This window comes from Denitrificimonas caeni (assembly GCF_905120345.1).
In the GTDB taxonomy this organism is placed as follows: Bacteria; Pseudomonadota; Gammaproteobacteria; order Pseudomonadales; family Pseudomonadaceae; genus Denitrificimonas; species Denitrificimonas caeni_A.
The window spans coordinates 574,716-632,386 of record NZ_CAJHOA010000001.1 but is presented as its reverse complement, the minus strand read 5'-3'; the positions used below and the strand labels follow the sequence as shown (position 1 = coordinate 632,386).

The 57,671-nt window shown below is 47.5% G+C and carries 54 protein-coding genes (2 of these 54 cut by a window edge); 37 read left to right on the top strand and 17 right to left on the bottom strand.

Features of this window, described 5'->3' with window-relative positions:
• The 4 genes from JYJ62_RS02895 to JYJ62_RS02880 form a co-directional block, all read left to right on the top strand.
• Positions 1-921: the 3' portion of an SAM-dependent methyltransferase gene (locus tag JYJ62_RS02895; RefSeq protein ID WP_205340670.1), read on the top strand. The gene continues 291 nt to the left of window position 1, outside the view; only the last 921 of its 1,212 coding nucleotides appear in the window; the start codon falls outside the window, past its left edge; the stop codon is at positions 919-921.
• A complete protein-coding gene (locus JYJ62_RS02890) occupies positions 921-1,457 on the top strand; it encodes a DUF3833 domain-containing protein (protein ID WP_232365696.1) in 537 nt (178 codons plus the stop codon). Before JYJ62_RS02895 ends, JYJ62_RS02890 begins: the two co-directional genes overlap by 1 nt.
• 38 nt (positions 1,458-1,495) lie before the next feature.
• Positions 1,496-1,948 (top strand): chalcone isomerase family protein, encoded by a 453-nt coding sequence (locus tag JYJ62_RS02885; protein ID WP_205340669.1) that lies wholly within the window; start codon positions 1,496-1,498, stop codon positions 1,946-1,948.
• A 107-nt stretch (positions 1,949-2,055) separates the two neighbouring features.
• The gene (locus JYJ62_RS02880) at positions 2,056-2,925 is read left to right on the top strand and encodes a MerR family transcriptional regulator (RefSeq protein ID WP_205340668.1); all 870 of its coding nucleotides are present in this window, start codon (positions 2,056-2,058) and stop codon (positions 2,923-2,925) included.
• On the opposite strand, the gene JYJ62_RS02875 is transcribed toward JYJ62_RS02880, so the two are convergent.
• Entirely contained in the window at positions 2,920-3,375 is a 456-nt protein-coding gene (locus JYJ62_RS02875) for a PAS domain S-box protein (protein WP_205340667.1), read from the bottom strand. The two genes, JYJ62_RS02880 and JYJ62_RS02875, sit on opposite strands and share 6 nt — an antisense overlap.
• A gap of 409 nt (positions 3,376-3,784) precedes the next feature.
• Here JYJ62_RS02875 and JYJ62_RS02870 point away from each other — a divergent pair, with 409 nt between their 5' ends.
• On the top strand, positions 3,785-8,695 hold the full coding sequence (locus tag JYJ62_RS02870; RefSeq protein WP_205340666.1) for an alpha-2-macroglobulin family protein: 4,911 nt from the start codon (positions 3,785-3,787) through the stop codon (positions 8,693-8,695).
• 529 nt (positions 8,696-9,224) lie between these two features.
• On the opposite strand, the gene JYJ62_RS02865 is transcribed toward JYJ62_RS02870, so the two are convergent.
• The gene (locus JYJ62_RS02865) at positions 9,225-10,598 is read right to left on the bottom strand and encodes an MATE family efflux transporter (protein WP_205340665.1); all 1,374 of its coding nucleotides are present in this window, start codon (positions 10,596-10,598) and stop codon (positions 9,225-9,227) included.
• 204 nt (positions 10,599-10,802) lie between these two features.
• Here JYJ62_RS02865 and pdxB point away from each other — a divergent pair, with 204 nt between their 5' ends.
• Positions 10,803-11,933, top strand: coding sequence for a 4-phosphoerythronate dehydrogenase PdxB (gene pdxB / locus JYJ62_RS02860; protein ID WP_205340664.1), 1,131 nt, complete (start codon positions 10,803-10,805; stop codon positions 11,931-11,933).
• Positions 11,934-11,995: 62 nt separating this feature from the next.
• Here the strand turns inward: pdxB and pyk are convergent, their stop codons facing one another.
• From pyk to JYJ62_RS02820, 8 genes are all read right to left on the bottom strand, one after another.
• Entirely contained in the window at positions 11,996-13,444 is a 1,449-nt protein-coding gene (gene pyk / locus JYJ62_RS02855; protein ID WP_205340663.1) for a pyruvate kinase, read from the bottom strand.
• 86 nt (positions 13,445-13,530) lie between these two features.
• Positions 13,531-14,448: a universal stress protein gene (locus tag JYJ62_RS02850; protein WP_205340662.1), complete on the bottom strand. Its 918-nt coding sequence runs from the start codon at positions 14,446-14,448 to the stop codon at positions 13,531-13,533.
• A gap of 194 nt (positions 14,449-14,642) precedes the next feature.
• Positions 14,643-15,977, bottom strand: a complete 1,335-nt coding sequence (locus JYJ62_RS02845; RefSeq protein ID WP_332461631.1) for a DUF58 domain-containing protein — start codon at positions 15,975-15,977, stop codon at positions 14,643-14,645.
• On the bottom strand, positions 15,974-17,083 hold the full coding sequence (locus JYJ62_RS02840; RefSeq protein WP_205340661.1) for an AAA family ATPase: 1,110 nt from the start codon (positions 17,081-17,083) through the stop codon (positions 15,974-15,976). Before JYJ62_RS02840 ends, JYJ62_RS02845 begins: the two co-directional genes overlap by 4 nt.
• Positions 17,080-18,261: a DUF4350 domain-containing protein gene (locus tag JYJ62_RS02835; protein WP_205340660.1), complete on the bottom strand. Its 1,182-nt coding sequence runs from the start codon at positions 18,259-18,261 to the stop codon at positions 17,080-17,082. Before JYJ62_RS02835 ends, JYJ62_RS02840 begins: the two co-directional genes overlap by 4 nt.
• A complete protein-coding gene (locus JYJ62_RS02830; RefSeq protein WP_205340659.1) occupies positions 18,258-19,787 on the bottom strand; it encodes a DUF4129 domain-containing protein in 1,530 nt (509 codons plus the stop codon). Before JYJ62_RS02830 ends, JYJ62_RS02835 begins: the two co-directional genes overlap by 4 nt.
• On the bottom strand, positions 19,777-20,754 hold the full coding sequence (locus tag JYJ62_RS02825; protein ID WP_205340658.1) for a stage II sporulation protein M: 978 nt from the start codon (positions 20,752-20,754) through the stop codon (positions 19,777-19,779). The genes JYJ62_RS02830 and JYJ62_RS02825 overlap by 11 nt, the downstream gene beginning before the upstream one ends.
• Entirely contained in the window at positions 20,751-21,473 is a 723-nt protein-coding gene (locus JYJ62_RS02820; protein WP_205340657.1) for an RDD family protein, read from the bottom strand. The genes JYJ62_RS02825 and JYJ62_RS02820 overlap by 4 nt, the downstream gene beginning before the upstream one ends.
• A 265-nt stretch (positions 21,474-21,738) precedes the next feature.
• Here JYJ62_RS02820 and sbcB point away from each other — a divergent pair, with 265 nt between their 5' ends.
• Positions 21,739-23,163, top strand: coding sequence for an exodeoxyribonuclease I (gene sbcB / locus JYJ62_RS02815; RefSeq protein WP_205340656.1), 1,425 nt, complete (start codon positions 21,739-21,741; stop codon positions 23,161-23,163).
• Between the two features lie 106 nt (positions 23,164-23,269).
• On the opposite strand, the gene mvaT is transcribed toward sbcB, so the two are convergent.
• Complete coding sequence (mvaT, locus tag JYJ62_RS02810; protein ID WP_205340655.1) at positions 23,270-23,638, bottom strand: histone-like nucleoid-structuring protein MvaT; 369 nt, start codon at positions 23,636-23,638, stop codon at positions 23,270-23,272.
• A 517-nt stretch (positions 23,639-24,155) separates the two neighbouring features.
• Here mvaT and purU point away from each other — a divergent pair.
• The 3 genes from purU to JYJ62_RS02795 all read left to right on the top strand — a co-directional run bounded on the left by purU (position 24,156) and on the right by JYJ62_RS02795 (position 26,803).
• Positions 24,156-25,007 carry a formyltetrahydrofolate deformylase gene (gene purU / locus JYJ62_RS02805; RefSeq protein WP_205340654.1) on the top strand — a complete coding sequence of 284 codons (852 nt, stop codon included), beginning with the start codon at positions 24,156-24,158 and terminating at the stop codon, positions 25,005-25,007.
• A 51-nt stretch (positions 25,008-25,058) separates the two neighbouring features.
• Positions 25,059-25,241, top strand: coding sequence for a hypothetical protein (locus JYJ62_RS02800; protein WP_205340653.1), 183 nt, complete (start codon positions 25,059-25,061; stop codon positions 25,239-25,241).
• Positions 25,242-25,324: 83 nt separating this feature from the next.
• A complete protein-coding gene (locus JYJ62_RS02795) occupies positions 25,325-26,803 on the top strand; it encodes a helicase HerA-like domain-containing protein (protein ID WP_205340652.1) in 1,479 nt (492 codons plus the stop codon).
• Positions 26,804-26,852: 49 nt separating this feature from the next.
• Here JYJ62_RS02795 and JYJ62_RS02790 read toward each other — a convergent pair whose 3' ends face one another.
• Positions 26,853-28,286 carry a M48 family metallopeptidase gene (locus JYJ62_RS02790; protein WP_205340651.1) on the bottom strand — a complete coding sequence of 478 codons (1,434 nt, stop codon included), beginning with the start codon at positions 28,284-28,286 and terminating at the stop codon, positions 26,853-26,855.
• 140 nt (positions 28,287-28,426) lie between these two features.
• Here JYJ62_RS02790 and JYJ62_RS02785 point away from each other — a divergent pair, with 140 nt between their 5' ends.
• Positions 28,427-28,672, top strand: a complete 246-nt coding sequence (locus JYJ62_RS02785) for a sulfurtransferase TusA family protein (protein ID WP_205340650.1) — start codon at positions 28,427-28,429, stop codon at positions 28,670-28,672.
• 8 nt (positions 28,673-28,680) lie between these two features.
• On the opposite strand, the gene JYJ62_RS02780 is transcribed toward JYJ62_RS02785, so the two are convergent.
• Positions 28,681-29,148, bottom strand: a complete 468-nt coding sequence (locus JYJ62_RS02780; protein ID WP_205340649.1) for a peroxiredoxin — start codon at positions 29,146-29,148, stop codon at positions 28,681-28,683.
• A gap of 16 nt (positions 29,149-29,164) precedes the next feature.
• On the bottom strand, positions 29,165-29,722 hold the full coding sequence (locus JYJ62_RS02775) for a glycine cleavage system protein R (protein ID WP_205340648.1): 558 nt from the start codon (positions 29,720-29,722) through the stop codon (positions 29,165-29,167).
• 165 nt (positions 29,723-29,887) lie between these two features.
• Between JYJ62_RS02775 and dapA the strand changes: the two genes are divergently transcribed.
• The 11 genes from dapA (at position 29,888) to ispD (ending at position 44,028) form a co-directional block, all read left to right on the top strand.
• Complete coding sequence (dapA, locus tag JYJ62_RS02770) at positions 29,888-30,766, top strand: 4-hydroxy-tetrahydrodipicolinate synthase (protein WP_205340647.1); 879 nt, start codon at positions 29,888-29,890, stop codon at positions 30,764-30,766.
• A gap of 18 nt (positions 30,767-30,784) precedes the next feature.
• Entirely contained in the window at positions 30,785-31,885 is a 1,101-nt protein-coding gene (gene bamC / locus JYJ62_RS02765) for an outer membrane protein assembly factor BamC (RefSeq protein WP_205340646.1), read from the top strand.
• A 75-nt stretch (positions 31,886-31,960) separates the two neighbouring features.
• The gene (locus JYJ62_RS02760; RefSeq protein ID WP_205340645.1) at positions 31,961-32,830 is read left to right on the top strand and encodes a phosphoribosylaminoimidazolesuccinocarboxamide synthase; all 870 of its coding nucleotides are present in this window, start codon (positions 31,961-31,963) and stop codon (positions 32,828-32,830) included.
• A gap of 58 nt (positions 32,831-32,888) precedes the next feature.
• Positions 32,889-36,407: a DNA polymerase III subunit alpha gene (gene dnaE / locus JYJ62_RS02755; RefSeq protein ID WP_205340644.1), complete on the top strand. Its 3,519-nt coding sequence runs from the start codon at positions 32,889-32,891 to the stop codon at positions 36,405-36,407.
• A gap of 140 nt (positions 36,408-36,547) precedes the next feature.
• On the top strand, positions 36,548-37,498 hold the full coding sequence (accA, locus tag JYJ62_RS02750) for an acetyl-CoA carboxylase carboxyl transferase subunit alpha (RefSeq protein WP_205340643.1): 951 nt from the start codon (positions 36,548-36,550) through the stop codon (positions 37,496-37,498).
• Between the two features lie 83 nt (positions 37,499-37,581).
• On the top strand, positions 37,582-38,931 hold the full coding sequence (tilS, locus tag JYJ62_RS02745; RefSeq protein WP_205340642.1) for a tRNA lysidine(34) synthetase TilS: 1,350 nt from the start codon (positions 37,582-37,584) through the stop codon (positions 38,929-38,931).
• Between the two features lie 206 nt (positions 38,932-39,137).
• Positions 39,138-40,769 (top strand): CTP synthase, encoded by a 1,632-nt coding sequence (locus tag JYJ62_RS02740; RefSeq protein ID WP_205340641.1) that lies wholly within the window; start codon positions 39,138-39,140, stop codon positions 40,767-40,769.
• Positions 40,766-41,611, top strand: a complete 846-nt coding sequence (gene kdsA / locus JYJ62_RS02735; RefSeq protein ID WP_205340640.1) for a 3-deoxy-8-phosphooctulonate synthase — start codon at positions 40,766-40,768, stop codon at positions 41,609-41,611. Before JYJ62_RS02740 ends, kdsA begins: the two co-directional genes overlap by 4 nt.
• A 54-nt stretch (positions 41,612-41,665) precedes the next feature.
• Positions 41,666-42,955, top strand: a complete 1,290-nt coding sequence (eno, locus tag JYJ62_RS02730) for a phosphopyruvate hydratase (RefSeq protein ID WP_205340639.1) — start codon at positions 41,666-41,668, stop codon at positions 42,953-42,955.
• 90 nt (positions 42,956-43,045) lie between these two features.
• A complete protein-coding gene (gene ftsB, locus JYJ62_RS02725) occupies positions 43,046-43,327 on the top strand; it encodes a cell division protein FtsB (protein ID WP_205340838.1) in 282 nt (93 codons plus the stop codon).
• Entirely contained in the window at positions 43,324-44,028 is a 705-nt protein-coding gene (gene ispD, locus JYJ62_RS02720) for a 2-C-methyl-D-erythritol 4-phosphate cytidylyltransferase (RefSeq protein WP_205340638.1), read from the top strand. The genes ftsB and ispD overlap by 4 nt, the downstream gene beginning before the upstream one ends.
• 24 nt (positions 44,029-44,052) lie before the next feature.
• Here ispD and JYJ62_RS02715 read toward each other — a convergent pair whose 3' ends face one another.
• A complete protein-coding gene (locus JYJ62_RS02715; protein ID WP_205340637.1) occupies positions 44,053-44,229 on the bottom strand; it encodes a hypothetical protein in 177 nt (58 codons plus the stop codon).
• 154 nt (positions 44,230-44,383) lie between these two features.
• Between JYJ62_RS02715 and JYJ62_RS02710 the strand changes: the two genes are divergently transcribed.
• The 15 genes from JYJ62_RS02710 to JYJ62_RS02640 all read left to right on the top strand — a co-directional run bounded on the left by JYJ62_RS02710 (position 44,384) and on the right by JYJ62_RS02640 (position 56,762).
• A complete protein-coding gene (locus JYJ62_RS02710; protein WP_205340636.1) occupies positions 44,384-45,496 on the top strand; it encodes an S-(hydroxymethyl)glutathione dehydrogenase/class III alcohol dehydrogenase in 1,113 nt (370 codons plus the stop codon).
• Positions 45,497-45,563: 67 nt separating this feature from the next.
• Positions 45,564-46,418: an S-formylglutathione hydrolase gene (gene fghA / locus JYJ62_RS02705; protein ID WP_205340635.1), complete on the top strand. Its 855-nt coding sequence runs from the start codon at positions 45,564-45,566 to the stop codon at positions 46,416-46,418.
• A 77-nt stretch (positions 46,419-46,495) separates the two neighbouring features.
• The gene (ispF, locus tag JYJ62_RS02700) at positions 46,496-46,969 is read left to right on the top strand and encodes a 2-C-methyl-D-erythritol 2,4-cyclodiphosphate synthase (RefSeq protein ID WP_205340634.1); all 474 of its coding nucleotides are present in this window, start codon (positions 46,496-46,498) and stop codon (positions 46,967-46,969) included.
• Positions 46,966-48,024 carry a tRNA pseudouridine(13) synthase TruD gene (gene truD / locus JYJ62_RS02695; RefSeq protein ID WP_205340633.1) on the top strand — a complete coding sequence of 353 codons (1,059 nt, stop codon included), beginning with the start codon at positions 46,966-46,968 and terminating at the stop codon, positions 48,022-48,024. The genes ispF and truD overlap by 4 nt, the downstream gene beginning before the upstream one ends.
• Positions 48,012-48,761 carry a 5'/3'-nucleotidase SurE gene (gene surE, locus JYJ62_RS02690; protein ID WP_205340632.1) on the top strand — a complete coding sequence of 250 codons (750 nt, stop codon included), beginning with the start codon at positions 48,012-48,014 and terminating at the stop codon, positions 48,759-48,761. The genes truD and surE overlap by 13 nt, the downstream gene beginning before the upstream one ends.
• Positions 48,758-49,438, top strand: a complete 681-nt coding sequence (locus JYJ62_RS02685; protein WP_232365695.1) for a protein-L-isoaspartate(D-aspartate) O-methyltransferase — start codon at positions 48,758-48,760, stop codon at positions 49,436-49,438. The genes surE and JYJ62_RS02685 overlap by 4 nt, the downstream gene beginning before the upstream one ends.
• Complete coding sequence (locus JYJ62_RS02680; protein ID WP_205340631.1) at positions 49,435-50,346, top strand: DUF368 domain-containing protein; 912 nt, start codon at positions 49,435-49,437, stop codon at positions 50,344-50,346. Before JYJ62_RS02685 ends, JYJ62_RS02680 begins: the two co-directional genes overlap by 4 nt.
• Before the next feature lie 100 nt (positions 50,347-50,446).
• A complete protein-coding gene (locus JYJ62_RS02675) occupies positions 50,447-51,223 on the top strand; it encodes a peptidoglycan DD-metalloendopeptidase family protein (RefSeq protein WP_205340630.1) in 777 nt (258 codons plus the stop codon).
• 99 nt (positions 51,224-51,322) lie between these two features.
• Entirely contained in the window at positions 51,323-52,264 is a 942-nt protein-coding gene (rpoS, locus tag JYJ62_RS02670) for an RNA polymerase sigma factor RpoS (protein ID WP_205340629.1), read from the top strand.
• A gap of 140 nt (positions 52,265-52,404) precedes the next feature.
• Entirely contained in the window at positions 52,405-52,890 is a 486-nt protein-coding gene (gene rraA / locus JYJ62_RS02665; RefSeq protein ID WP_205340628.1) for a ribonuclease E activity regulator RraA, read from the top strand.
• Between the two features lie 25 nt (positions 52,891-52,915).
• The gene (locus JYJ62_RS02660) at positions 52,916-53,911 is read left to right on the top strand and encodes a CorA family divalent cation transporter (RefSeq protein ID WP_205340627.1); all 996 of its coding nucleotides are present in this window, start codon (positions 52,916-52,918) and stop codon (positions 53,909-53,911) included.
• A gap of 60 nt (positions 53,912-53,971) precedes the next feature.
• Positions 53,972-54,214 carry a CrfX protein gene (locus tag JYJ62_RS02655; protein ID WP_205340836.1) on the top strand — a complete coding sequence of 81 codons (243 nt, stop codon included), beginning with the start codon at positions 53,972-53,974 and terminating at the stop codon, positions 54,212-54,214.
• A gap of 2 nt (positions 54,215-54,216) precedes the next feature.
• The gene (locus JYJ62_RS02650; RefSeq protein ID WP_205340626.1) at positions 54,217-55,041 is read left to right on the top strand and encodes a mechanosensitive ion channel family protein; all 825 of its coding nucleotides are present in this window, start codon (positions 54,217-54,219) and stop codon (positions 55,039-55,041) included.
• A gap of 78 nt (positions 55,042-55,119) precedes the next feature.
• Entirely contained in the window at positions 55,120-55,707 is a 588-nt protein-coding gene (gene sigX / locus JYJ62_RS02645) for an RNA polymerase sigma factor SigX (RefSeq protein ID WP_205340625.1), read from the top strand.
• 74 nt (positions 55,708-55,781) lie between these two features.
• Positions 55,782-56,762 (top strand): OmpA family protein, encoded by a 981-nt coding sequence (locus JYJ62_RS02640; RefSeq protein WP_205340624.1) that lies wholly within the window; start codon positions 55,782-55,784, stop codon positions 56,760-56,762.
• 272 nt (positions 56,763-57,034) lie between these two features.
• Here the strand turns inward: JYJ62_RS02640 and JYJ62_RS02635 are convergent, their stop codons facing one another.
• Together JYJ62_RS02635 and JYJ62_RS02630 are read right to left on the bottom strand one after the other, a co-directional pair.
• On the bottom strand, positions 57,035-57,532 hold the full coding sequence (locus JYJ62_RS02635) for a DUF934 domain-containing protein (protein WP_205340623.1): 498 nt from the start codon (positions 57,530-57,532) through the stop codon (positions 57,035-57,037).
• On the bottom strand, positions 57,516-57,671 hold the end of the coding sequence (locus JYJ62_RS02630) for a nitrite/sulfite reductase (RefSeq protein ID WP_205340622.1). Its footprint extends 1,503 nt past the window's final position; 156 of the gene's 1,659 nt are visible here — the last part of the coding sequence; the start codon falls outside the window, past its right edge; the stop codon is at positions 57,516-57,518. Before JYJ62_RS02630 ends, JYJ62_RS02635 begins: the two co-directional genes overlap by 17 nt.

The following is a 57,671-nucleotide window of genomic DNA, read 5'->3' as shown; positions in this document are numbered from 1 at the left end:
GCGGCCAATGAACAGGCACTGAGTGATACGCGTCTGGGCTTTAATTGGTTTTATCTACGCTTTTTAAAACGTCATCGTGACAATCACAACTCGATTGAAAACAGTCGTGAAAATATCAGTGCACATTATGATTTAGGGAATGATTTTTACACGCTCTGGCTGGATCAAACCATGAGTTATTCCAGTGCGCTATTTACTCAGCGCGAGCAATCGATGGAACGGGCCCAAACCAATAAATATCAACGTATTTTAGCGGAGTTGGACTGGCAGACCGGTGATCACATTTTAGAGATTGGCTGCGGCTGGGGGGGGTTTGCTGAGCAGGCTGCTGAGCAAGGTTGCCAAGTGAGCGGTATTACCTTGTCTTGCGAGCAATTGGAGTTTGCTAATCAGCGTCTGCAGCGTCAGGGCTTAGCCGAGCAAGCGCAACTGAGTTTAATGGATTACCGTCACCAGCAAGGTCAATTTGATCATATTGTCAGCATTGAGATGTTTGAGGCGGTGGGCAAAGAGTATTGGCATGATTACTTTAACCAGCTGAAACGCTTACTTAAAACCGACGGTAAAGCTGTGTTGCAAATTATCACGATTGAAGATGCACGCGCTGAGCGTTATCAAAATGATGTTGATTTTATTCAAATGTTTATTTTCCCCGGTGGTCTGTTGCCGTCCAAGCAACAGCTGCATCAGCTGGCGCAGGAACATGGTTTTAAAATCAGCAATGAACTGTCCTTTGGGCACGATTATGCACGCACTTTACAGCTCTGGCAGCAGGCCTTTGCCGCCCAGTCTGAACAACTATTAAAGCTCGGTTATGACCAGCGTTTTCAACGAATTTGGCGTTATTACCTCGATTATTGCCGTGTCGGCTTTGAAACCCAATCCACCGATGTCGTGCAATTGACTTTGGAGCATGCGTAATGAGTATTCGTAACTATCTATTGGCGATATGCAGCGTCATGCTGCTGGCCGGTTGTAGCTCGCCTAAGGTGCAAGATTATGCGCACACTGAGCCAAAACTCGATTTGTTTAATTACTTTGCTGGAGAAACCCAAGCCTATGGCCAGTTTCAAGACCGTTCTGGCGCAGTAAAACGCCGCTTTACGGTGGATATTACCGGCACGATTGAAGGTGATGTGCTGACTCTCGATGAGCGCTTTCTGTATGACGACGGTGAAAAAGAACAGCGCGTTTGGGTGATTAAGCGCTTGGCAAATAATCAATATAGCGGTACTGCTGGTGATGTGATTGGTGAAGCGAAAGGGCACAGTGCTGGATCAGTATTTAACTGGCGCTACACCTTAGATTTGCCCTACAAAGACAGTAGCATCCATGTGAAATTTGATGACTGGATGTTTTTACAAGCGGATGGCGTCATGCTCAATCGCGCGCAAGTCACTAAATGGGGCTTTAACGTGGGTGAAGTGACATTGTTTTTTAGCAAGGCACAGCCGTGAGGATACTGTGCTGCTTTATTTTGTTAGCGCTGCCCACTATGGCCAGTGCTGACTTGACTCAAGTGGGACAAGGTGAGGCGCGTTGGGGACCGTTTAAAGTCTACTCAGCAACGTTTTTCACTCCCGCAGGTGTAACTTTAGAAGAGGCTTTATCTGAACAAACCCCGGCACGCTTAGAGCTGTGCTACGCCCGCTCGCTGACTGTAGAAAATTTTGTTGAAGGCGCGCAACAAGCCTTGCCTGAGAGCGTATCCGCTGAGTTGCAGCAAGCAGTGAATCGTTTACATGCTGCTTATCAACCGGTCAAGCAAGGTGATTGCTACCAGTTGGATTTTCAGCCAGAACAGGGCACAGGTTTATTGCTGAATGGTCGTGAGTTGGTGAGGATTAAGACAGTCAAGTTTAAGGCGCTGTATTTCGGTATTTGGCTCGGTGATAGCCCCTTGTCTGTACAACTTAAACGCGATTTAACGGAAAAATTACATCGATAAACGGCTAAAACATCGCCAAGATTACAGCTGAACGATACAATTGTTGGCTGCTGCATATGTTATGTATATGATTTACTATTAAAAAACCTTATTGAGAATGATGTCCCATGAGTGATGCAATCGACCAAAACGCACTGTACCCCATCCGCGAAGTGGCTCGGTTGACTGGGGTAAACCCTATTACTCTGCGCGCTTGGGAGCGCCGCTACCAATTGATTGAACCGGTACGTACCGAGTCAGGACACCGCCTTTACAGTCAAGAGCATATTGATTTCCTTCACGAAACGTTACGCTTGATGGCGGAAGGTGTGCCGATCAGTCGTATTAAGGCGGTGATCAGTGAGTCACCACCGCGTGCCGCACAGGTGTCGGCCTTAGTTTCGGAGAATGATAGTAGCCAACTGCTTGAGAAAATTCGCTTGGCTGCAAGCCAGTTGCAAGTACAGGTGTTGGAACGCCAGTTAGATCGTTTATTCGCGGATTACAGTCTTAATCCTATGCGCGCACTGTTGGCTGATATTGAGCAGCAATTGCAGCAGCAAAAAAATCATGATGTCGCTTTAGCATTTTGGCGTAGCACTCTGACTCGCCGCTTACAGGTACGTTTACATGCTTTGTATAGCCAGCAAGTTTTACCTAGCAAACGTATTGTTATTCAAAAAGCAGCACAAACACCGGAGTACTTAGCAAAGCTAGTGGCATTGTTTTGCTTTGAACAAGGCTATCAGCCGCTTGAGTTTGATCAATCGATGACACTTGAACCTTTGCTGGATGCGGCTAGACCGTTTGCAATCCAAGCGGTGTTATTTATTGATGATAGTGTAACAGCTACGACACAGTGGACTGCGAGCTTCAAAAAGTACGCTGCGCTGCGTACTTGGGTATTTGGCAGTGACGCGTTGGCTGAGTTGCAGCCACCCAGTGTCAACTGCGAACTGCGGGTATGTTCGCAGTGGTTTGCCCCACTAAATTTATGATTGAGTGGCGAGCTGTTCTGTCAACTGTTGGATAGTTTCGCGTGCAACGTCCAGTTCTAAAGCCAGCTCAACTTGCGTCGTAACATCTTTTTGAATACCGATGTAGTAGGTAATTTGCTCTACTTCATCATAGAAAGGCGTGACGCTTAGCTCGTTCCAAAATACTGAACCATCTTTACGGTAGTTTTTCAGTACGGTGCGTACCGGCGCTTGATCATTAATGGCATGACGGATAACTGTCACCGCATCTAGATTAGTCTCTTCACCCTGCAAAAAACGGCAGTCTTGATATAGGATTTCATCCGCGCTATAGCCGGTTAATCGCTCAAACGCTGGATTGACGTAAACTAGGATGGTGTCGTCGCCTTCTTTCTCTGCAACAACGATACCGTCTTGAGCAGACTCGACCAGCTGCAATAAAATTTCATGGCGTAAATTAAATCGTTTCATGGGATGCCTTATCAGATCGTTGCCGCATTCTAGCAAGCTGCATCACTGTTTCAATAAGAAGTTGCAGTCGATGCGCGGTGAAAAATACTTGTACACAATTTAATGCTACTTAAAAATCTTGCAACAAGCAGCAAATACTGTTTTTTGTGCGTCGCTATAGCTTTGTAAGTGATTGAATTAACAGCTTTTTCAAAGATGGTTAAAAAACGCTCAAGCGTTGCTGGCTATGATTCTGACAGCGCTTGCACGATTCTCGAACAGAATATGCACAGAGTTATCCACAGACAGTGTGTATAACTGTACGACCAATGAGATGATTTTTTACACTCTATCGACTCTGTACATGGTCGCTGAGTTGTTCTGTCGTTTATAGTATGCGCTGATAATCAATATTATGCTGGAGCAACGTATGTGGCGCAAAGGACTTATCGGTACGCTATTGTGTTTAATGCTGACGGCCTGTGATTCAGGTGAGCCGCCGCTTGACGTAGTGACGCCGGCCCCGCTCAGTGAAAGTGTTGTCAGTAGCAAAACGCCGGTCATTGATCCTGCGTTACTGGCCACCCGTTATCAGGATCAGCCGCTACAGGTCGTTGATGCCTCGGAGGTGGAGCAAGAGGGTGCCAGTGTCATCAGCTTAACGTTTTCTGTTCCTCTGCAAGCTGAACAAAACTTTGCCCAGATGGTGCATATTGTTGATAGCAAAAGTGGCAAACTCGACGGTGCGTGGGAGCTGAGTGCTGATTTACTTGAACTGCGCATGCGCCATATTCCACCCAAGCGTAGCTTAATTGTTAGTGTTGATGCCGGTTTGACGGCGATCACTCAGGCGCAGTTAGGTAAAGACTACAGCACGAAAATTGAAACTCGCGACTTACAGCCTTCAGTGGGCTTCGCCAGTCGTGGCTCTTTGCTGCCGGCTGAGTTTAGCCAAGGCTTACCGGTGCTGGCGCTCAATGTTGAGCATGTTGATGTTGAGTTTTTTCGTATTAAAAACAGTGCTTTGCCAGAGTTTTTAACGCAATGGGGGCGTAACTCAAGCTTAGAAACCTGGCAAGCTCGTGAGCTTTTACCCTTAGCTGATTTAGTTCACAGTGCGCGCTTCGAACTCAGTCCCGCACTTAATACGCGTGAAACTTTGCAGCTGCCAATCAAACCCATCAAAGCCTTAAATGAAGCCGGTGTCTATTTAGCGGTGATGCGTGAGGCCGGTACCTATAATTACACACAGCCCGCGACAGTATTTTCCATCAGTGATATTGCCGTTTCAGCACACCGTTTTCGTCAACAACTGGATGTATTTACCCAAGCCTTATCCAATGGCTTAGCCCTAGAAGCCATTGATCTGCAGATTTTAGATAAAAAAGGTCAGCTGTTGGCATCGGGTAAAACCGATAAACAAGGTCATGCTCAGCTGCCAATTACCGATAAAGCTGATGTCTTGGTCGCTCAGCATGGTCAGCAAACCAGTTTTATACGTTTAAACACTGCCAGTTTAGATTTGGCTGAGTTTGCGATTGCCGGACCGCCAGGACAAGCCTTGCAGTTTTTTGTCTTTGGTCCGCGCGACTTATACCGTCCGGGTGAAACTATCTTACTCAATGGTCTATTGCGCGATGCTGATGGACAGAAGGTAGAGGTGCAACCGATTCAGGTTGAAGTCCGTCGACCCGACCAACAGGTCAGCCGTCAATTTGTTTGGCAGGCGGATGAGCAAGGTTTGTATCAGTATCAGCTGCCGATTGGGGCCAATGCCCCGACCGGACGCTGGCAGTTGTTGTTTGATTTAGGCGGTGGCATCAAGCAGGTCTATGACATTCTCGTTGAGGATTTTTTACCTGAGCGCCTCGCTTTAGATTTACAAGCCAGTGCTACACCACTTAAACCGCAAGATGCGCTCAATGTGGCGGTCGAAGGACGTTATTTATATGGCGCACCGGCAGCGGGCAACCGGGTTACTGGGCAGCTGTATATTCGTCCTTTACGTGATGCGGTTAGCGCCTTACCAGGCTTCCAGTTTGGTGCCGTGAGTGACGAGCCAATTCATCAAGATATTGATCTGGATGAATTGTTGTTGGATGAACAAGGTCATGTGCAGATTCAGCTCGACAGTCAATGGTCGCAAAGCAAATCGCCGTTGAATTTAATTGTGCAGGCCAGTATTTTAGAGTCTGCTGGTCGTCCGGTAACCCGTCGTGTCCTGCAAGCGGTTTGGCCTGCAAGTCAATTGCCGGGTATTCGCGGCGTTTTCCAAGGTGAGGAAGTGGATGCCGACAGCCAACCAGAATTTGAAATTGTTTTAAGCAATCCACAAGGGGACAAACTCGCTGCCGAACAACTCAAGGTGCGTTTGATCCGTGAGCGCCGCGATTATTATTGGAATTATTCTGAGAATTCGGGCTGGAGTCATCACTACAATAAAAAGCTAATTACGGTGAGTGAACAAACAGTCGCGATTGAGTCTGGTCATACTGCAACGGTGAGTGTCCCTGTGCTGTGGGGTCCGTACCGTCTTGAGGTGGAAGACCCCAGTACCGGGTTGCTTAGCAGTTTAGGTTTTTGGGCCGGTTATGCTGAGCAAGATAATGCCTTAGGTGGTGCGGTACGTCCTGATCAGGTCAAGTTGGCGTTGGATAAGCCTGCTTATCGCAATGGTGATACAGCGCGAGTAACGATTAATGCTCCAGCCGCTGGTAGTGGTTATCTATTGGTGGAATCGGCGGATGGCCCGTTGTGGTGGCAGCCGCTCAATGTGCCCGCTGAGGGCACTAGCATTGAGATTCCACTGGCCGATGATTGGTTGCGCCATGACTTATATATCAGTGCCTTAGTGGTGCGTCCGGGTGAGCGCCAAGCGCAAATCACCCCCAAGCGCGCGGTCGGCTTATTGCACTTACCGTTGCAGCGCAAAGACCGACAACTGGCGCTGAGTTTACACGCGCCAGAACAGATGCGCCCAGGACAGCCTTTGACGGTTAAAGTCAAAGCTCAGAGCGTCGATGGACAAGCACTCACACGCTCGACGCAGGTGATGCTATCAGCGGTGGATGTAGGTATTTTAAATATTACTGAGTTTGCAGCACCTGATCCTTTTGCTGGATTCTTTGCTCGTAAAGGCTATAGCGTCGATCAGTTTGATGTGTACGGGCAATTGATTGAGGCGGGTAATGGGCGTTTAGCACGGATGTTATTTGGTGGTGATGCGGCTTTGGCCGGCGGCGGTCAGCGACCCCAAACTCATGTCAATATTGTGGCTTTACAAAGCATGCCGGTAACTCTCGATGCGCAAGGGGAAGCCGAAATTACTCTAGATATTCCAGACTTTAATGGTCGTTTACGTTTAACCGCACAAGTGTGGAATGATAACCAATTTGGCATGGCTGAGCAGCCGCTTGAGGTGGCCGCACCTTTGGTTGCAGAATTGTCTGCGCCACGCTTTTTAGCCGGTGGCGATCATAGCCAAGTGGCGTTGGATCTACATAACCTAACTGAGCAGGCACAAAGTGTTTCAGTGCAACTGAGCAGTAGCGGATTGTTATCCATTGCACCAGCGTCACGCAGTTTAAAGGTTGAGCTGGCCGCCAAGCAGCGCAAAATTCTTGAAGTACCAGTCACGGCTCTTGCAGGTTATGGGCAGGGCCAAGTGCATTTAGACGTGCAGGGTATGCAGTTGCCTAATGAAGACTTGGCCGCGCTCAAGCGTGACTGGCGTATTGGTGTACGTCCGGCTTACCCAGCAGAAAGTCGTAGTTATCAAGCGGCGATTAATGCCAACCAATCGTGGCGATTACCACCAGAAGCGTTGGCCGGTTATCAAGCCAGTGGTCTTGAGGCCGTGCTCAGTGTCTCTAGTCGTCCACCATTGAATATCACTGAACACCTGCGAGCTTTAGATGCGTACCCTTATGGCTGCTCCGAGCAAACGACCAGTGGTTTAATGGCTGCGTTGTATATCAGCGATGCGCAGTTGGATGGGCTGAAGATCAGTACCGATACACCTGAACAGCGCCGTCAGCAGATTGAGTTGGGCATTGAGCGTTTGTTAGCGATGCAGCGTTACAATGGCAGTTTTGCTATGTGGAGCGCAGAAGGTACTGAAGAATATTGGGCAACAGTCTATGTCACGGACTTCTTACTGCGTGCTCGCCAGCAAGGTTTTGCGGTACCGACAGCCGCATTAAAATCAGCACAAGAGCGTTTATTGCGTTATCTGCAAGAAGGCTACTTAATTGATAGTGATTATAGCCAGGCACCAGAGAGTACGCGCTTTGCTGTGCAGGCTTATGCTGGCTTTGTTTTAGCGCGCGATAAAAATGCACCACTCGGTGCCTTACGTAGTTTGTTTGAGCGTCGCCAGGATGCACGTTCTGGTTTGCCGTTACTGCACTTAGCTTTAGCCTTGCAGTGGATGGGTGATGCGCCGAAAGCTCAACAAGCTCTGTATGCTGGATTGCATGTGCAGCGCAGTGATGAGCTGTATATGGCTGACTTCGGCAGCGAACTGCGTGATCAAGCGCAGATTTTAGCGTTGCTGCAAGAGTATGATTTAGCGCCGGCAGAGCAAACGCAACGCATGTTTGACTTGGCCGATAGTTTAAATAGGCGCACAGGCTTGTCGACGCAAGAACGTAATGCCTTGTTTATGGCGGCGCGCGCGCAATTGAGCAAAGCCGATACGGACTGGCAAGCACAGTTGCAAACAGACGCACAGCGTATTGATTTGTCAGGCGCTAATAGTCAGCTGTTATTAACGGCGCAGCAGTTGCAAGCGGGTCTGACGCTGACGACATCTAATGAGCGCGATCTCTATCAACGGTTACAGCTGTCAGGCTACCCCAGTCAAGCCCCTATGGCGGGTGGGCAGGTGCTGAGTATTGAGCGACAGTATTTTGATCCGCAAGGTGAAGCATTAAACCTAAATGAGTTACGCAGTGGCGATTTAGTCGTGGTGCACTTAGCGGTGCGCGCTACGCAAACAGTCCCGGATGCTTTATTGGTGGATTTGTTACCTGCTGGGTTAGAGCTGGAAAATCAAAACTTAGCGCAAAGCTCTGCCAGTTTAAGTCATGCCAGTACAGCGTTACGTGATTGGCAGGAGGCGATGCAAAATGCCGATATTGCTCACCAGGAATACCGTGATGACCGTTATGTGGCTGCGCTATCAATTCCTGAAGGGCAGGTGAGGCATCTGCTTTATTTGGCACGCGCGGTGACCCCAGGGCGTTATCGACTACCGCCGGCACAGGTGGCATCGATGTATCGTCCGGATTGGCAAGCGCTAAGCCGCAGTGCTGAAACCTTACTGATTAAGCCGCGCTAATTGAGTTGCCTTTGGGTTGACTGCTGTACAGGGCTTTGTCAACCCAAAAGCCAGTAAAATACTTTGAAAAAAGTCTGTATAGGCTCTTGATATTTATTGCATTTTTGTTAGCCGTAAATAAGTTGTACACATTCATACAGGTGTTTTGTTTAAATCGATTAGAGCTGCTTAGGATGCTAAGTTATTTATCTCTTGACTTTGTAAGTCTTTGATTTTAAAGGATTTATAAATTTGGTGAAAAAATCATCAGTTTGTAGCAAAGCCCCGTACCGTGGTCATTAACAGCATCTATAAGCATGTTATACACAGAGTTATCCACAGTCTTTGTGGATTGTTTTTGCAAAGCCGCATGCACTATAGCTTTGCGCGATGCTTGGAGAGCTTGGCAGGTGTTTAACAGAGCCTATTAGAGTACTTTGATGGTTTTTTCTTTACGCTAACGGAATTTAATTCATCCTTACATTCAATCCCGTTATGCACTGTTCGGCGAGCGAGGGTCGGTGGTTCTATTTGAACCCTGCAGTCCCAGTTAGACCGCAGTAAGATTATGTCTACGTGCAATTTTATGTAGACGTATACCAAGCATGACAGCGGCGCAACTCAAACCAACAATAAGTCCTTGCCATAAGCCTGCAGGGCCTTGTGCAATGCCAAATTTATCACTGAGACCTAACAGATAGCCGACCGGCAAACCTACGCCCCAGTAAGAGAATAAGGTGATGAGCATAGTGATACGAGTATCTTGATAACCACGCAAAGCACCCGCGGCGGTGACTTGAATCGCATCGGAAAACTGAAAAATTGCTGAATAAATAATTAATGAAGTAGCAACTGCAAGTACGGCAGCATCAGTGGTGTAAATACGGGCAATATGCTCACGTAATAAAAACATATAGCTGGCTGACGCACAGGCACAGATCAGACCAGTGGCCATGGCCACACCGGCAGAAAAGCGTGCATCGCGTGGACGCTTAGAGCCCAAGGCTTGGCCGACCCGTACCGTCGTCGCCATCGCCAGAGAGTAAGGGATCATAAAAACTAACGAGCTAAAATTAAGGGCAATTTGATGTCCCGCGACCACATTAGCACCGAGACCGCCAATCAGCAGGGCAATCACTGAAAACAAACTGGCTTCAGCAAAAATTGATACACCAATTGGTAAACCTAGCGATAATAGGCCTTTTTGTGCAGGCCATTGCGGCCATTGAAAACGCGCAAAAATTTGACTGGATTTATAATAGGGTGCCCAGCGGACCCAAAAAAACATAGCGATCATCATAAATATCATGACCAGGCCTGTCGCCCAACCACAGCCGACGCCGCCCATAGCAGGCAGACCTAGATGACCATTAATAAAGATGTAGTTAAGCGGAATGTTGAGCAGTAGTCCTAAAATGCCGATCACCATGCTCGGGCGAGTCAAACCCAATGCATCGCTATAACAACGAAATACCAGATACACCCCTACCGCAGGAAAACCGCAAGCAACCGCACGTAAATAGCCCATGGCTGGTTTAATCAGAATTGGATCAACGCCCATTAACTCCATTAATGGCTGTGCATTCCATAAGAGGATGCCAAGACCGCAGCCTAGAGCAAAGCCCAACCATAAGGCTTGACGGACTAAGAACCCCATTTCTAACTCGGCACCGCGACCAAAAGCATGTGACACTTTGGCGGTGGTGGCCAGCAAGATTCCACTCATTAACAAGAAAATCGGCACCCATACCGAGTTGCCCAGCGCTACCGCAGCCAGATCGTTCGGGCTGACGCGACCCGCCATGACGGTATCGACAAAACCCATAGCGGTATTGGCCAGCTGACCAATAATAATCGGCACGGCAAGTTTAAGTAGAGCACGCCATTCGGTCATGACACGTTGATAACGATAAGTAATGGACATACAAAACAGCCTAGAAATAAAGCCTATACAGCAAGATTTGCTGCGCAGTGCGGGAGACAAAGGAAGAGGTGTTAGAGCCGCTGGTGTTAAACACGCTGACAGCGCGTATAGTTTACTATGCTGCGACGATCGTTAGGTAGCTATCATTTACCGCTGTACAGCGGCGTGAGAGATTTTTAGTACAAGATTAAAGAGGGCTTACAGGTGCGCATACTGGCTGATGAAAATATTCCTATGCTTGAGGTGTTTGAGCAACACGGTGAACTACGTCGTGTCGCCGGACGCAGTTTAGATCGTGCCGTATTAGCGGATGCTGAGGTGCTATTGGTGCGCTCGGTCACCCAGGTTGATCAAACCTTATTAGCGGGGTCGCAGGTTAAATTTGTCGGCACTTGTACCATCGGTACTGACCATTTAGATTTGGATTACCTTGCCGCGCAGGGTATTGGCTGGGCCAGTGCTCCGGGCTGCAATGCGCGTGGTGTGGTGGATTATGTGCTGGGTGCTTTGCTCACGTTAGCGGAGCGTGACGGCGTGAGTCTTGCGCAACGTTGTTATGGCGTGGTTGGGGCCGGACAAGTGGGTAGCCGTTTAGTGCAAGTGCTACGAGGTTTGGGATGGCAGGTATTGGTTTGCGATCCGCCACGTCAGCAACGTGAGGGCGGTGATTATGTTGATTTGGCCACTCTGCTAGAGCGTTGCGATGTCGTCAGTTTACATACGCCTTTAACCGCACTGGGCGATTGGCCAACTCAGCATTTAATCGGTGCAGAGCAGTTGCAGAGGTTGACCGTTGGCAGTTGGCTGATCAATGCGAGCCGTGGTGCCGTACTGGATAATCAGGCGTTAAAACAGTTTTTAGCACAGCGCTCAGACGTACGTGCAGTTTTGGATGTCTGGGAAGGCGAGCCACTGGTGGATGTCGAGTTAGCACAGCATTGTGACATCGCCACCGCGCATATTGGCGGTTATAGCCTGGACGGTAAAATTCGCGGTACCGAACAAATTTATCAAGCTTTTTGTCAGAATTTTGCCGTACCTGCTAAGGCCACGATTGAATTTCCAGCGCAGACATTATTGTCGATGCAGTTAGCCGCACATACCCCGGTGGCGGATGCGCTACGCGTATTATGCCGTGCGGTCTATGATCCGCGCAGTGATGATGCCGCGTTTCGTTTAAGTTTGCAGGGTGATGCTGATGCGCGCCGCGCTGGTTTTGATCAGGTGCGTAAAAACTATCCCGTACGTCGTGAAATACCTGACTTACAGGTGCAAGTCAGTCAGCCGCACGATGATTTACGGCAGATGATTATGGCCCTGGGGATTGTTATATAGAGGGTGTACTCAAACATCACAGGGTGGTCTAGCTTAGCTGTGATGCTTGAGTAACAGTATGCTTAAGAAATGATATGGCCAACATGCAGCAGCTTCATAGTATTGGTGCCGCCAATCATATGGTAGCTGTCACCTTTAGTTAAGATCACCCAATCGCCTTCTTCGACAATGCCCCGCTTAACCAGTTCTTCAACGGCCGATTTGCTGACCGAGCCTGGGTGTTGGCTTGGATCAAAGGGTACGGTGTACACCCCTCTAAATAAAGCCACACGTGCTTGTGTTTGGCGTGATGGAGCAAAAGCATAGATGGGCATAGATGAACGAATGCGTGACATCACCAGCGGCGTATAACCACTTTCTGTCAAAGCAATAATGGCTTTAATTCCAGGAAAGTGATTGGCGGTGTACATCGCCGCCAAGGCGATACTTTCATCCCAGCGTTCAAATTGCTGACCAATGCGATGGTTTGAACGGCGCATGATCGGATTTTTTTCCGCACCTAAACAGACACGAGCCATGGCGGCGACTGCTTGCACTGGGTATTCACCCGCGGCCGTTTCTGCTGAGAGCATCACCGCATCGGTGTAATCCAAGGCAGCGTTGGCGACATCTGAGACTTCTGCACGAGTTGGCATCGGGCTGTGAATCATCGACTCCATCATTTGCGTTGCAGTGATCACCGCTTTATTTTGTTTACGTGCTGCAGCAATAATTTTCTTTTGAATGCCGACCAGTTCCGCATCACCAATTTCCACCGCTAAATCACCACGAGCAACCATCACCGCGTCGCTGGCGCTGATTAAGCCATCTAAAGCATCATCGTTCATTACCGCTTCGGCACGTTCAATTTTAGCGACTAACCACGCATCACAACCAGCCTCTTGACACAAGCGTCGCGCCAGGTGCATGTCGGCTGCATCACGAGGGAAAGATACTGCTAAATAATCCAAATCTAACTCGGCGGCTAAGCGGATATCTTGTTTATCTTTTTCAGTCAGCGCTGGCGCAGTTAAACCACCGCCACGTCGATTAATACCTTTGTGGTCGGATAATGGTCCACCAATCAGTACCCGACAATGCAATGCGTCGGCCGTGACGCGTTCCACCTGCATTACCACACGACCATCATCTAACAATAATTCATCGCCAACTTTACAGTCCGTAACTAAGTCTGGGTAATCAATGCAAACTACTTCTTGATTGCCTGCTTCGCGCGGATGGGTAATTGAAAAACAAAAAGGATCACCGTTCTTTAATTCAATTTTTTTATCGGTAAACCGTGCAATACGGATTTTTGGGCCTTGTAAGTCACCCAGTAACGCAACATGGTGGTTCAGACGCGTGGCAATGTCACGAATCAGCAGTGCACGAGCACGATGCTCATCGGCGTTGCCGTGGGAGAAATTTAAGCGAGCAACATCCATACCCGCCAGAATAAGCTGTTCAATAACCTCAGGCGAGCTGCTGGCTGGGCCAATTGTGGCAACAATTTTAGTGCGACGTAAAGACATGCTGTGGCTCCTGTAATGTAAGAATAAAAGACCTTACAATAAACCTACTACAACACTGTGACAGTTATAGTAGGCGTCGGTGTGCTTTATTCTTGTGGACGGGTTGGTTTAATCACTAGTAAATCAGTTTGTACTGCTTCTAAAATGCGTTCGGCAGTGTTACCAATCAGAGCGTTTTCTAGGTTGCTGCGAGAGATCGCCCCCATAACCAGTAAATCGATGCCGCGTTCTTTAACAAAGTCTGGGATGCTTTCCTCTGGGAAACCTTCTAATAAGTGACGATTGGCTTTTTCGATAGGGTAGTTTACCATCAGTTTTTCAAACGCTTCGCGATGTTGCTTAGCACTACGCTCAACATAATTATCATAAGCTGCAACCAATTCTGCATCGAAGATCATGGTTCGTGGCAGTGGCGCATAGCTGTGCATATAATCGGCTTGCATGCCCAGGGTTTGCGCTAAATAACCTGTAGCATTGATCAGTAGATGGTCCAGCACTGCCGTGGTGTCGGAGCTATGAATGGGATCAACCGCTGCGCAAATACGTTGACCTTTCCATTCGCCATCGCGTACCAACCATAAAGGTACTGGGCATTGACGAATCAACTGCCAAGAGGTGTTGTTGAAAAACAAGCGCTGAAACAGGCTATGAGTAGTGGCATCGCGTAGTACGAGATCAGGCTTAAGCTCATCAATGCGCTGTAAAATCATGCTGTATAAAGGTTTACCCCAACGCACTTCTACGGTGACATTCAAACCTGCAGCGCGCAAAGGCTGAGCAATGGTATTGAGCCATTTCGTTCGGTTTTTGATAAGTGAATCACGAGCTTTTTGTTGTGCAGGGCCATCAAAAAAATAACCACCATCCAGCACGGAATTGTATTCGCAGAGTAACAATTCAATCGCGGAGTTGGCGCGTTGAGCAACCCATGCTGCGCGCTCAAGCGATGGTTGCGAGTCATTTGAAGTGGGGTCAATAACCACTAAAAGTTGATTCAATTCCATGATAAAGCTCCTTAATAAAATAGGTATACAACTGTTTTTATGTGTATTGAAATAAAGCGACTTAGATCGTTTAAGACTAGCCTAACCGATGATTTATATAAACTCTTACCATCAAGTATAGCTGTTTTTATTCGTGTTTACGGCAGTGGCTGCTGCGGTATCACGAGCAGTCAGCACGACCTGCTAAAGCGTTTTTAATAGTGTCCTGATTTCTTGATGGCCATATATTGACTGAGTAGTTGTGTCGTCAACTGACTGGGACGTACATCTAATAGATCAAGCCCTTGTTGGGTCAGTTTTAGCTGACTGTTATAACGCCCCTGCAGCGAGTCGATTCCTCCGCAGTATAAAAGTGCTTGCGCGTAGGTCTGCACCGGTTGTTCACGCAGTTGATCCAAGACCTCTTCGCGCAGGCTTACTAGGAGTGTACGGTGATGTTTTTTAAGTTGCTGCATCGCTAGAATTAAATCAGTGTCGGTCTCTTCTTTAAGCGAGCTAATCACAATGACTAAGGCGCGGCGTTTTTGTGTGAGCAGCAGTTGCTGGGCCATGGCGATAAAGTCAGCGCTGTCTTGGCTGGCTTGAATATCATAAAGACGATTCAGCAGTGTCGACATCTGCGCTGGGCCTTTAGCAGGGGCAATCACACGCTTGGGACCAGCAAAGGTTTGCAGTCCAACCGCATCGCCTTGGCGCAAGGCGTTGTAAGCTAATAATAGGCAGGCATTGAGAGCATGGTCTAAGTGACTGAGCACACCATCTTGGCTGCGCATATTACGGCCACAATCAAGTAAAAAAATAACCTGCTGATCGCGTTCATCTTGGTACTCACGACTGATTAACGTGCGTTTACGTGCGCTGGCTTTCCAGTCGATATGCTTAATACTGTCATCGCTACGAAATTCACGCAGTTGCTGAAACTCCAGACCACTACCGCGACGTTGTTGTTGCTGTACGCCAAACTGACTGAGCCAGTGTGTGCTGGCTTGCAGTTGTCCACTTTGGATACGATTAAAATCAGGGTAGACACGTACGTGACTGACCTCAGCTAAAAAATATTGTACAGACCATAAACCTAAAGGGCTGGGGATACGCACAGCGCAGCCAGTAATAACAAAATTGCCACGCTGTAGTGGTTTGATGCGATAGCGAATGTGGCTACTATGACCGGGTTGTAGCTTGACTTTATTGGGGCGGGACTCAAGTTGAAAACTATCTGGCAGATGATCAACGTACTCGAGGCAGAGTGAACGCCGGTAGCTGTGACTGAAGTTGAGCGTGACTTCGCTGTGTTGACCTAAAGATAAGGTCTGCGTGAGGACTCTTTGACAAGTGGCTAACGGTTGTTGAAAAGCGCACCAAGCATCCCATAACGTTAACACGGTAAAACTCAATACTAGGGTAATAAGCATGGTATCCAGCGATGTTGGCACAGCAACATCGAGTGCGTGTAATGAGCCGAAAGCAATGGCTAGCAGTAGTAAACTAATGATGCTGAGCAGCGCCGCACGTGATGGCTTAATCATCATAGACGTGGCGCGGGCACTTGATTAAGCAGTTGTTGTAAAACCTGCTCAACCTGTAAGCCTTCAATCGCGAGTTCTACGCTGAGATGTACGCGATGACGTAAGATATTCAGTGCTGAGCGTTTCACATCATCTGGGCTGACAAATGTATGACCTTGCAGTAAGGCATGCGCTCGCGCATAGCGAATTAAATCAATCGAAGCGCGGGGGCCAGCGCCACTGCTTAGACCGGGCCATTGCCGAGTGCTGCGCACTAAACTGACGGCATAATTTAAAACCTGATCATCCACCGGCAACGCACTGGCAATTTTCTGTATGGCCTGCATATCACGTGGTTGTAATAGAACCCGTAATGCGGTGTTTTCTAGCATATCGGCTTGCGCTGAGCGAGTCACCGCACGCACTAAACGTTGTTCTTCTTGTTCTTGTGGGTAATCGATGTGCAGTTTCACCATAAAGCGATCCAACTCAGCTTCAGGCAAGGGGTAGGTGCCTTCTTGCTCGATAGGGTTTTGTGTAGCGAGCACCATAAAGGGTTGCGGTACCAGTAAAGAGCGGCCTTCGAGGGTGATGCTACGTTCTTGCATGACTTCCAGTAAGGCCGCTTGAGTTTTGGCGGGGGCACGATTGATTTCATCAGCGAGTAAAAGATGAGTAAACGCCGGCCCTTTGCGTAATTTAAATTGCTCGCTGGCTAAGTCATAGATGGCATGACCGGTGACATCGCTGGGCATTAAGTCAGGGGTAAATTGAATCCGATTAAATTGGCCACTAAAACATTGTGCTAATGCTCGCACTAATAAAGTTTTACCGAGCCCAGGTACACCTTCGATGAGGACATGTCCTGCGGCGATGAAGGTGCAGAGTACACCTTCAATGACTGCGGTTTGACCGATTAGAGCTTTTTCCAACTCATCACGCAGTGCTTGCATTAAACGGCTGGCTTGGGCGCGTTGTTGCTCTATTTTATGAGTGGTTAGGCTGGGTGCATGGTCAGCGATCTGGGTGTCAGTGGTATTGCTTTGTGCAGCACCTGTGTTTACAGGCTCAGGATGGTGAGTTGCCGATGGGTCAAGACTTAACTCAAGATCAGCAGGGCTTTGACTCATAATGCGTTCCTTAATTGTTGGAGGTTGGCTACATGTTGGGTGAAGGACTGTGCAGATAGTTTTTTTGTCGCTGGCGGGCGCATGCTGTGCGAGATTAACGAAACAGGCTGTCGACTCAGTTGTCGTAATACTTGCCATTGTTCAGCAACGGCTAGGCTGGAAAAGCCAGGAAAGCGTTGTTGTGCGCGCTGCTTAATATCTTTTTGTAAAGAAAGCAGCAAACTGCGTTGGCCTTTATAACGTAAATTAAACAGTACTCCAGCCTGTATATGCTCGATGAGTTGACGCCGTGGTGTGCATGTGGCTGATTGTATGGGAGCAAAGCGTGGTGCAGCATGCCAAGCGCCGAGTAATAATAAGACCAGCAATAGCATGCACGCGACAGCATAGTAGTGCCAAAGTAGTTTGAAAAAACCTTGCTGTGACGGTGGGTTAAATAATCTGACTTGACTGTCTTGACTGAGGTACCACAACAGCCAAGCATGATCGTATTGGCCGATATGGCTGTTTTGCCATAGATTAAAATCATTCAGAACGGTAACTAAGCCTTGACCATAACTCAATTGCAGCATGTGCGTGGCGACTTGGCTATTCGCCCAAGCATAGGCGCGATTATCCGTATCTTCGAGGTGGTACTGAGTATTAAAAGCTAGATAAGCGGGCGACTGTTCATTTTCTAGGTATAAACGGGTCAGTTGTGCGCTTTCAAGGAGGGTTTCTGTTGTGGCAGGTACTGTGCTTACTTTTCTCTCTTGGCGTCGTTCGAGATCATCCAGTTCTGCAACCCTATATTTCTTAATGCCGAGATGACTCAGTAATGACTGATGAGTGTTGACCAGTGCTTCATGCTGGGCCGACAGCACTAAATGACCACCGTGCGCCACCCAGTCCAAGAGCTGTGTGTGTTGTTTGTTAATCAGTTGCGCATCGTGACTGAGGATAATTAGGGTTTGCTGCTCAGAGGTTGGCAGGGGTAAGCCCGTTAAGCTGGGTAATACTTCAGTAACGATATTTTGCTCACGTAAGAAATACTCCATGGCTAAGTAGTTGTTAGTGCGCGCTGCAGGGCTCGCGCCAAGTTCGATGCGCTGACTCTCTAGCGTTGTCTGTTGGCTGAGCCAAATCCCTAGAGCAATAAGAGGCAGCAGAGTTATAAGCGTCAGATACAAGCGTTTCATGGCTTTGCTTCCTGACTTTGCAGCTGCTGCCAGTCTGTGCAAAGTTGCACAAACTCAGCATGATTGAGTGTCTGTTGTCCCCAAGCTAAGTTTTTCCAATGCACAGTAAGTTGTTGACTGTAGCATTGCAGTGGTTTTGGTAGATTTTGGCTCATCGCCAGCACTTCGTCTTCAGTATGTGCGGTGCTTAAAGGCAAAGCTTGAACTTCTAACAAGTGGTTAAGTAAGCCGCGGTAGAGCAGGCTTAAAGCGGCGCGCGGATTATCAGACCAAAGTGTGTGTGCGCTAGCAACGAGATCATCGGGTAGGCTATCGCTACTGACTTCAAGCCCTAATACCCTTTGCTTGGGCGCAGGATTATATTGCTGTCGTGGTTGTCGCTGTTGAGCAAAAGCGCGTAACCATTGCCGATAGTGCCAAAGCATGATGACACTGATTACCAGTAGTAGCAGCCAGAGGAGGCTTTGTATGGTAAACGATAGCTGCTTAAGTAGCTGATTAAGCCAGTTTGGTGACGTATATTCAGTGCTGCTGGGATCATTAAAATGCCAGCTCTTGGTAATTTTGTAGGTTTTAAACGGTGGTGCATCTAAGATCTGCTTGATGCTTTGTTGTGCTTGTTCGCTATTGAGCAGTTGTTTGAGTAAACGTGGACCATTAGTATCCAATTCTTCACTGGCGCTACTGATAACTTCGGTTTCGGCGGACTGTGCTAAAGCTGTGTCGCTATAGGGAAAGAGACAGAGTAAGGCAAAGACGATTAGCAGAGGGCTGTTTTTTAAACGCTGTGCTAAACCTTGAAAAGCCAGTTCGATATCCCATGCCTCTAATTCGATACGACGATTAAGGTAGAGGGTGAAACCACAGGCGACATACACAGGCTCCCAAACAATTAATACTAAAACATAGAGAAGGTTACTCAAGTGCTCGAACCATAGCCATTCACTGTGGCTAACCGTCAACAGGCTTGACCAGCTCCAGTCGGCCTGCAATTGTGCGGGGATTAATAGGTAGAGTAAAACTACCATGCCCAGCCATAGAGCCATCTCAATATGAATGCCGAGAATGGTCAGCCAAGTTGGTACTTGCTTATATTTATGGGTCAAAGTGAGCACACGCTGCTGACGCGCAGCACCCGCTAGCCCCTCAAATTGCTGGATAGGTAAAGTGAAGCTGCGTCTCAGACTGAGTCTGCGCCAAGTCAAACTGGCCAGTAGTTGCAGTTTAAGCAGTGTTGGCCACGCTTTGATGCTGTCAGTAAAGCGGGGTGTGTTGGCAAACAGTGCCTTGGATAAAATATGCAGTGGTAGACGTTCAAAAGCAGGTTTAAGCCACCAGATGATTAATGCGGGTAAAGTGGGTTGTTGCCAAAAAAGTAGGGTCAGTAACACAAAGAACGGTAAGGTTATTGCTGCCCATGTTGCCATCAATAATCCGGCATGCCGACGAGCGAGGAGGATACCCAGGTCCATCGCTTCCCATGAGTTACGTGGACGTAGCAGCACTTGCACTTGATTAAGGTGCATGGCGGATTCGTCCGGAAAATAGCAAATAGATCAGCACTAATAACCATAGACCACAACCGACTGAGATCTTAATAGCAACGGCAATACTGTTGCTTGAAGACCAGTAGGCCTCAATAAAGGCGGCTAATAATAAGAAGATAATCGCACCACCCATCAACGTGATGCTCACTGTTGATGCTGCACGTAACGCGGCCACTCGGCTGAAGGCGCCTGGTGCAATCAATGCTGCCCCCAGTTTTAATCCTGCTGCGCCTGCCATCACCACCGCCGTGAGCTCAAGGGCGCCATGACCTAGCACAAAAGGCCAAAAGGTTTCACCGTAACCTATACGGGTTAAGTGGCCGGCTATAGCGCCGATATGTAAACCATTAAATAACAGAAAAAAGGCACTGCCTAAACCAAAGACTAAACCGCTGGCAAAGGTTTGAAAGGCAATACCAATATTATTGATAATATAGAAACCAAACATAACCCAGTCATCTTGGTGATTGCGTAAGCTAATAGGACCAAGCAGACGCTGTGCTGGATCATACATGCTTTCGATATGTGCCACTTGTGCAGGACTGATCAGGTGGTAAATTAAATTTGGGAACAGTCTAGTTAATACCGCCATTAGCGCAAAACTACCAAAAAATAAGACAGCTGATACCGCTATACAGCGCCATTGCTGGCGCATAGTGCTAGGGAAATCAACAATAATAAAGGACAACAAACGCTCTAACGCTGGGCTTTTATGACGATAAAATTGCTGATGACCTTGCCATACCAATTGTTGTAGATCTTCAATTAACGCTTCGCTGTAACCCCGTTGTTTGGCCAGTGCTAAATGCTGACAAATACGTCGATAGTCTTGAGCAAAGCTTTGGATATGTTCAACCTGTGCATGGCCTTTATCTAAAGCCTGCACTTTTTTTGCAAAGGTTTGCCATGTGCTGTGTTGCAATGTTTCAAAATGAGCCTGTTTCATCGCAGCCCCAAGATACTGCGAGCGATAGCGTAAAGACCGCTGACTGCCTGAGCCGGTTCAATATGTAAAGCAGGGGCAATAATTGCAGCTAGCTCTTCACTGCGCCGCTTGGGTAACTGTTGCTGACGCTCGGCAAAGTTAAGTAGAGCGTGTTGCTCGTTGCGCGTTAATGTGCGCGCCGAGGGAGACGCCGTAACCTCTGGTAATGATTTTCGCTGCGTGGGTCGTGCTTCATAGATCACTAGAGTGCCTGCGGCTAGATCACCAAGCCTTTGAAAGCGAGCGCTGTTTAGCAAGCAGAGAATACCGATACAGTAAGCGAAGGGCAGTAAGTCAATAACCCTCAGTAGATTACGAATCAGTGAGCCGGACCAATCAATCGGTGTGCCATCGCTATAGATGACTTGCAGCCCCATGATTTGTTTGCCTGGCGAGCGGCCCTGATTGAGGACTTCAAATAGCACCATATAACCCCACAGCAGTAAAAACGCGCTAATCGATGCTAAGCCTAAACCAAACTTCCCAAGATAGAGCCAAGCCGCACCGGCAAACGCTAATAAGGCCGCACGCAGCAGCAGATCAATCGCAAATGCTAATACGCGCACCGGTAAGCCGGCTGGACGCAATGCTAGGTAAATACCTTCGGGCGTTTCCAAATACACAACGGTATCTAAAGGTAAGATTTCGGCTGAGTTGTGAGTGCAAGAGTAATTGTTCAAAAATAAACCAACCAGCAGAAGTGAATATAACCTGAGTATAGGAGGGGTTATTTGAAATAAGAAACTTACTGAGCATTATATTGTTTAATGTCTATAGTAAATAGCAATTGAGTTGCACAGTGCTGCTGCATAATAGAGCGCTGATGCTTCATACCTCTGTGTAAACAGTCATTGTTCAATGGCCGCTCTGCCACACAGATGAGCTAAACGTATAGGCTGCTGAGATGCTTTTAAATGAAGATCGAGCAGTAAAGGAGTTAACCCAGTGACAGCCAGTATTTTTTGGTATGACTTTGAAACTACAGGTATCCAAGCACACAGTGATCGACCTATGCAAGTCGCCGGTATTCGTACCAATGAGCAGCTTGAAGAGATTGAAGAGCCGCTGAATATCTATTGCCAGTTATCTGAGGATATTTTACCGCACCCTATGGCCAGCCTGATTACTGGTATCGGGCCTGAGATTTTGCAGCAACAAGGGTTGTTAGAAGTTGATTTTATTGAGCAGTTGCATCAGCAGTTGATCCGTCCAAATACCTGTACCGCAGGCTTTAATAGTTTGCGTTTTGATGATGAAATGACTCGCGCCACGTTGTATCGCAATTTTTATGACCCTTATGCGCGCGAATGGCAAGGGGGGAACAGCCGCTGGGATTTAATTGATGTATTGCGTTGTACTTGGGCATTACGACCGGAAGGTATTAATTGGCCGGAGCAGGATGGGCGTGTCAGCTTTAAATTAGAAAATTTTACCGCCGCCAATCAGATTGTCCATGGCCAAGCGCACGATGCTTTGGCTGATGTGCGTGCAACCATTGCCGTGGCGCGTTTAGTGCGGGAGCGACAACCTAAGTTGTTTGACTATTTATATGCGTTGCGACGTAAGAATACTGTGCAAGAGCGTATTCGTTTAATGCAGCCTATTTTACACATCTCAGGTATGTTTCCAGTTGAGCGGCACTGTTTAGCCCCAGTCTTGCCGTTGGCATGGCATCCGACTAATCGTAATGCGTTGATTGTTTGTGACTTGCATGCCGATGTTACACCTCTACTGGACTTAGATGCTGAGGCGCTTAAAGCACGACTTTATACCCGTTATGATGATTTGGCAGAAGGCCAGTTACCGGTACCGCTAAAACTTATTCATATTAATAAAAGTCCTGTGGTGGCGCCGTTATCAGTGTTGCGTGAAGAAGATAATCAGCGTTTAGCTTTTGATCACTCACGTTGGCAGGCGAACTATCAATTACTTAAAGAATGCAGCGAGCAATGGCAAGATAAGCTAAGCATTGTTTATACGGATCAGCGTGAGTTTGCTGAGCAAGATCCTGAGCAGCAACTCTATGGTGCTTTTTTAGGGCCGCGTGATCGGAAAATGTGCGAGACCTTACGCCAAACGGTGCCCGAACAGTTGCAAGCTGAGCGTTGGCCTTTTGATGATGCGCGTTTGCCAGAGTTATTATTTCGCTACCGCGGGCGTAACTATCCGCAGACATTAAGCCTGAGTGAGTTAGAGCAGTGGACGCAGTTTTGTCGTACACGTTTAAGCGGTGAACAGGGTGGGGCACCGTTGACTATTGCGGATTATTTCACTGCTTATGCACAGTTGAGTCAAGAGCAACAAGACAGCCCTGCAGTGCAAGGCTGGTATCAGCATGTGCAGGCATTGCAGCAGCGTTATCAGTTGTAGCTAGTGCAGATGACTAATAATTAAGTTGGTACAAATAAAAACGCCCTGCAAGCAGGGCGTAAGTGTCAGTCCAGATGCAAGGCAACCGACTTAGTTGTAGCAATACTTAGTCAAGTAAAGTAACCCAAGACTCAACAGTGTCGCCGCCCCACTTAGCTTTCCACTCTTTTAGAGTTTTGTGATTGCCACCTTTAGTTTCAATCACGTCGCCGGTATGCGGGTTGTTGTACTGTTTGGTTTTGCGTGGGCTACGTGTACGCGTTGTAGTGCTACGCGCTGCGCTACGTGTTGCTTGAGGATCGATGATCAAGGTGATATCACGCAATGATTTATTGTACTCAGCCATCAGTGCGCGTAATTTCTCTTCAAACTCAAGTTCTTTTTGCAGTTTGCTATCTTGTTTTAAATTAGCTAAACGCTCTTCAAGTTCTTTGATGCGCTCTTTTGTTTCGCGAAATTCATTAATCAATGACATTTAGAAAATCCTATAAGTGAATGTTTATTTGTAAATTAAGGATTGTCGAGTGTGTCCGTAATCACTAGTAGGCTAGTGAATCTCTATAGAACTCCAGTGTCTCAAGTGTTGTGCAAAGCTTTTTTGAGACCCCTTAATAATGTAACTATGATACAGCGTATTCCATCATTAAGTAAAGAATATCTATTACAAATAAAAGTTTAATGTAAAAGTAGAGGTAAATAGATCTATAAAGCTTGTTTGACATGTGTAGTGTATATTTTTATTGGCTACATATAGGTTGATTTTAAGTTTTTGAATGCTGTTTGTTGATTGTTTTATATAAAGCCAAGCAATATAAATAGAATGCATAAACGTATAAAGTATGCTTTAGACTGTGAGTTAATACTTTGTGATAGGTGCTAAGGGTCTGCAGAGTGCTGTGCAAGGGCATTGCTTTGCTGACTCAAGCGTCTGAGAGCGGTAGAATGACGGGTATTGTTTTTCTTGATAAAACCTTATTTCTTTGGAGTTTTGCATGCGCACGTTTCGCCTTATTATTGCTTGCCCTGACCGCGTGGGTATTGTCGCCAAAGTCAGTAACTTTCTAGCGACCTACAATGGCTGGATCCATCAGGCGAGCCATCACTCAGATGTGCAGAGCGGTTGGTTTTTTATGCGTCACGAAATTCGTGCAGAGTCGCTACCTTTCGATTTAGACGGTTTTAAACAAGCGTTTACGCCAATTGCCAATGAATTTGCGATGACTTGGCAGGTGACCGATTCAGATGTGAAAAAACGCGTGGTATTGATGGCCAGTCGTGAGTCACATTGCTTGGCGGATTTGTTACACCGCTGGCACCGTAATGAGTTGGATTGCGAAATTCCTTGCGTGATAGCTAACCACGATGACTTACGCAGTATGGTCGAGTGGCATGGTATTCCTTTTTATCATGTACCTGTGGATCCTGCAGATAAAGAGCCCGCCTTTGCTGAAGTGAGTCGTTTGATTGATGAGCATCAAGCAGACTGCGTGGTGTTAGCGCGTTATATGCAGATTCTGCCACCGGATTTATGTGAAAAGTACTATGGACGCGTCATTAATATTCATCATAGTTTTTTACCGTCCTTTATTGGTGCAAAGCCCTACCATCAGGCCGCTTTGCGTGGTGTCAAACTGATTGGTGCGACCTGTCATTATGTCACTCAAGATTTAGATGCAGGGCCTATTATTGAGCAAGATGTGGTGCGTGTGAGTCATCGCGATAGCATTGAAGATATGGTGCGTAACGGTAAAGATGTTGAGAAAATGGCGCTGGCGCGAGGCTTACGCTATCACCTGCAAGATCGAGTGATGATCCATGATAATAAAACAGTAGTCTTTGATTAAGGCTGCAGTATAGTTGTTTAAATAACCGCATTAATCATGCCGAGGGCTTAGATGAACAGCGATGAGGACGAACAGCAGCCGATCTTACAAGCCACGGTTCAACCCTTGCCAACGCTGGGTGAGGGTTGCTTAAGCCGTTTTGATCCTGATGCTTTAAATGACCAGCAAGGTGCAGATTTTTCTACTGCTAAGCAGTTTCGTCGAGAGTTGCTAGACGCACATAAGCCTGAGTAAATAGCGCGCTGAATTGAGATGACTGCAGCGCTTGACTGCGTTTAATCTTCTGAAAAGCTGTGCCGATAATGGAGAATAAGACGATGCCGCAAACTGATCAATTGTTGTTGGGTGCAGATGATAAAGGTCAGCCCGTCGGTCACTTATTGCGTTTAGCCAATCGTCACGGGCTAATTGCTGGTGCTACCGGTACAGGGAAGACTGTGACTATGCAGCGCTTGGCTGAAGCTTTTAGCGATGCTGGGGTCGCCGTCTTTGCCGCTGATATTAAAGGCGATTTTTGTGGTATTGCTGCTGCGGGTGAACCTAAAGGTAAGATTGCTGAGCGTATTGCCTCGATACCATGGTTGCAACACAAACCGCAGGCGTATCCCGTCTCAATATGGGACGTTTATGGTGAAACGGGTCATCCATTGCGTACCACCATCAGTGATATGGGACCTTTATTGCTGGGTAATTTACTGGAGTTGACCGACAGTCAACAAGCTGTCTTATATTTGGCTTTCCAAGTGGCTGATCGTGAAGGGCTATTGCTGCTGGATTTAAAGGATCTAAAGGCTTTACTCAATCACTTGCGTGAACAGCCGCAAGTACTGGGCGATGACCGCGCTTTATATACGCCGCAGTCGGCCAGTGCTTTACAGCGCAAGTTGTCCACTCTTGAGCAACAAGGCGGCGACTTATTATTTGGTGAGCCGGCTCTGCAGTTGGATGATATTTTACGCATTGATCGTGATGGTCGTGGTCGTATTCATTTGTTAGATGCCAGCCGCTTAGTGCATCAAGCACCAAAAATTTATGCAACATTTTTACTGTGGTTGTTGGCTGAGTTATTCGAGCAGTTACCCGAGCGTGGCGATGCTGAGAAGCCTTTGTTAGCGTTGTTTTTTGATGAAGCGCATTTGCTTTTTAACGGTACACCGAAAGCTTTACGGGATCGTTTGGAACAGGTGGTGCGTTTGATTCGCTCAAAAGGTGTTGGTGTCTACTTTGTCACGCAATCGCCCGCCGATTTGCCGGATGCGGTGTTGGCGCAACTGGGTATGCGTATTCAGCATGGGTTACGTGCTTTTACCGCGAAAGAACAAAAGTCTTTAAAAGCGGTGGCTGATGGCTTTCGTCCTGACCCGACGATGAATACCTTAAAAGTCTTAACTGAACTGGGAATTGGTGAAGCCTTGTATGGTGGCCTTGATAATAAGGGAACGCCGGCGATGGTACGGCGTATTTTTATTGCGCCGCCGCAGTCGCGAGTTGGCCCTTTAGTCGATACTGAGCGCGCTGAGTTGTTACACAACTCACCGTTGCAGGGCTATTACGAAAAGGCTTTTGATCGCATTTCAGCCTATGAGGTTTTAGCTGAGCGCGCACAGCAACACGCTGATACTACGCCAATTAAACCAACCGCTAGTGTGAAGAAAACCACAGCGTCCGCTGGAGTGACTGAGGTATTAGGTGATCTGGCAGGGCAGGTCTATAAAAGTACCTTGCGCCAAGCTGTTAACCAGATCAGCCGACAGATCGTACGTGGTATTTTAGGGTCACTGACAGGTAAGCGTTAGTTCTATTGTAAGGTGCTGTTGGTGCTCAATTAGCCTCGTTTCTAGAGGCTTAATTGAGCATTTTCTTGATAGCTTCTTGTTCATGAATGAACACTTGCTGGCGAGCATCAATACGTGCGGCACGCGAAAAATTATTACTGGCGCGTTGTTTTGCGTAGTCCAGTTGCTCAATCGCCTGGGTGTAATCACCGACTCGCGAGAAAAACTCAGCGCGCGCTTCATGTAAACCAATAATATCATTGGCTAGACCGCGTATTTCAGCCACTTCAAACCAGATGTCTGGATCGTTTGGTCGCTGTTTTAACAGTTGATTGATGGTTTTCTCAGCTCCGGCGATATCCTTTTGCTTGAGCTGTGTTTCATATTTAGCACTGCGCAGCGGGAAGTTGTTGGGGTGTTGCTGTAGTAAGCTATCGATGCGTTGATTGGCTTGCTTAAAGTGACCTTTACTAAGTTCTAAATCCACTGCCGCTAAATTATAAATAATACTGTTGGGTGATTTTTGCAGCAGTGTATCTAAATGGCTCTGTGCTTCAGCTAATTTGTCGCTGCGAATTAAGGCTAATACCAGACCGTAGCGCGCCGCGTCTTGGCTTGGATCATCAGTCAGTATGCTGCGAAAGCGCTTAAGTGCAAGACCTGGAGTGTCTTCGAAGGTCAGTTGTATGCGGGCACGAATTAATTGGTAATACAGGCTATCAATGATGCCTTTTTCGTCATATTGCTCGGCGCGGTTACGAGTGTCGGCAATTCTTGATTCAGATACTGGGTGAGTCAGTAAAAACTCAGGTGGCATGCGATCGTAGCGGTATTGGCGCATCAGGCGCTCAAACATACTCGGCATCGCGCGCGGATTAAAGCCGGCTTTGGATAGATTGAGCAAACCAATACGGTCAGCTTCTTGTTCGTTTTGTCTAGAGAAACGACGCTGTTCTTGAATCGCAGCGGCTTGCGTGGACGCAATTGCCGCCATACCAAGATCGCCACCACCTGCTGCTGCGGCAATAACACCTGCCAACAGAGCCGCCATTAAAGGCACTTGCATGCGTTTTTGTGCTTCTAGGCCACGAGCAAAATGGCGTTGCGATAAGTGTGCTAACTCGTGTGCCAAGACCGAGGCATATTCCCCTTCAGTCTGTGCATGTAACAGTAAGCCGCCATTAACTCCAACAATACCGCCAGGTGCGGCAAATGCATTCAGTTGTGGGCTGGCCAGGATAATAAACTCAAGGCGTCGGTCATTCAGTTGGCTGCTCTGAACTAAGTTATAAACGCTGGATTCAATATAATCCTTGAGTAATGGGTCTTCGAGTTGACGTACTTGTCCGCGCAAAGTACTCAGCCAGGCGCGGCCCAGTTGGTGCTCCTGCTCAGGAGAAATAATAGACGAGCTTGAGTCGCCTAATGAGGGCAGCTCGCTAGCGAAGACAGACGGTGTCAGCATACAAGCCAGCACCAATAGAGCAGGGCGGAACAAGGTCATAGCACTCTCTTTGCAGACTGGACAGTGGTATACGCTACAATGTGCGCGATGAGTGAGCAAGGATATCCAGTGAAATCATTGCTTGCTCAACGTAGACCTTGTGTCAGGCCTAATGTTCGTTGGTAAGGTGGTGTTTTTTAATGAGTAAATTATTGCAACAGTATGATCTAGAGTTAGATGCGCGTGGTTTGACCTGTCCAATGCCTTTGCTAAAAGCTAAATTGGCATTTAATAGTATGCCAATTGGTGGTGTATTGAAGGTATTGGCAACCGATGCGGGATCTCAGCGTGATTTTCGTTCTTTTGCTAAACTGGCCGGACACAGCCTGCTACATGAAACGGTTGAGCAGGCTGTGTTTACCTATTGGTTACGCAAAGAGTGCTAACGCTAGACTCAGTTGTTGGCGTGCAATGCTTGCGCGGCAGACAACACTTCAGCAACATGACCTACGACTTTAACTTTGCGCCATTCTTGACGTAATACACCGGCTTGATCGATTAAGAAAGTACTGCGTTCAATGCCCAGATGTTCTTTGCCATAGAGCTTCTTCAGTTTGATCACATCAAACAGCTTGCACAGTGATTCTTGCGGATCGCTGATTAACTCAAATGGGAAACTTTGTTTGGCTTTAAAGTTTTCATGGGTGCGTAAGCTGTCGCGTGAAATGCCAAATACAAGGGTGTTGGCTGCAGCAAACTGCTCATGTAAATCTCTAAAGTCTTGTCCTTCAGTGGTGCAGCCTGGTGTGTTGTCTTTAGGGTAAAAGTACAACACCACCTGTTGCCCGGCTAAATCAGAGAGTTGAATGGTTTTTTCACTGGTCGCTGCTGCAGTGAAATTATTGACCGCTTGATTAAGCATTATTGTTCCTCGCACGTTAAGGTGTTTGTGGACGCCAAGGCTCGATTAAGGCATCCAGATTCAACGCATCGGCAAAATCTAAAAACTGATCGCGCAACCAATTGATTTGTGTGCTGGCTAATAGCGTTACAGTAATAGTAGCGTTAAGCATGGTGGTGTCAGTTTGTGGTGCTTGATAGGTATCGTAGGTGATGTTTTCTAAGCCAATTTCATGATCAGCAAAAAATTGACACAGTTCAGCGAGAATGTCAGGACGATACAGTGCGCTGACATAAACGATATAGGGTAGCGCCTGCGGACGTACTTCTTCATCCTCACTACGAATATGCGTCAGTTGTAACTCATGGCGCTTTGCTAAAGACGGCAAACTGCCTTCGAGGCGTGCTAATGCATCCCAAGAACCGCCAGCCTGAACAGTTAATACGCTATATTGACCATGACGGGTTAAACGGCTGCTAACGACTGAGCAACGGTTTTCTTGGCAAGCACGGCAAATTATATTAGTCAGTTCAAGAGGATCACGCCCTATTGCACTGATCAGTACATATTGTTCACGTAAGGGTAGTACAGACATTCAGCATTCCAGAAAGTTGATTTTGGCGTATTTTACGCCTCTAAGCGCACTAGAGTAACGAAAAGAAGCGACAAGTGGAATGCTCAAAGACGCGAGCAGTGCTTGTGCAAGCTCAAAGGCATCAGTAACATTACCCATCTATTATATTTTGGCAGGAGCGGTTGCATGATTTCGGGCAGTATGGTCGCAATAGTCACGCCCATGGATGCGCAAGGCGCACTGGATTGGCAGGCATTGACTACGCTTGTTGATTTTCACTTGCAGGAAGGGACTGACGCCTTAGTGGTGGTTGGTACTTCGGGTGAGTCCGCTACTTTAAATGTTGAAGAACATGTTGAAGTGATACGTCGTGTTATCGAGCAGGTCAATGGGCGTATTCCAGTGATTGCCGGTACAGGGGCAAACTGCACGCGTGAAGCGGTTGAGTTGACGCGTAATGCAAAAAGCGTGGGTGCTGACGCCTGCTTATTGGTCACGCCGTATTACAATAAGCCTACTCAAGAAGGTCTTTATCAGCACTTTAAACACATTGCTGAAGCCGTCGCCATTCCACAAATCTTATATAACGTACCCGGTCGTACCGTGTGCGATATGTTGCCTGATACCGTAGTACGCTTGTCTGAAGTGTCAAATATCATTGGCATTAAAGAAGCAACCGGTGATATTGCTCGCGCCAAAGATATTATTGCTCGCGTTTCCAGCGATTTTTATGTCTATTCAGGCGATGATGCAACAGCGTATGAGTTGATGTTGGCTGGTGGTAAAGGGAATATTTCTGTCACTGCAAATATTGCGCCGCGCGCGATGTCTGACTTATGCAAAGCGGCGATGGCAGGTGATGAGGTCACTGCTAAAGCCATCAATGACCGACTGATGCCACTGCATATCAATTTATTTTTAGAAGCCAATCCAATCCCAGTGAAGTGGGCGCTGTATGAGATGGGCTTGATTCAAGCCGGTATTCGTCTGCCACTGACATGGTTTAGCGAGCAGTACCATGACACTTTACGCCAGGCCATGCGTCAGTCCGGTATTTTGAATTAATCTGAGGTTTTAAAACGCATGAAGCGATTTGCTGGAATATGTTTGTTAGCAGTCTCTGCTAGCAGCCTAACAGGCTGTGGTTTGTTGTGGGGTAAAGAAGGCTATTTTCGCGACCGTGGTGGTGACTACCTTGATGCTCGTCCGACACCTGCAATGCAGTTGCCGGAGGGTGTACAGGTCAAACATCTTGACCCTTTGTTGCCGATTCCGCATCGTATCGCTTCTGCAGCAGCTGTTGCTGAGTACAAAGTGCCGCGTCCTGAGTCATTGCCAGTCAGTGCGTACTCAGGTGACTTTAGCGTACAAAAAAGCGGCCCATTGAGCTGGGTTGTGGCGCAACGTATTCCTGCCCAAGTATGGCCGGTTGCACAGCAGTTTTTTGAAGACAATGGCTTTAAAATTGCAGACGAGCGTCCACACCTTGGTGAATTTACCACCGAGTGGCAAGCCGCTAGTGAGTTAAATACGAGCTTGGTGCGCCAGGTCTGGGGCAGTGCGCCGAGTGATCTGCAGACCCGCTTTCGCGTGCGCATTGAACCCGGTGTGCAGCGTAATAGCAGTGAGGTATTTATCGACCAAGCACAACGTAGTACGACAAGTACCATGGATGCTGCTTGGAGCAGTAACACAGTCACAGCTGCTGAGGCTGACGGCTTGTTAAGTGAGCTGAATGGTTACTTGGAAAAGCGCAATGAAAAAGGCGATTCCTTTTCTTTGCTAGCCAGTAAAACCTACGATACGCCCAAGCGTGTGACTTTAGTCGATGGTGGTAATGGCGCTCAAGTGTTGCGTCTAGATGCGAGCTTTGAGCGGGCATGGTCAAGTGTAGGCCGAGCATTAGAGGCTGCTGATATTGGCGTTGTTGACCTTAATCGCAGCACAGGTCTGTATTATATTGATTTGGCCCAAGGTGCTAAGCAAGATGAGCCAGGGTTCTTCAAACGTCTATTTAGTTCGAAGAAGAAAACTGCAGAAACAGTCAGTAAAGAGCGCTATATCGTTCGCTTAACTGCGATTAATCAGCAGGTGTTTGTTAACGTTGAACGTGACTTAGATACGTTAGCGCCGGCCGATATCAGCCTGCGTATCCTGGAACAATTACGTACTCATTTAGACTAGTTTCACGCACCTCAATGACACAGCAGGCGAAACTTTGATTTCGCCTGCTGTGCTTTTAACCATAGGATTTTTGCAATGAGCACCCAGCCTCAACTAAGCCTTAAAAAACTGTATTCAGGCAAAGTTCGTGACCTCTATGAAATTGATGCACAACGGATGCTAATGGTCGCTAGCGATCGTTTGTCTGCATTTGATGTGATTTTGGAGCAGCCGATTCCAGATAAAGGCAAAATACTCACTGAGATTTCCAACTTTTGGTTCGATAAGCTCGCTAATATTATCCCTAACCACTTTACTGGTGATCAGGTGGCTGATGTGATCAGTGCACAGGAGTTGCCCTTGGTTGAAGGTCGTGCGGTAGTTGCTAAGCGCCTTAAACCTGTTGCTGTAGAAGCGATTGTGCGCGGTTATTTAGTGGGTTCAGGCTGGAAGGAATATCAGCGTAGCGGCACCGTGTGTGGTATTCAGTTACCTGCTGGTTTGCAAGAAGCACAGAAGTTGCCAGAGCCTATTTTCACGCCATCGACGAAAGCTGAAGTGGGTGATCATGATGAAAACATCAGTTTTGCGCAATGCGCCGCGATTATTGGTGAGGATTTAGCCAATCGGGTGCGTGATGCTTCGATTGCCTTATATAAAGCCGCAGTCGAATATGCGGCAACCCGCGGTATTATTATTGCTGATACCAAATTTGAGTTTGGCTTGGATGCGGACGGCACTCTGACGTTAATGGATGAGGTACTGACGCCTGACTCGAGTCGTTTCTGGCCAGCTGACAGCTATCAAGTGGGGACTAATCCACCCAGTTTTGATAAGCAGTTTGTACGCGATTGGTTGGAAAACAGCGGTTGGGATAAAGAGTCGCCAGCCCCTGCGATTCCTGATGATGTTGCGCAAAAAACCGCGGATAAATACCGTGAGGCTTTACTGCGTTTGACCCAGTAAAATGCAGGCTGGTTAACGCGTTTAAGTTGTTATTTGTCGGTTAAGAAAAGGTTGCTTCATGTCTGCATCATTTGTTCATTTACGGGTACACAGCGAGTTTTCATTGGTTGATGGCTTGGTACGCATCAAACCTCTGATTAAAGCGGTAAGTGATGCAGGCATGCCCGCTGTCGCGGTAACTGACCAAAGCAATATGAGTTCCTTGGTGAAGTTTTATACCTCGGCGCAAAAAGGTGGGGTTAAACCGATTTGTGGCGCGGATATTTGGTTGGCCAGTGCTGACGAGGAGGGCCCGCTGACCCGTATGACCTTGCTGGTGATGACGCCACAAGGTTATCGTAACCTGACTGAGTTGATTTCCTTAGGTTTTACTCAAGGTCAGCATAATGGTTTAGCAATTTTGCAACGCGATTGGCTCAAACAATCGGCGCAGGGTTTAATTGCTTTGTCCGGTGCCAAAGATGGCGAGATCGGTTTAGCACTGCTAGAGGGTGAGACGCAGAAAGCTGAGCGGTTACTGGCTGAATGGCAAAGTGTTTTTAGTCATCGCTTTTACTTAGAGTTGCAACGCACTCAACGCCCGAATGATGAAGAATACCTGCATGCTGCGGTCGCTTTAGCGACAGACACCGGCGTCCCTGTGGTGGCCACCAATGATGTACGCTTTTTAAAGCAAGAGGATTATGCCGCGCATGAAACGCGCGTCTGTATTGGCGAGGGGCGCGCCTTAGATGATCCGCGTCGGCCACGTATTTATTCTGAGCAGCAATATTTAAAAACGCCAGAAGAAATGGCTGAGCTGTTTGCTGATCTACCTGAAGCTCTCGCCAATACTGTTGAAATTGCTAAACGCTGCAATATTGAAGTGCAGTTGGGTACGCACTTTTTGCCTGACTTTCCCGTGCCGGAAGGCATGACCATTGACGATTACTTACGCAAAGTCTCCTTTGACGGATTGGACGAGCGATTGTCGGTGACGTTGCCAAAAGATACGCCCGACTACGAGGCTCAACGTAAAGTCTATGATGACCGTTTGAATTTTGAGTTGGATATTATTATCCAGATGGGCTTTCCCGGTTATTTCTTAATCGTAATGGATTTTATTCATTGGGCGAAAAATAATGGTGTGCCTGTTGGCCCCGGCCGTGGCTCGGGAGCCGGTAGTTTAGTCGCCTATGTGCTGCATATTACCAACCTTGATCCCTTGCTCTATGATTTGCTGTTTGAGCGTTTCCTCAACCCTGAGCGGGTCTCGATGCCTGACTTTGACGTCGACTTTTGCATGGATGGTCGTGATCGGGTGATTGATTATGTCGCCAATACTTACGGGCGTGAGGCGGTCAGTCAAATTATCACCTTTGGTACTATGGCGGCTAAGGCTGTGGTACGTGATGTAGCACGGGTACAAGGGAAGGCCTATGGTCTCGCTGATCGTTTATCAAAAATGATCCCCTTTGAAGTGGGCATGACCCTGAACAAAGCCTTCGAGGCAGAAGAGCCGTTGCGTGACTTCTTATCAACTGACGAAGAAGCGGCTGAAATTTGGGAAATGGCGCTGAAGCTGGAAGGGATTACCCGTGGTACCGGTAAGCACGCCGGCGGTGTGGTGATTGCCCCCACCAAGCTGACTGACTTTTCACCGATTTCTTGCGATGAAGAGGGCGGTGGCCTGGTCACCCAGTTCGATAAAGATGATGTGGAAGCCGCGGGTCTAGTCAAATTTGACTTCTTGGGCCTGCGTACGCTGACCATTATTAAGTGGGCGCTGGAAAATATTAACCGCGATCGCGCTAAGGTTGATGAGCCGCCACTGGATATTGACTTTATCCCGCTGGACGATAAAGGCACCTACCAAATGCTGCAGCGTGCGGAAACCACCGCAGTGTTCCAGCTTGAGTCACGCGGCATGAAAGAGCTGATTAAAAAGCTCAAACCTGACTGCTTAGAAGACCTGATCGCTTTGGTTGCTTTGTTCCGTCCGGGGCCGTTGCAATCGGGCATGGTTGATGACTTTATCAACCGTAAACACGGTCGTGCTGAGCTGGCTTACCCGCACTCTGATTATCAATACGAAGGCTTAAAACCGGTTCTGGCCCCCACTTACGGGATTATTTTGTACCAAGAACAGGTCATGCAAATTGCTCAGGTGATGGCCGGCTATACGCTGGGTGGCGCGGATATGCTGCGCCGAGCGATGGGTAAAAAGAAACCTGAGGAAATGGCCAAGCAGCGTGGCGGGTTTATTGAAGGCTGCAAAAATAACAATATTGATGCAGACCTAGCCGGTAATATTTTTGATCTGGTGGAGAAGTTCGCCGGCTATGGTTTTAACAAGTCACACTCAGCCGCCTATGGCTTGGTGTCTTATCAAACCGCTTGGCTCAAACATCACTACCCCGCGCAGTTTATGGCGGCAGTGCTCTCGGCGGACATGGATAATACCGATAAAGTGGTGATTCTGGTCGAAGAGTGCCGCAATATGAAATTGCGCATTGTCGCGCCGGATGTCAATCAGTCGGAATACAAATTTACCGTGAATGACGAGGGCCATGTGGTGTATGGCTTAGGCGCGATTAAAGGCGTGGGTGAAGGCCCAGTTGAAGCCATCGTCAGTGCTCGTGGTGATGCGCCGTTTAAAGACTTATTTGATTTTTGTGCACGTATGGATCTCAAGCGTATTAATAAACGTACCTTTGATGCCTTAGTGCGTAGCGGTGCTTTAGATCGTATGGGGCCGTATTTTTCTGATCAGTTAAAAGAGTATCAAGCCGGTATTGATCGCAACCGTGCCGTGCTGTTAGCCGCGCTGGAAGAGGCGATTCAAACCGCTGATCAAGCGGCGCGCAACCGCGACAGCGGGCATATGGATTTATTCGGTGATGTGTTTGCTGAGCAAGAGGTGGATATTTATGCGCAGTACCGTAACGCTCGTGAGCTGACATTAAAAGAACGTTTGAAAGGTGAAAAAGAAACGTTAGGTTTGTATTTGACCGGTCATCCGATTGATGAATATGAAGGTGAAGTGCGCCGCTTTGCCCGACAGCGTATTATTGATTTACGGCCCTCGCGTGACGCGCAAACCGTGGCGGGCTTGATTATTAACCTGCGAGTGATGCGTAACAAAAAAGGCGACAAGATGGGTTTTATTACCCTCGATGATCGCTCCGCGCGGATTGAAGCGTCATTATTTGCTGAGGCCTTTAATCAAGCGCAAGCCTTGCTGCAAACCGATGCGCTGGTGGTTGTCGAGGGTGAAGTCAGTCATGATGATTTCTCTGGTGGGCTGCGTTTGCGCGCGAAGCGGGTGATGAGTCTAGAAGAAGCACGGACCGGTTTGGCACAAAGTTTACGGATGAATGTCACTGTGACCGACTTAAGTCGTGACAGCGTAACGCAGTTAAAAGCATTACTATTGCGTTATAAAGGCGCTTGCCCGTTGACCATGAACTATAGCGGCCACAGCGCCAAGGCTTTGTTAGAGTTTTCCCCAGAATGGAAAATTGAGCCGACGGATGACCTTATTTTGGCATTACGTGACCTATTGGGTCGTGATAACGTCTTTTTGCATTATCGCTAGTATCAGTGCGCTCATAAAGCGTCGAGTCGTGTACGGCTCTGCTAGATAACACATTTGGTGGTTGACGTGGCCAGTCTCGCGTCAACCTTAAATATTGCAACACGGCCTGACCGCCGTAACAGAAAAAATGGATGCCCCTGATGAACCCTAGTTTTTTGGATTTTGAACAGCCCATTGCCGATCTTCAGGCTAAAATTGAAGAGTTACGTTTGGTAGGTAATGATAACGATTTAAATATTGGTGACGAAGTTTCACGCTTACAAGAAAAAAGTAATGCGTTAACCAAAAGTATTTTTTCCAATCTGACCAGCTGGCAAATTGCTCGCATGGCGCGTCATCCGCAGCGTCCGTATACACTGGACTACATTGAGCATCTTTTTACTGAATTTGAAGAGTTGCATGGCGATCGCCACTTTTCTGATGATGCTGCTTTAGTCGGTGGTGTCGCGCGTTTTAATGATAAGCCAGTGATGGTGATTGGTCATCAAAAAGGTCGCACGGTGCGTGAAAAAGTTCGCCGTAACTTTGGTATGCCGCGTCCTGAAGGTTATCGTAAAGCCTGCCGTTTAATGGAAATGGCCGAGCGCTTTAAAATGCCGATTTTTACCTTTATTGACACGCCAGGTGCGTATCCTGGTATCGATGCTGAAGAGCGCGGTCAGAGTGAGGCCATTGCTTGGAACTTACGCGTGATGTCGCGCCTGAAAACGCCGATTATTTCTACCGTGATTGGTGAGGGTGGTTCCGGTGGAGCCTTGGCGATTGGTGTATGTGACCGTCTGAATATGCTGCAGTACGCCACCTACGCAGTTATTTCTCCAGAAGGTTGTGCTTCTATTTTGTGGAAAACTGCCGACAAAGCGCCTGAAGCTGCAGAAGCCATGGGTATTACTGCTGAGCGCTTACAGGGATTGAAGATTGTTGATCATGTGATTGCTGAGCCACTCGGTGGCGCGCACCGTGATGTGGCCACTGCGGTTGAATCGATTCGTGAAACCTTGACTACTCAGCTGGATGAGTTGCTAACGTTAGATACCGATGAGCTGTTAGCGCGTCGTTATGAGAAGCTAATGGGTTTTGGTATCGCATAATTGCTATTACGTGCCGTCACTAAGGCGTGTCCTAAGTGTTCACTTGGATACGCCTTGCAGCCTGACTCACAGGGCTGTGTCTTATGTTAGATATTCAACAACATATTCTGAGTATGCTGCAGCCGTGGCGTAGCAGCTCGTCTTTGTGCGTGGCTTTTTCTGGTGGTATGGATTCGACCGTGCTGCTTTATGCGCTAGCGCAGCTTGCAAAACAGCAGAGCTTGCCGCCGCTACGTGCAATCCATATCGAGCATGGCTTACAAGCGGCTGCTCAAGCTTGGCCTGCACACTGTCAGCGCGTTTGTGATGCGCTGCAGGTGCCGTTGACGGTAATTACAGTGGCTGTTGAGTCGACCGCCAGTATCGAGCAAGCGGCAAGACAGGCACGCTATGCGGCGTTTGCAGAGCATTTGCAAACAGATGAAGTGTTGTTGATGGCGCAGCATCAAGACGATCAAGCAGAAACGCTATTATTTCGCTTAATGCGTGGTACCGGTGTCACCGGTTTGCGTGGCATTCCTGCGTCCCGGGCTTTAGCTCGCGGGCAGGTATTGCGACCGCTACTGACCATCAGTCATCGGCAGTTACTGGCGTATGCCGAACAGCATCAGTTGCGTTGGATCGATGATCCCAGTAATGCCAGCGATGAATTTGATCGTAATTATTTACGCCGTCAAGTCATTCCTGCGTTGCAGTCGCGCTGGCCGACGATGCAGCAGAGCTTGCAGCGTACTGCGCAACATATGCATGAGGCGCAGCAGTTGCTGGATGAGCTAGCAGTAGAGGATCTACAGCAGGCGCAGCTAGAGCCTGTACTCGACTGGCTCAACGTGCCATGCCTGAATATGGACAGTTTGCGCAAGTTGAGCCTGGGACGACAAAAAAATCTCTTACGCTATTGGCTCACACCTTTTACCTTATTGCCTGATAGCGCGCACTGGATCAGCTGGGAAACCTTGCGTGATGCACAAGCTGACGCGCAGCCCATATGGCGTTTACACAATGGCGCATTGCTGCGCAGTCAAAATCGGCTGTACTGGGTGGCTGAGTTTTGGCTCAGAACAGCGCCGGCATTGGCTTTGACCATTACGGCTGCTGGGCGTTACTCTTTACCAGATAATGGTGATTTGCTGGTCAGTGGTGAGGTGACGACGCCGTTACAAGTACGCTACCGCCAAGGCGCTGAACGTTTTTTTATCGAAGGGCGCGGGCATCGTGATTTGAAACGCTTATTGCAAGAGCAGGCCGTGCCAACTTTTGTCCGTGCGCGTTTGCCGCTACTATTTGTTGCCGAGCAGCCGGTTGCCCTAGCTAATGTGCCTGCCTTAAGTCATCCTCAGGTGCAGGCCTTGAGCGTGACTTGGCATTTTTCTGAGTTGGGCGATGCTGGCGTGTTAGCGTTTAGAAGGTGTTGTGATGCTGAGACGGGTTGATTGAGAGGATAAAAATGCCTTTTAGTGGTTTCTTGGTTTGAGTCATAAACAGCTTTCGCGTAGACTATTCTCCCGTCTATTAGTTGATTAGTGCAGGTGCTTAATTGCTCCTGCAGCGCTTGATTTTTGATTACATATTTTCAAGCATAGCTTTCAATGCTTATCTTCGGCGGCTTGCCGCTTAAACGCAGAATCCAGGGTTATTTATGACGCGCTACATCTTCGTCACAGGCGGTGTTGTTTCTTCATTGGGGAAAGGTATTGCCTCAGCTTCATTGGCCGCAATTCTTGAGGCGCGTGGCTTAAAAGTCACCCTGCTAAAACTTGATCCGTACATCAACGTCGATCCCGGCACTATGAGTCCGTTTCAGCATGGTGAAGTCTTTGTGACTCACGATGGCGCAGAAACTGACCTTGATTTAGGCCACTACGAACGCTTTGTGCGTACCACCATGACGCAAAATAACAACTTCACCACCGGTCGAGTGTATGAAGAAGTATTGCGTCGCGAACGTCGCGGTGACTATCTGGGTGCCACCATCCAAGTGATTCCGCATATCACTGATGAAATTAAACGCCGCATTATTAAAGGCGCCGGCGATGCTGATGTGGCTATGGTCGAAATCGGTGGTACGGTGGGTGATATCGAATCACAGCCGTTCTTAGAAGCCATTCGCCAGTTGCGTGTTGAAGTCGGTGCCAAGCGCGCCATGCTGATGCACCTGACTTTAGTGCCGTATATTGCCACTGCTGGCGAGACTAAAACCAAGCCAACTCAGCACTCAGTCAAAGAATTACGCTCGATTGGCTTGCAGCCCGATGTTTTGGTCTGCCGTTCAGACCGTCCAATCGATATTTCTTCACGCCGTAAAATTGCGTTATTTACTAACGTAGAAGAGCGTGCGGTGATCAGTTTGCCGGATGTTGACACCATTTATAAAATTCCAGGCATCTTGCACAGTCAAGGTTTGGATGACTTTGTTATGGAGCGCTTTGGCTTAGAGTGCGACGGTGCCGACTTAACTGAATGGGATCGCGTGGTGGAAGCCAAGCTGCATCCGCAGAAAGAAGTCACGATTGCCATGGTTGGTAAGTACATGGAATTGCTGGATGCCTATAAATCGCTGATTGAAGCGATGAGTCATGCCGGTATTGAAACCCATACTAAAGTGATTTTGCGCTACATCGACTCTGAAGACCTTGAAAATCAAGGTGTTGACGTGCTCGAAGGCGTGGACGCCGTGTTGGTCCCAGGTGGCTTTGGCTTGCGTGGTGTTGAAGGCAAGATTAACGCTGTGCAGTACGCACGTGAGCATAAAATCCCTTACTTGGGTATTTGCTTAGGTATGCAAGTCGCCGTGATTGAGTTCGCGCGCAATGTACTGGGCTGGGCCGATGCCAACTCGACTGAGTTTGATAAGCACAGTGAGCATCCTGTGGTGGGTTTGATCTCTGAATGGCAAGATGCCGACGGCAGTGTTGAGCAGCGCAGTGAAGATGCAGACATTGGTGGCACCATGCGTCTGGGCGCCCAAGAATGCCATTTAGTCCCCGGTACGCTAGTGCATACGAGCTACGGCAAAGACTCTATTGTTGAGCGTCATCGTCACCGCTATGAAGTTAATAATCAGCTGTTACCACAACTGATTGCTGCCGGCCTTAATGTCTCAGGTCGCTCGGAAGATGGTGCACTGGTTGAAGTCGTCGAAGTGGCTGATCACCCATGGTTTGTTGCCTGCCAATTCCACCCTGAATTCACTTCAACGCCACGTGATGGGCATCCATTGTTTAAGGGCTTTGTGGAAGCAGCGTTGGCCTATAAGGCAGGTAAGGCATGAGTCAAAAAATCATTCGTGTTGCTGATATAGACATCGCTAATGACAAGCCGTTTGTCTTGTTTGGCGGCATTAATGTGATTGAATCCCGTGATTTAGCCATGCGTGCGTGCGAAGAGTACGTGCGCGTGACTGAAAAACTCGGTATTCCTTATGTGTTTAAAGCCAGTTTTGATAAGGCTAATCGCTCGTCGATCAATTCATTCCGTGGCCCAGGTTTGGATGAAGGCCTGAAGGTCTTTGAAGAAATCAAACGCACCTTTAATGTGCCAGTGATTACGGATGTGCATGAACCCTATCAAGCACAGCCAGTGGCTGAAGTCTGCGATATTATTCAGCTGCCAGCGTTTTTATCGCGCCAGACTGATTTGGTTGTGGCGATGGCAAAAACCAATGCTGTGATCAATATCAAAAAAGCTCAGTTTTTAGCACCGCATGAGATGAAACATATTTTGACCAAGTGTGAAGAAGCAGGCAATGATCAGCTGATTCTCTGTGAGCGTGGTTCAGCCTTTGGTTATAACAACCTCGTGGTTGATATGCTCGGCTTTGGCTTGATGAAAGAGTTTGAATATCCGGTGTTTTTTGATGTGACCCATTCCCTGCAAACCCCTGGTGGCCGCGCTGATTCCGCCGGTGGTCGCCGTGCGCAGGTGACTGAATTGGCCAAAGCCGGTATGAGTCAAGGGCTCGCAGGATTGTTTTTAGAGGCGCATCCTGATCCAGATCATGCAAAGTGCGATGGTCCTTGTGCCTTGCGTTTAGATAAGCTGGAGCCGTTTTTAACTCAGCTTAAGCAATTGGATGATTTAATTAAAAGTTTCCCAGTAATTGAAACAGCTTAAGGTGATTGCTTTACTTTAGGCATTGACTGAATACAGAACGGAGTGTGCAGAACAATGGCAACAATTATCGACATCAAAGGTCGTGAAATCTTAGATTCCCGTGGTAACCCTACGGTTGAAGCCGATGTTATTTTGGACAATGGCATCATGGGTCGCGCGTGCGCACCATCAGGCGCTTCAACAGGTTCGCGTGAGGCGTTGGAATTACGCGATGGCGATAAAAGCCGTTATTTAGGTAAAGGCGTGCGCAAAGCTGTTGCCATTATCAACGGACCAATCCGTGAGTTGCTATTAGGCAAAGATGCAGCTGATCAAGAAGCACTTGACCGTGCCATGATCGCTTTAGATGGCACTGACAACAAAGCGTCTTTAGGTGCAAACTCAATTTTGGCTGTATCTCTTGCTGCTGCTAAAGCGGCTGCACAAGCGAAAGGCATGCCGTTGTATGCACACATTGCTGAACTGAATGGTACACCCGGTGTGTATTCAATGCCGGTGCCGATGATGAATATCATCAACGGTGGTGAACACGCGGATAACAACGTTGATATTCAAGAGTTTATGATTCAGCCGGTTGGTGCAAAAACTTTTGCTGAAGCCCTGCGTATGGGTACTGAAGTGTTTCATCATCTGAAAGCTGTGCTGCAAAGTCGTGGTTTAAGCACTTCGGTCGGTGATGAAGGTGGTTTTGCACCGAACTTGGCGTCTAACGAAGAAGCCCTTGCGGTTATTTCAGAAGCCATTGCCAATGCGGGTTACACGCTCGGTGAAGATATCACCTTGGCATTGGACTGTGCCGCGAGTGAGTTCTACAAAGACGGTATGTACGACTTAGCTGGCGAAGGTAAAAAGTTTGATGCAGCAGGCTTTACTGATTACTTAGCGGGTCTAATTGAGCGCTTTCCAATTATCTCTGTGGAAGACGGTATCGATGAGTCAGATTGGGCTGGTTGGAAAATTCAGACTGATAAGTTAGGCGCTAAAGTTCAATTAGTCGGTGATGATTTATTTGTAACCAATACCAAGATTCTAAAGCAAGGTATTGATACCAAGACTGCTAACTCTATTTTGATTAAATTCAATCAGATTGGCACCTTGACTGAGACTTTAGAAGCGATTCAAATGGCTAAGGCTGCAGGCTTCACCGCAGTCATTTCACACCGTAGTGGTGAAACTGAAGATTCAACCATTGCTGATTTAGCCGTTGGTACTGCGGCAGGTCAAATCAAAACTGGCTCACTGTGCCGTTCGGATCGTGTGGCTAAGTATAACCAATTGCTGCGTATTGAAGAGCAGTTGGGTGCTAAAGCGCCGTACCGTGGGCGTGCAGAGTTTCGCGGCTGAGTTGCAACCTACGTAAGTTATGCGTGTCACAGATAGCTGTGATGTTATAAGGGCAGCCATTACAGCTGCCCTTTTCTATGGAATACCATGATGAAAAAAGAACCCTACTGGTTGTTGATTGTACTGCTCGTTGTGCTTGCAGGGCTGCAGTACCGTCTCTGGGTGGGTGATGGTGGTATTGCCCAAGGCGTACAATTAAAGCAGCAAATTGCTGAACAAAAAGCTGAGAATGAGCGGCTAGTTGAGCGTAATCGCGCGATGGATGCTGAAGTGATGGAGCTCAAGAAAGGTATGGAAACTGTTGAGGAGCGTGCTCGTTATGAGCTGGGTATGGTCAAGGAAGGGGAAACTCTTTTCTTGTTAGCCGAATGACGACACCTTTATTTTGGTTGGTGGTTCCTGCAGCAGGTATCGGCAGTCGTATGCAAGCGCAATGCCCAAAACAGTATTTGACTGTCTCGGGCACAACTATTCTTGAGTTGACCTTAGCCTGTTTTTTAGAGCATGCCAGTGTGCGCGGTATTGTAGTGGCTCTGGCTGAGCATGACAGTTGGTGGCCGACCTTGAAAGTGGCTAAGCATCCGCTCATTCAGACGGTGCTGGGTGGCGATCAGCGCGCTGATTCAGTGCTCAATGCTTTATTGGTCTTGCACGAGAATGGAGCGAAGGCTGATGATTGGGTTTTAGTACACGATGCCGCACGCCCCTTGCTTGAGCGCGATGATCTTGATCGCTTATTGACCTGTTTGGCTGATGATCCTGTTGGTGGTTTATTGGCGGTGCCTGCACGAGACACTTTAAAGCAGGTGGATGCTGATGGTCGTGTTTTTAAAACCGTAGATCGCAGTGTTATTTGGCATGCGTTAACCCCGCAAATGTTCCGCTTGGGATTGTTGCAACGCGCTTTAGCTGATGCGCTGCAGTCAGGGGTTGCGGTAACGGATGAGTCTTCAGCAATGGAGTGGGCTGGATTGTCGCCGCGAATTATTGAAGGTCGCGCCAGTAATGTCAAAATTACCCGCCCAGAAGATTTGCAGCTTCTGCAGGCGCTACTACCATCTGATCCGCTATAAGTGACAGCTTTAAGGCTGTGATAGTTAGGTTTTTTTTGTTTGCGGAATAAAAATCTGACCGCTGACGCCCCGTGGTATTTCTTCGATAACGCCGCCTAAGTCTAAAAAAGAAGCGATTTGCAGTTGCAATGATTCGCTGCTTTGTTGTGCCGTGGGCACAGTGCGCCTTTGATTAGAACCTTTCACACGTGTGTTTGACATAGTGATGCTCGGCTTTCGCGCAATGGAGGTATTGACCAGACTACACTGATTTGCTAATACTTTCTGAAATATATAGTGCTTTGTGCTGGACCACCGGATAGTTGCTTCTGCTATGCTCTAGCCTTTGTGTCTAACAACTCAGTTGGAAATAATAATGATAAAATCACGTGCTGCTGTTGCTTTTGGTCCAGGTCAGCCTTTGCAAATTGTTGAAGTGGATGTGGCACCGCCGCAAGCGGGCGAAGTGCTGGTGCGTATTGTCGCCAGTGGTGTCTGCCATACCGATGCCTTTACCTTATCGGGTGATGATCCTGAAGGGATATTTCCGGTTATTTTAGGCCATGAAGGCGGCGGTATTGTTGAGGCTGTGGGTGAAGGTGTGACCTCTTTGGAAGTGGGTGATCATGTGATCCCACTGTACACCGCCGAGTGCCGTACCTGTAAGTTTTGCACCTCAGGTAAAACCAACTTATGCCAAGCAGTGCGTGTCACTCAAGGTAAAGGTTTAATGCCTGATGGCACGAGCCGTTTCTCTTATAAAGGTCAGCCAATTTACCATTATATGGGTACCTCGACTTTTTCTGAATACACCGTAGTGGCTGAAGTATCGTTGGCTAAAGTGTCAAAAGATGCGCCGCTGGAAAAAATCTGCTTGCTGGGTTGTGGTGTGACCACAGGCATTGGTGCCGTACTCAATACCGCTAAGGTTGAAGAGGGCGCAACGGTGGCTATCTTTGGTTTGGGTGGTATTGGTTTAGCTGCCATTATCGGTGCGAAAATGGCCAAAGCGGGTCGTATCATCGCAATCGATATCAATCCGGATAAATTTGCTATCGCCCGTGAGTTGGGCGCGACTGACTGTGTGAACCCTAAGGATTTTGATCAGCCGATTCAAGATGTCATCGTTGAAATGACGGATGGCGGTGTGGATTACTCCTTTGAGTGCGTGGGTAATGTGCAATTGATGCGAGCGGCACTGGAGTGCTGTCATAAAGGTTGGGGCGAATCGGTGATTATTGGTGTAGCCGGTGCCGGTCAAGAAATCAGCACCCGGCCTTTCCAGTTAGTGACTGGTCGCGTTTGGCGTGGCAGTGCTTTTGGTGGGGTTAAAGGCCGCACTGAATTGCCAGCTTATGTGGCTAAAGCTCAAAGTGGCGAGATTCCGCTGGATACTTTCATCACCCATACCATGGGTTTAGATGAGATTAATACAGCGTTTGATTTAATGCACGAAGGCAAAAGTATTCGTAGCGTTATTCATTTTTAATTATCAGTCATACAGGTTAATACAAGTATTCGTTGCTTTGTGTTTATGAATGTCTTTGGAGTTAATAATGTCGTTACAACAATTATCATCACAAAAGGTTTTTGGTGGACAGCATGTGCGCTATCAGCACGAGTCCAGCGTGCTCAATTGCACAATGCAATTTGCCGTATATCTACCACCACAAGTTGAATTAGGTCAGCCATTACCGGTGCTGTATTGGTTGTCGGGTTTAACCTGTACCGATGAAAACTTTATGCAAAAAGCTGGTGCACTGAAGGTAGCGGCTGAGCTTGGTTTGATTATCGTTGCTCCCGATACCAGTCCGCGCGGCGAAGGTGTGCCTGATGATGCAGAAGGTGCATGGGACTTTGGTTTGGGGGCTGGTTTTTATATCAATGCCACGCAAGCACCTTGGGCTGAACATTACCATATGTATGATTATGTGGTAGATGAGTTGCCAGCCTTAATCGAGAAGCATTTGCCTGTCTCTGATAGACGCAGTATCAGTGGTCACTCGATGGGTGGACATGGTGCGTTGATTGCAGCCTTGCGTGAGCCGCAACGTTACCAGTCGGTCTCAGCCTTTGCTCCAATTTGCCAGCCAACTCAGTGCCCGTGGGGCGAAAAAGCTTTTTCTAATTACATAGGTGCGCAACGTAATGATTGGCTTGAGTGGGATACCTGTGCTTTATTGGCTAAGGCCACAGAGCATTTGCCAATGCTGGTTGATCAAGGTGATGCGGATAGCTTTTTAGTTGAGCAACTCAAGCCTTCTGCTTTGCAAGATGCGGCTGAGCAGGCTGGGTATCCAATGACTCTACGGCTGCAACCGGGCTATGACCACAGCTATTTTTTTATCGCCAGCTTTATTGACGAGCACTTACGTTTCCATGCGCAAGCACTGACAGCATCACAAGTTTGATGAGATTTTCAGGCTGTTCAGGTGGGTGTGACTAAAACGGTGTAGAATGCGCGTGTTTTTAACAGTCAGGTAACAGCATGCGTATAGGTCATGGCTATGATGTACACCGCTTTCAGCCCGGTAATTTTATTACTCTGGGCGGTGTACAAATTGCTCACGAGAAAAGTTTTGTGGCGCACTCAGATGGCGATGTCTTATTACATGCGCTGACTGATGCTTTACTCGGTGCTGCTGCATTAGGCGATATTGGCCAGCATTTCCCTGATACTGATCCTATTTATAAAGGTGCTGACAGCCGTCAATTACTGCGCAATGTTGTCAGTCTGCTTGAGCAGAGGGGTTGGTTGATCGGTAATGTTGATAGCACTATTTTAGCGCAAGCGCCAAAAATGGCACCGCATATTGCGTTGATGCGCGAGAATATTGCTGCTGATCTGAAGATTGCTTTGGATCAAGTTAATGTCAAAGCCACCACGACCGAGAGTTTAGGTTTTGTGGGTCGTGAAGAAGGCATTGCCGCACATGCTGTTGTGATACTGGTGAAAGCATGAATAGTTTAGAGTTGCTGGGCCCTTTAGCCTGGGGTGAGTCCTGCGGAACAGCACAGCTGAAAGCCTGTGCGGAAGACTTTCAGGTGGATGAAGTCTTAGATATTCCATTGTCCGGTAGCGGCGAGCACCTGTGGTTATGGGTGGAAAAGCGCCTGTTAAACACAGAAGAAGCAGCGCGGCGTTTAGCTAAAGCTGCTGGAGTGTCGCTGCGGCAAATCAGTTACGCGGGCTTAAAAGATCGTCAAGCCTTAACTCGGCAGTGGTTCAGTATCCATTTGCCGGGTAAAAGTGATCCTCAGTTCAGTGCTGCTGAAGGTGAAGATTTACGTATTTTAGATATTCAGCGCCATAGTCGTAAGTTGCAACGTGGTGCGCATTCAGCCAATGGTTTTACCATTCGTTTAACCGATCTTAAAGCTGATCGAGTCGCTCTGGAGGAGCGCTTGCAAAGTATTGCGGCGCAGGGCGTACCCAATTATTTTGGCTTACAGCGTTTTGGTGAAAATGGTAATAACTTACTTGGTGCACTTGAGTATGCGCAGCGTCAAGAGTTGCCAGTGCAGCGCAATTTACGCTCACGTTTATTATCCACAGGCCGCAGTGCGATTTTTAATCGTGTGCTGGCGCAGCGGGTTAACAATAAGACATGGAATGTTGCCCAAGTCGGTGATGTTTTAGCCTTTAGCGGCAGTCGTAGTTTTTTTCTAGCCGGTGCTGAAGAGTGTCATGACCCGCGCTTAGCACAATTGGATGTGCATCCCACTGGACCTTTATGGGGCGATGGTGAACTGGTCAGTCAGGCGCAAACTCTGCAGCAGGAGCTGGATGTAGTGGCCGTTTGGCCAGAGCTATGTAGTTGGTTGGCACGCGCTAACTTAGAGCAAGAACGCCGTATTTTGCGTTTGCCTGTGCGTGATTTGACGTGGACCTTTCCTACTGCAGAGTGTTTGCAAGTGCAGTTTATTTTACCCCCTGGGTGTTTTGCGACAGTGGTGTTGCGTGAGTTGGTTGATCTTTTGTCGGTGACTGAGGCGGTACAGGCGTGCGAATTTTAATTGCCAATGATGATGGTGTGAATGCTCCAGGTTTAGCAGCGTTACATCACGCGCTAAGTGATTATGCTAGCTGCTCGATTATTGCTCCTGAGCAAGATTGCAGTGGTTCCAGTAGTTCGCTGACCTTAGACCGTCCTTTGCATCCGCAGACCTTAAGCAATGGTTATATAAGTGTAAACGGGACACCGACTGATTGTGTCCATCTGGGGTTGCATGGATTACTGCCTGAAAGCATCGATATGGTGGTTGCGGGCATTAACCTAGGTGCTAATCTTGGTGATGATGTTTTGTATTCAGGTACGGTTGCCGCTGCGCTAGAAGGACGTTTTTTACAACATCCGTCTTTTGCCTTTTCATTATTATCACGCCAACCACAAAATTTACCCAGTGCGGCGTGGTTTGCACGGCGTTTGGTTGAAGCACATAGCGAGTTGTCTTTGGCTCCGCGCACCGTGTTTAATGTCAATGTGCCAGATTTGCCACTGGAGCAGATTAAGGGCATTAAACTGACTCGTTTAGGGCATCGCGCGCGCGCTGCTGCACCGGTGCGTACGGTGAATCCGCGAGGTAAGGAATATTACTGGCTGGCTGCAGCAGGTGATGTCGAAGATGGCGCTGAAGGCACCGACTTTCATGCTGTATCACAGGGTTATGTGTCGATTACACCGTTGCAATTGGATCGTACATCTCACCCGCAATTACAGGATGTTAAGCAGTGGCTGGAGGATATATTGTGAGTTCTCGACAAAATGACTTACAACGCAGAGGGATTGGTATGACCTCGCAGCGGACTCGAGAGCGGCTGATTCAGCGCCTGTATGATGAAGGGCTAAGAAATTCGCAGGTCTTAGATGTGATTTGCAGCACGCCACGTCATTTATTTGTTGATGAGGCTTTGGCGCATCGAGCCTATGAAGATACCGCGTTACCGATTGGTAATAACCAAACGATTTCCCAGCCTTATATGGTTGGGCGTATGACCGAGCTATTATTAGCCGATGGCCCCTTAGACAAGGTTTTGGAAATAGGTACCGGTTCAGGTTATCAAACGGCTGTTTTGGCACAATTAGTGGAACGGGTTTTTTCAGTCGAGCGTATTCAAGCCCTACAAGAGCGCGCGAAAGAGCTGTTGGCTGAGCTGAGTTTACGTAATGTCGTTTACCGCTGGGGCGATGGTTGGGACGGCTGGAATGCTTTGGCGCCGTATAATGGCATTATTGTCACGGCCGGTGCTACAGAAGTCCCACAAGCTTTATTGGATCAGCTCGCGGTAGGTGGGCGTTTGGTGATCCCAGTCGGCGAGAGTGATGACCAGCAACAGTTGATGTTGATTGTTCGTGAAGAAGGCGGTTTCGTCTATAAAACCTTGGAAGGTGTACGTTTTGTACCTTTATTAAGTGGAACTTTAGCGTGAAGAGTAGAGCATTATTATTTGTAAAAGGAATGGCGATGGGGGCAGCTGATGTTGTGCCTGGCGTATCCGGTGGCACGGTTGCCTTTATTACCGGGATTTATGATGAGTTACTGGGCTCCTTAGCGCGTATTCCAGAAGCCGCTTGGCTGATGCTGCAAGGGCAGATTAAGCGTGCTTGGCAGCTGGCTAATATTAATTTTTTGTTGATTTTATTTTCTGGTATTTTGCTTAGCGTATTAAGTTTGGCGCGGGTGATTACTTGGTTGTTAGATACGCAACCGATAGCATTGTGGTCGTTTTTCTTTGGCTTGATTTTAGTCTCGTGTTATCTGGTTGCTCGCGATATTCAGCGTTGGTCGCTCAGTCGCTGGCTCGCCTTTTTCAGCGGTGCTGCTTTTGCTTGGTGGATCACTGTGGCTGCACCGGTAAACTGGGGGCACGATCCTCTCAGTCTATTTGCAGCGGGTGCTATCGCTATTTGTGCCATGATTTTGCCAGGTATTTCTGGCAGTTTTATTTTAGTGCTGATGGGTTTGTATCCAACGATTTTAATGGCTGTCAAACAATTGGATCTGAGTATATTGGCTGTTTTCGCTGGCGGATGTTTGTTTGGGTTGTTAGCCTTTGCACGGCTGCTGCGTGCAGCCCTGCAAAATTTTAGAGATCTAGCCTTAGCGCTATTAACCGGTATTATGTTTGGTTCTTTAAACAAAGTATGGCCGTGGAAAGAAACCCTAAGTTGGCGTACCGATAGTCATGGTGCTGAAGTGCCATTGCTTCAAGAAAATATCTCACCTTGGCAGTTCACTGATCTGCTGCAAACAAATGCGCAGCTTGTTCCCGCAGTGCTGCTGATGCTATTTGGTATTGTGTTAGTTATAGGCCTTGAGCGTTACGCAGGCAAATAAGTATCTTGCAGTGCACTGTTAAGTTCTTCAGGAGTTAGGCGTGAAGCCCGTTCAATCTATCTTATCGGCAAGACAATTTTCGCATCTAAAGTGGCTGTCTATGTTTATGCTGAGCAGCGTGCTGCTCGGTTGCTCAGGCACTTCAGGTAAAGCTCCGGTCGTGGATCGCGGGCATGCGGGACAGCAACGACAATATAATCCAGTGACCAGTGGTCAGCATGTGGTGAGAAGGGGTGACACCCTGTATTCCATTGCTTTTCGTTTTGGTTGGGATTGGAAAGAGTTAGCTGCACGTAACGCTATTAATGCTCCCTATACGATTGTACCGGGGCAAGTGATTCGTTTTTCTGGTGGCGCGCAAACGCCCGTTACTAGCAAAGCACCTGCCACAGTGGCTAGAAAACCAGTATCTACGGCTCGAACTCAACCAGTACAAGCGGCTAAACCAGTGACGCCGATCACAACTGCGAAACAAGCGCCGCAACCTATTGTCGCAGTCACTGGGCAAGGGAAGTGGCTGTGGCCCACCAATGGCACGCTGGTTAGCGTGTTTTCCTCAAATACGAGCTTAAATAAGGGGATTGATATTGCTGGTCAGCTCGGACAATCTATTGTGGCAACGTCTGATGGTAGCGTTGTGTATGCCGGAAGTGGTCTACGAGGCTATGGTGAGTTGGTGATCATTAAACATAACGACACCTTTATCAGTGCCTATGGACATAATCGGCGTCTGCTGGTGAATGAAGGACAGGCAGTTAAAGCAGGGCAGCAAATAGCAGAAATGGGTTCGACAGGAACAGACCAAGTTAAGGTCCACTTTGAGATTCGTCGCCAAGGTAAACCTGTCGATCCGTTGCAGTACTTACCTAAGCGTTAGCTTGTACGTCCTACAATGCCAGCAGAATCATGGCTACAGCAGTGTCTAACGGCATAGATGCTGTAGCGTATTCTGTGATTGGAAGTAGGGAAACAGGGAATGAAACTAAAGGATTTAGTTCAGGATTTAGATCAGACCAATGATCAATCCGGTGAATATGCTACACCTGTGCAAGCGCGAGATGACAAAACAAGAACTGGTCGCACTAAGAGCCTAGATGCCACGCAGATGTATTTAGATGCTATCGGCCTGTCACCGTTGCTCACGGCTGAGCAAGAAGTTACTTATGCTCGCAGTGCTTTAAAAGGTGATAGAACGGCTCGTGATCGCATTATCGAATGCAACTTGCGCTTAGTTGTTAGCATTGCCAAACGTTACCAGAACCGTGGTCTCACGTTGCTCGATTTAATCGAAGAAGGTAATTTAGGTTTAATTCGTGCCGTGGAGAAGTTTGATCCTGAGCGCGGCTTTCGTTTTTCAACCTACGCCACATGGTGGATCCGGCAGACTGTTGAGCGCGGTATTATGAATTCTTCGCGCACGGTTCGGTTGCCTGTGCATATCTCTAAAGAACTCAATACCTACTTAAGAGCGCAACGTCAATTGACTCAGCAAAAAGGGCAGCCGCCGAGCTTAGAGGGTATCGCTAAACATTTAGAGTGTTCGATGGCTTATGTGCAGAAAATGCACGAGTTTAATGAGCATGCATTATCACTTGATGCTGCTAGCGCTTATAATTCTGAGATAAGCTTGTTGGATCTATTGGAGGATGAAAATAATACTGACCCAAGTGATTTTGTGCAGCGTGAAGATTTGGCTGCGAGCCTTGATCAGTGGGTGTGTACGCTCAATAAACGTTATCAAGAGGTTGTGCTGCGACGTTTTGGTATGCGTGGTTACGACTGTCAAACGTTGCAGGAAATAGGACGCGCAATGGGCTTAACGCGTGAACGTGTACGGCAAATTCAGATCGATGCTTTAACCAGGCTGCGCGAGATTCTTGAATACAATGGTTTATCCAGTGAGCTGTTGTTTAACTGATAGAGCGTAGGGTTTGGCTCGTTCTGTTACTGTGTACTGCAGAGCGAGTCGGCTTAAAGTCTGTAGGCTTATCGTGACGTACGATTTACGTTAAACTGAGTCTTGTTTATGAAATTTTCAAATCGTAAAAGGAAACCAGCATGCAATATGTAACCCCTGATCTATGTGATGCTTACCCAGATGTACAGGTTGTTGAGCCTATGTTTGCCAACTTTGGTGGGCGTGATTCATTTGGTGGTGAAATTGTCACGGTCAAATGTCATGAAGACAACTCAGTTGTAAAAGCGCAAGTAAGCCTGCCAGGTCACGGTAAAGTCATGGTTGTTGATGGTGGTGGTTCACTGCGCCGCGCATTGTTAGGCGATATGCTGGCTGACAAGGCAGCGCAAAATGGCTGGGCTGGTATTATTGTTTATGGTTGTGTACGTGATGTTGATGTTTTGTTGCAAACTGATTTAGGTATCCAAGCGTTGGCCAGTCACCCGATGAAAACTGATAAGCGTGATATTGGAGACTTAAATGTTGTGGTGACCTTTGGCGGTGTAACATTCCGTCCCGGTGAGTATGTCTATGCTGATAATAACGGCATCATAGTGTCTGAAACTGAATTGCGCATGCCGCAATAGCAGGTTAATACTCTTGACTTCAAGCATGCAGCATTCTGACCGATTGAGCCAAGGCTTGCTGCATGCTTTTGTTCTTGATGGCAAAGGTTCAGCGCAGAGTGTTAGTTTTATCCAGTTGTTTGGTTTACAGCTGGCAGAGCAAGAAAGTCTTTGGTTGCACTGGGAGCGTAGTCATCAACATACGGAGCAATGGCTGCGTGAAAACAGTGGCTTAAATGAATTTATCTGTGATCTTTTACTTGAAGAGAATACGCGTCCTCGTTTATTACGTTTAGAAAATCAAGAGCTGTTGTTGTTTTTGCGTGCCATCAACCTAAATTCTCATGCTGATCCTGAGGATATGATTTCATTGCGTATTTTCGCTAATGCGCAGCGCATTTATTCGCTACGGCAGCGACCGGTGCAAGTTACTGATGAGCTGATTAAAGCCTTCGAGAAAGGTCTAGGACCAAAAAATACTTCAGAAATGCTGTTGTTTTTTGCGGAAAGTTTGACTGATCGAGTTGAAAGCGTTGTCAGTCAATTGGCCGATACCGTGGATCAAGTAGAAGCGCGTGCAGATACTGATCAACGCTACATGCCAGAGCCTTTAGTGATGTTACAAGCGCGTCGACAGGCGGCTAATTTACGCCGTTTTTTAGCGCCACAAAGGGATGTTTTTGCGGCTTTTATGCGAATCCAAGAGACGTGGATTTTCAGTGATGATGCCATGTATTGGAATGAGCTGAATAACCGCCTAACATTGCACCTTGAAGAGTTAGAATTAACCCGTGAGCGTATTGGCTTGATTCTTGAGACAGAGCATCGTCGACGTAATGAGCGAATGAGTCACACCATGTATATGTTGGCGATTATTACGGGCTTCTTCTTACCAATGTCGTTTTTTACTGGATTATTAGGTATTAATGTTGGCGGTATACCCGGCGCTGAGCAGACGCACGGTTTTTTAATTGCCTGCTTGTTGTTGGGCGGACTCGCCGTTGGTCAGTGGCTATTTTTTCGCTGGCTGCGCTGGGTATAATGAAGTAAGACAATAGTCTGCCTCCACCAAACTCTGTACACAGGATTGACACTGATTATGATGCAGGATCCTTTTGAGCAGTCGCTGCGCGATATGCTTAAGACATCAGAAGTACAGGCATATAATGATGTGTCGCTGGATAAGGTGCTTAAAAAAGCCAATCGGCAGCTGGGTGCTGGCGCGGTGTTTAGCTTATTTGGCCGTGCCCTAGAGTCAGTTTTAATTGGTTTAAGCAGTGGCTCAGAGCATCTAAAACCGGTTTCAAATTTATCTGATAAAAATACTGTTAATAAGGCTGATTAACTATGCAACTTGATTCCTGGACACAAAATTTAGTCGGTGCTATGAGCGGTTTGTGGATCAAAATAGCCAATTTTATTCCGAATCTATTTGGCGCGTTAATTTTAGTTATTTTAGGCTTTTTGGCCGCTAAGCTGTTAGACACCTTATTATCTAAGCTTTTGGCTAAGTTTGGTTTGGATCGTTTAATGAGCGGTACCGGCTTAACCAAGTTGCTGTCGCGTATTGGTATTAAAGCCCAAGTTTCAACACTGATTGGTAAAATTGTTTATTGGTTTGTTCTGCTGATTTTCTTAATCTCAGCGGCTGAGTCGTTGGGTCTTGAGCGTGTATCCGCCACCTTGGATGTGTTGGCGTTGTATCTGCCGAAAATGTTTGCTGCAGCGTTGGTTTTGCTGGCCGGTATTTTATTAGCACAGCTACTTAACACTATGGTTAGAGGCGCCGCAGAAGGGGTTAGGTTGGAGTATGCCGCTGGCCTTGGGCGTATCGTGCAAGGCATGATTATTATTATCAGTGTTTCGGTGGCGATTGGTCAGTTAGAAATCAAAGCTGAATTGCTGAACTATGTTGTAGTGATTGTTCTTTTGACCATTGGTCTGGCCAGTGCGTTGTCGTTAGGCTTAGCCAGTAAAGATATTGCAGGACAGATCATCGCTGGAATTTATGTGCGGGAACTTTATGAGCTGGGTCAGAATGTTCAGGTTGGTGATGTAGAAGGACGTATTGAGGAAATGGGGACGGTTAAAACAATCTTAGTCAATGAGGATGGCGAGTGGTTTTATATTGCCAACCGCGTGTTGCTTGAGCAAAAAGTAACAAGCCGTTAAGTTTTTACGTAAGGCTTACCTGACGATGCTCCATATCGTTGTCCGCAGTATTTATTTTGATAGCCGGTTTTATTTTTTTTGACTGACATAAAAGTGCCTTATCAGCGTTATGTGCCACAGGAACTCAGCGATGAGGAGCTTGTGGAGCATGCCAAAAATGAATTGTTCCATGTGACCCGAGCATACGAAGAGTTGATGCGTCGCTATCAGCGAACTTTATTCAATGTATGCGCGCGTTACCTAGGTAATGATCGTGATGCCGATGATGTCAGTCAAGAAATTATGCTTAAAGTGCTATATGGTCTAAAGAAATTTGAAGGTAAATCAAAATTTAAAACATGGTTGTATAGTATTACTTATAATGAGTGCACTACTCAGTATCGAAAAGATCGCCGTAAGCGTCGCTTATTTGATGCTTTAAGCTTGAATCCATTAGATGAGGAGATAGAGCCAGAGCCAATAGACACTAAAAATAATGATTTGGATCGCTGGTTGGTTGGGGTGAATACCATTGATCGGGAAATTATTATTTTACGTTTTGTCGCAGAACTTGAGTTCCAAGATATTGCAAGTATTATGCATTTGGGCTTAAGCGCAACAAAAATGCGTTATAAACGCGCAATAGATCGACTACGCGAGAACTTTTCGCATATAATAGAAGACTAAATGTTTTAAGGTGCAACGGGTAGTTATTTGCTGCACTGGATTTAAACTAAGAAAAATGATGAGGATTTTATAACATGAAACTAAAAAGCACCTTGGGTTTAGCCATTGGTTCTCTGCTTGCTGCATCATCCTTCGGCGTTTTCGCCCAAGGCCAAGGTGCGGTTGAAACAGAAGTATTCGCTAAGCGTTACTTTACTGATAGCACCCGTAATATGGATAACGGTAACCTATTTGGTGGTTCTGTTGGTTACTTCTTGACGGAAGATGTTTCATTAAATCTATCGTACGGTGAATACCACGATATCCGTTCTACTAATAACACTGGCAACAAGAATGTTAAGGGCAACTTGAGCTCACTTGATGCTGTATACCACTTTGGTACGCCAGGTGTTGGTCTGCGTCCTTACCTGTCTGCAGGTATGGGTCACCAGAGCATCAGCAACGTAGGCTTACGTACTGGTCGTGACCACACTACTTTTGCAAACATTGGTGCGGGTGTTAAATACTACGTCACTGAAAACTTGTTTGCTAAAGCAAGCGTTGACGGCATGCACGGTTTTGATAACCACCAGTCTGAGTGGATGGCCGGCGTTGGTGTTGGTATGAACTTCGGTGGTAGCACTAAGCCTGCAGCTGCACCTTATGTTGAGCCAGTAGTAGAAGCTCCAGTTGAGCCAGTTGTTTACGAAGAAGTTGAAGCAGAGTCTGTCCGCGTTGAGCTTGATGTTAAATTTGATTTTGACAAAGCTGACGTTAAACAAGACAGCTACAGCGATATCGAAAACTTAGCTGAGTTCATGAAGCAGTTCCCAGAAACAGCGACAACTGTTGAAGGTCACACTGACTCAGTTGGTAACGCTACTTACAACCAAAAACTATCAGAGCGTCGTGCTGGTGCAGTACGTGATACTTTGGTTAACAAGTTTGGCGTAGAAGCTAATCGTGTTAACGCAGTTGGTTACGGTAAAGAGCGTCCAGTTGCTGATAACGCTACAAGCGAAGGTCGCGCTATTAACCGTCGCGTAGAAGCATCTGTAGAAGCACAAGCTGAGTAATTAGCCTGTGTGATAAAAGCCCCAGCTAGTCTGGGGTTTTTTATGCCTATTAAAAATGTATTATAATTTGTTGTCTAAAACATCCATTAAGTAAATGCTGAGTTCGAGTATGTGAGTACTCATGCACTCACAGCTGCTATGGATTCGAGACGTTTTGTTAGGAAGGGTGGCGAGGCGAGATGTCGTCTTGACAGAATCGCTAGTGTAGAGCTGAGCGCAACCATCCATGACTGCGCTTGCCAGAGAATATACGTATTACTGAGGTCAAGTGGCTACGCCGAGCGGCGACGGTATAAAGGCAGGCTTTGATCGTGAGCGGCTTGATAAGTGACCGATAGTTCCGTAAGGCTTTGTAATGCATCAGTCGGGCAGCGATCAGTGCGTATCGCATAAGCATCAAAGCCACAACGCTGCATAAAGAACAGTTGATCACGCAACACATCACCAATGGCACGAATTTCGCCATTGTAGCTGTAACGCTCGCGCAAAAGACGCGCGCTGCTAAAGTGTCTACCGTCAGTGAATGCTGGGAAGTTTAATGCAATCACGGCAAAGTGCGTCAGATCGTCCACTATGTCCTCGATCGCTTGGCCGGCTTCCAGCCAAATACCTAATGGCTGGACTGCTTGTAGTTGTTCTTTATGTTGTTGCCATAGCGCCAAAGGAATAATCGCCTGCTGGGTGTGCAGTGCTTGCTCCAGTTGCGCATCAGCTTCGAGCAGTGTCCATTGATCATCGACGACTTGATTGTTCTTAATGATTGCTGGCATAAACGCGCTCCTTAAATGTATTGATGCCAATGCGTTGGAAGGTATCAATAAATTGTTCTTCTGGGGTTCGATGTTCGATATAGACATCAATCAATTTGCTGATGACATCAGGCATAATATCTTGGGCGAAGGAGGGGCC

Excerpts from the sequence above, each read along its gene's own strand:
- JYJ62_RS02890 (WP_232365696.1), top strand. The coding sequence starts at position 921 with ATGAGTATTCGTAACTATCTATTGGCGATATGCAGCGTCATGCTGCTG.
- JYJ62_RS02885 (WP_205340669.1), top strand. The coding sequence starts at position 1,496 with ATGGCCAGTGCTGACTTGACTCAAGTGGGACAAGGTGAGGCGCGTTGG.
- JYJ62_RS02880 (WP_205340668.1), top strand. The coding sequence starts at position 2,056 with ATGAGTGATGCAATCGACCAAAACGCACTGTACCCCATCCGCGAAGTG.
- JYJ62_RS02875 (WP_205340667.1), bottom strand. The coding sequence starts at position 3,375 with ATGAAACGATTTAATTTACGCCATGAAATTTTATTGCAGCTGGTCGAG.
- JYJ62_RS02870 (WP_205340666.1), top strand. The coding sequence starts at position 3,785 with ATGTGGCGCAAAGGACTTATCGGTACGCTATTGTGTTTAATGCTGACG.
- JYJ62_RS02865 (WP_205340665.1), bottom strand. The coding sequence starts at position 10,598 with ATGTCCATTACTTATCGTTATCAACGTGTCATGACCGAATGGCGTGCT.
- pyk (WP_205340663.1), bottom strand. The coding sequence starts at position 13,444 with ATGTCTTTACGTCGCACTAAAATTGTTGCCACAATTGGCCCAGCCAGC.
- JYJ62_RS02850 (WP_205340662.1), bottom strand. The coding sequence starts at position 14,448 with ATGGAATTGAATCAACTTTTAGTGGTTATTGACCCCACTTCAAATGAC.
- JYJ62_RS02845 (WP_332461631.1), bottom strand. The coding sequence starts at position 15,977 with ATGATGATTAAGCCATCACGTGCGGCGCTGCTCAGCATCATTAGTTTA.
- JYJ62_RS02840 (WP_205340661.1), bottom strand. The coding sequence starts at position 17,083 with ATGAGTCAAAGCCCTGCTGATCTTGAGTTAAGTCTTGACCCATCGGCA.
- JYJ62_RS02835 (WP_205340660.1), bottom strand. The coding sequence starts at position 18,261 with ATGAAACGCTTGTATCTGACGCTTATAACTCTGCTGCCTCTTATTGCT.
- JYJ62_RS02830 (WP_205340659.1), bottom strand. The coding sequence starts at position 19,787 with ATGCACCTTAATCAAGTGCAAGTGCTGCTACGTCCACGTAACTCATGG.
- JYJ62_RS02825 (WP_205340658.1), bottom strand. The coding sequence starts at position 20,754 with ATGAAACAGGCTCATTTTGAAACATTGCAACACAGCACATGGCAAACC.
- mvaT (WP_205340655.1), bottom strand. The coding sequence starts at position 23,638 with ATGTCATTGATTAATGAATTTCGCGAAACAAAAGAGCGCATCAAAGAA.
- purU (WP_205340654.1), top strand. The coding sequence starts at position 24,156 with ATGCGCACGTTTCGCCTTATTATTGCTTGCCCTGACCGCGTGGGTATT.
- JYJ62_RS02800 (WP_205340653.1), top strand. The coding sequence starts at position 25,059 with ATGAACAGCGATGAGGACGAACAGCAGCCGATCTTACAAGCCACGGTT.
- JYJ62_RS02795 (WP_205340652.1), top strand. The coding sequence starts at position 25,325 with ATGCCGCAAACTGATCAATTGTTGTTGGGTGCAGATGATAAAGGTCAG.
- JYJ62_RS02790 (WP_205340651.1), bottom strand. The coding sequence starts at position 28,286 with ATGACCTTGTTCCGCCCTGCTCTATTGGTGCTGGCTTGTATGCTGACA.
- JYJ62_RS02785 (WP_205340650.1), top strand. The coding sequence starts at position 28,427 with ATGAGTAAATTATTGCAACAGTATGATCTAGAGTTAGATGCGCGTGGT.
- JYJ62_RS02780 (WP_205340649.1), bottom strand. The coding sequence starts at position 29,148 with ATGCTTAATCAAGCGGTCAATAATTTCACTGCAGCAGCGACCAGTGAA.
- JYJ62_RS02775 (WP_205340648.1), bottom strand. The coding sequence starts at position 29,722 with ATGTCTGTACTACCCTTACGTGAACAATATGTACTGATCAGTGCAATA.
- dapA (WP_205340647.1), top strand. The coding sequence starts at position 29,888 with ATGATTTCGGGCAGTATGGTCGCAATAGTCACGCCCATGGATGCGCAA.
- bamC (WP_205340646.1), top strand. The coding sequence starts at position 30,785 with ATGAAGCGATTTGCTGGAATATGTTTGTTAGCAGTCTCTGCTAGCAGC.
- JYJ62_RS02760 (WP_205340645.1), top strand. The coding sequence starts at position 31,961 with ATGAGCACCCAGCCTCAACTAAGCCTTAAAAAACTGTATTCAGGCAAA.
- dnaE (WP_205340644.1), top strand. The coding sequence starts at position 32,889 with ATGTCTGCATCATTTGTTCATTTACGGGTACACAGCGAGTTTTCATTG.
- accA (WP_205340643.1), top strand. The coding sequence starts at position 36,548 with ATGAACCCTAGTTTTTTGGATTTTGAACAGCCCATTGCCGATCTTCAG.
- tilS (WP_205340642.1), top strand. The coding sequence starts at position 37,582 with ATGTTAGATATTCAACAACATATTCTGAGTATGCTGCAGCCGTGGCGT.
- JYJ62_RS02740 (WP_205340641.1), top strand. The coding sequence starts at position 39,138 with ATGACGCGCTACATCTTCGTCACAGGCGGTGTTGTTTCTTCATTGGGG.
- kdsA (WP_205340640.1), top strand. The coding sequence starts at position 40,766 with ATGAGTCAAAAAATCATTCGTGTTGCTGATATAGACATCGCTAATGAC.
- eno (WP_205340639.1), top strand. The coding sequence starts at position 41,666 with ATGGCAACAATTATCGACATCAAAGGTCGTGAAATCTTAGATTCCCGT.
- ftsB (WP_205340838.1), top strand. The coding sequence starts at position 43,046 with ATGAAAAAAGAACCCTACTGGTTGTTGATTGTACTGCTCGTTGTGCTT.
- ispD (WP_205340638.1), top strand. The coding sequence starts at position 43,324 with ATGACGACACCTTTATTTTGGTTGGTGGTTCCTGCAGCAGGTATCGGC.
- JYJ62_RS02715 (WP_205340637.1), bottom strand. The coding sequence starts at position 44,229 with ATGTCAAACACACGTGTGAAAGGTTCTAATCAAAGGCGCACTGTGCCC.
- JYJ62_RS02710 (WP_205340636.1), top strand. The coding sequence starts at position 44,384 with ATGATAAAATCACGTGCTGCTGTTGCTTTTGGTCCAGGTCAGCCTTTG.
- fghA (WP_205340635.1), top strand. The coding sequence starts at position 45,564 with ATGTCGTTACAACAATTATCATCACAAAAGGTTTTTGGTGGACAGCAT.
- ispF (WP_205340634.1), top strand. The coding sequence starts at position 46,496 with ATGCGTATAGGTCATGGCTATGATGTACACCGCTTTCAGCCCGGTAAT.
- truD (WP_205340633.1), top strand. The coding sequence starts at position 46,966 with ATGAATAGTTTAGAGTTGCTGGGCCCTTTAGCCTGGGGTGAGTCCTGC.
- JYJ62_RS02675 (WP_205340630.1), top strand. The coding sequence starts at position 50,447 with ATGTTTATGCTGAGCAGCGTGCTGCTCGGTTGCTCAGGCACTTCAGGT.
- rpoS (WP_205340629.1), top strand. The coding sequence starts at position 51,323 with ATGAAACTAAAGGATTTAGTTCAGGATTTAGATCAGACCAATGATCAA.
- rraA (WP_205340628.1), top strand. The coding sequence starts at position 52,405 with ATGCAATATGTAACCCCTGATCTATGTGATGCTTACCCAGATGTACAG.
- JYJ62_RS02660 (WP_205340627.1), top strand. The coding sequence starts at position 52,916 with ATGCAGCATTCTGACCGATTGAGCCAAGGCTTGCTGCATGCTTTTGTT.
- JYJ62_RS02655 (WP_205340836.1), top strand. The coding sequence starts at position 53,972 with ATGCAGGATCCTTTTGAGCAGTCGCTGCGCGATATGCTTAAGACATCA.
- JYJ62_RS02650 (WP_205340626.1), top strand. The coding sequence starts at position 54,217 with ATGCAACTTGATTCCTGGACACAAAATTTAGTCGGTGCTATGAGCGGT.
- JYJ62_RS02640 (WP_205340624.1), top strand. The coding sequence starts at position 55,782 with ATGAAACTAAAAAGCACCTTGGGTTTAGCCATTGGTTCTCTGCTTGCT.
- JYJ62_RS02635 (WP_205340623.1), bottom strand. The coding sequence starts at position 57,532 with ATGCCAGCAATCATTAAGAACAATCAAGTCGTCGATGATCAATGGACA.